The sequence below is a fragment of the Actinoplanes solisilvae genome (assembly GCF_003999975.1).
Taxonomy (GTDB): Bacteria; Actinomycetota; Actinomycetes; order Mycobacteriales; family Micromonosporaceae; genus Actinoplanes; species Actinoplanes solisilvae.
This window is the reverse complement of sequence record NZ_RJAC01000012.1, coordinates 167,239-222,938: the sequence shown is the minus strand read 5'-3', so window position 1 is coordinate 222,938 and position 55,700 is coordinate 167,239. Positions and strand designations below refer to the sequence as shown.

Here is a 55,700-nt window from a genome sequence, read left to right as displayed (position 1 = left end):
ATCGTACGGGCGACGACACGCGCTCCCCGGCCCACCCGAAGCACCAGCCCACGGCCTCCCGGCGGATCCAGTCGTCGAGGTCGAAAGCCCAGACCCGGCTGGAATCCCAACGCTCTTGAGCGACCTGGACGCTGCGCCGGACCGTGTATCGCAGGCCGCCGAATCGAGCGGCGAAGCCCTCCCGCCGCAGGTCCATCTCGAACACGCCGCATTCGTCGGCCGGAAGAACCGGCTCGCGCCAGGCGGAACGCCTCAGGAATGCCCGGGCCCTCGGCGACAGGCCATAAGGATCATCGAGTACGTGCACATGGACTTCCCCGGTCGGTCAGCCACCATCCTATGCGTCCCGAACGGCTGAAGTTCGGGCTCCGGGCTCGACGCGGGGCGGGGGCGGCCTGGAACCTGGGACGCAAGCTAAGGGGGACGTCTTTGAAGCGCAGCGTCGGGGTGGTCGCGGCGGGGCTCGTTCTGCTGGCGGGGGCCGGGTGCGGCCTGGCCGGGCCGGCGGCGTCGGGAGCGCCCGAGGTGGCGGCCACCGGGCAGGCGCGCAGCGGGTTCGGGTCGGTGCGGGAGTCGGGGGCCATTCCCGATCCGTGCACGCTGTTGAGTCGCGACGAGGTCACGGCGCTGACCGGACGTGCGATCACCCGGATCGACGAGGACGGTGTCGCCGACGGGGAGTCCACCCGGTACTGCCAGTGGCAGCAGCCTGGCGGACAGCTCGACGTGTTCCTGTCGCGGACCACGGCCGAGGACTTCAAGGTGGTGACCGCTCAGGGCGAGTCCGTGGGTGAGGACGCCTTCTGGTGTTCGGGCCACCTCTACGTCCTCTACGGCACCGTCCAGATCGATGTCTACACGCGAGGCGGGGACGACCTCGCCGACGCCAAGAAAATCGCGGAGAGGCTCCTGCCCCGGGTCTGAGAACCGGTCTGAGAACCGGTCGGAAAAGTGCACTGTCGGCTTCCGGTCAACAGCGGGGCGCTGTCGACCGGGATGCGGCAGTGTTCCCTTTCGGATAGTTGAAAGCAACACCAAATCCGGGAAATGGCCGGACGGGTGGGGCGTTGGGACCGATCGCGGGCGATGCGGGTGGATCAGTCCGGTCACTTATCCATAACAGCGGATATGCAGAAGGTGACCGAGGCGTTTAGGTAGATCTCGCCCGGACATCGAGGCTCATAAACGGCGAAGGGATCATCCCGGTGGTTGACGCAGTGATTTACGTGCGGCCGGAGAACTACAGCGCGAGCGCTGCCCGGTGCCTCGACTACTGCGCCGCCCGCCGATACAACGTCGTCGGTCTGGTCCCGGGCGACTGGGACGCCGCCATGCGCATGCTGCGCGAGGGCACCGCCTCGGTCGTGGTGGTCTCGGCCGCCGAACACGTCGAGCACCGGCCGGGCGTCGAGATCGCGCCCAAGCCGTCGTCACGCCGCCGCGCCGGCGCCCGCGCGGCCGGCAACGCGGCACGAAGCCGCTGGTCGGGCGGCACCACGGAGACGACGGCGGAACCCGCGGCGGCCCGACACTACCGCTACTGAGCGGTTACCATCCGTGGATGAATGATCCGGTCGGCGAACTCGATCCCGCGTACAGCTCACCCGGCGCCACCGCCCGCCCCTGGTCCGATGTGGACCACACCCTGTCGTACGCCAAGATCTTCTGGCTCTCGACGGTGCGGGGCGACGGGCGCCCGCATGTGACCCCGCTCCCCGCGGTCTGGACCGACCGAAAGCTGCACTTCTGCACCGGCGCCGGTGAACAAAAGGCCAAGAATCTCGAGCGCAATGCGAACGTCGTGCTGACGACCGGCACGGAGAAGCAGGACGAGGGCCTCGACGTCGTGGTCGAGGGCCGCGCCGCCCGGGTCGACGACGATCAACGCTTGAGAACGCTCACGACGCTGTGGAAAGAGCGGCACGGCTGGGACTTCGAGGTGCGCGACGGCCTCTTCGTGCAGGGCGGCGAGCAGGAAGCCCTGGTCTTCGCGGTCACCCCGGCCAAGATCCTCGCGTTCGGCAAGGGCGAGCCGTACACCCAGACGCGCTTCCGCACGGCGTGATCGGCTGCTAACGTACAACCACATGGTTGTAGATCAGGGTGCCGACCGCGTGTTCCACGCCCTGGCCGACGCCACCCGCCGCGACATCCTGGCCCGGGTGATTCACGACGGCTGGTCCGTCTCGGCGCTGGCCTCGCGCTACCCGATGAGCTTCGCCGCGGTGCAGAAACACGTGGCCGTGCTGGAACGGGCCGGGCTCGTCACCAAGGAGCGCCGCGGCCGCGAGCAGGTCGTGCACGGCGAGGTCACCACCCTGCGCCGGGCCGCCGGGCTGCTCGGCGAGATCGAGGAGCTGTGGCGCCACCGGGTCCGCGGCATCGAGGACGTACTAGGGAGAGACACATGACTGTGCTGGACGTACGCCGCGACGAGGAGGCATTGACCCTCACCCTCGTCGCCGAGTTCGACGCGCCGCCCGCGCGGGTGTGGCAGGTATGGGAGGACCCGCGCCAGCTCGAACGCTGGTGGGGCCCGCCGACCTGGCCCGCCACCTTCGACCGGCACGAGTTCCGGCCCGGCGGCCGCTCCGCGTACTACATGACCGGGCCCGACGGCACCAAGGCGCACGGCTGGTTCGAGTTCACGCTGGTCGAGGCGCCGGACCGGCTCGAGTTCAACGACGGGTTCGCCGACCAGAGCGGCATGCCGACCGACACCATCGCGCCGACGCACGCCGTCGTCACGTTCGAGGCCGCCGGCGACGGCACGCGGATGACCGTACTGTCGCAGTTCACCAGCCTCGACCAGCTTCAGCAGATGGCGAAGATGGGCATGGAGGAGGGCCTGACCCTGGCCATGGGCCAGATCGACGACGTGCTCAAGGACTGACAGCGCCGAGGCCGCGGGCCGAACGGGGATCGCGGCAACGCTCCCTGGCCGGCCCGCGGCTCTCGTGCCGGTGAAGACCGGCCGGGGTCGGACACGCCAGGGCGGTGGGGGCGCGCCCGATGCAGGTCTACGGGTCAGTCTGCGCCACGAATGTTACGAGCGCTAACGTCGCCCGCATGACCTTCTCGATCGTCGCCCGTTCCGCCGACGGCAAGGCCCACGGCGTGGCCGTGGCCAGCAAGTTCCTGGGGGTCGGCGCCGCCGTCCCGGCCGCGCTGGCCGACGTGGGCGCAGTCGCGACCCAGTCGTACGCGAATCTGGCCTATCGCCCGCAGTCGCTGGCGCTGCTCGGAACCGGGGTCGCCGCCACCGAGACGGTCAAGGCGCTGATCGCCGGCGACTCGGGGCCGATCGAGCACCGGCAGGTCGGCGTGGTCGGCCCGGACGGGCTCGGCGCCACCTTCACCGGCAAGGAGTGCCACGACTGGGCGGGCGGCGTGGCCGGCGACGGCTATGCCATCCAGGGCAACATGCTCGCGGGAGCGCAGGTCGTCAGCGACATCCAGGCGGCCTGGCTGGCGGGTCGCGACGAGACGCCGCTGGGCTACCGGCTGCTCGAGGCGCTACGCGCGGGCGATCTGGCCGGCGGTGACCGGCGCGGACGGCAGAGCGCGGCGCTGCTGGTGGTGGCCAAGGGCCGCGGCTACGGCGGAACCAGCGACGTGTGGGTCGACCTGCGCGTCGACGACCACCCCGACCCGGTCGCCGAACTGGGCCGGCTGCTCGAGATGCACAGCCTCTACTTCGAGGTCCCCGAGCCGTCGACGCTGCTGCCGCTGACCGGCGAACTCGCCGACGAGGTCGCGTCCCGGCTCGCGTCGACCGGTCACGTCGGGCCCGACCTCGACGAGTCGCTGGCGTCATGGGCCGGCGTCGAGAACCTGGAGATGCGCATCGTCGCCGGGCACATCGACCCGCTCGTGCTCGACCACCTGCGCTCAAGCGGCGGGTCGGACCTTTAACGGGGGCACGGCCGCGCACAGCTCGCCGAGGCGACGCACGAGCACCTCGGTGTCGCCGGCCGCGGCCAGATCCCGTACGGCGGAAGGGTTCAGAGCGGGAACGGCGACGTGCGAGATCAAGCGATGGTACGGCCGTTCATCGATCTCGCCCGGCCCGAAGAGCACCTCGCCGAGCTTCTCGCCGGGGCGCAGACCGGTGTAGACGACGTCGACCAGCTGGCCCGAGAGGCGTACGAGCTCTCGGGCCAGCTGGTCGATGAGCACCGGCTCGCCCAGGTGCAGCACCATCGCCTCGCCGCCCCCGCCGATCGCAGCCGCCTGCAGCAGCAGACTGACCGCCTCCTGCGTGGTCATCAGGAACCGGCGTACCTCGGGGTGGGTGACCGTGATCGGGCCGCCGTCGGCGATCTGCGCGCGGAACTTCGTGAGCACCGAACCCCGGCTGCCGAGGACGTTGCCGAACCGCACGCTCAGGAACACGCCGGGCTGGTCACGGTTGGCCCACGCGGTGAGCCGCTCGGTGATGCGCTGCGTGTAGCCGAGCACGCTCACCGGGTCGGCGGCCTTGTCGGCCGAGACGGTCACGAACCGCTCGGCCTCGCCGGCCGCCTCCAGCAGCGCGAGCGTCCCCAGCACGTTGGTCTTGACGGCCTCACTGGGGTGCCGCTCGAGCAGCGGCTGGTGTTTGAGGGCGGCCGCGTGGAAGACCACTTCGGGATTGCGCGTACGGAAGATCTCGCGTACCCGGTCGGTGTCGCGCACATCGCCCAGCAGCACGGACGGGTCGTGCAGCTCGGCCCGCGGGTCGACGCTGAGCTGCACCGCCTGCAACGCCGCCTCGTCGTGATCGAACATCATCAGCTCGGCCGGCTCGAACCGGTGGATCTGGCGGCACAGCTCGGACCCGATCACGCCGCCCGCCCCGGTGATCAGCACCCGCTTGCCCCGCACCAGGTCGTCGATCGCCCGCTCGTCGACCTCGATGCGGTGCCGGCCGAGCAGATCGGTGACCTGCACGTCGCGGATGTCGCGCGCCCCCAGCTCGTGGTCGAGCACCTCGCTGGCCTCGGGCACCACCAGCAGATCGACCCCGGCGGCGACGGCCCGCTCACGCATCTCCCGCACCAGCTCCGCCTCGGCGTTGGCCACCGCGAAGATCAGCGCCTCGGCCCCGGTGTCACCGACCGCCTTGCCGAGATCGTGCCGGGTGCCGATGACGCGGATGCCGGCCACGCGTTCGCGCCGCTTGGCCGGGTCGTCGTCGAGGATGCCGACCGGCTCGAACGGGCTGTCCGGGTCGAAGACCATGCCGTGCAGAAGGGTGCCGGCCGCCTCTCCGGCACCGAAGACCAAGGCCCGCGTACGCCGTTTGTCCTGCTCGCCGCCCCTGGAATGCTCGCGGCGCCAGCGGTCGTAGCGCACCGCGAGGGTGTAGAGCAGATCCTCGCTCCGGGTGTCCTTCCGCGCACGCACAACGACCTCCCCGACCCCGGACGACCTCTTTCAGGGTAATTCGGCCGGATCGGCGGCGTGGCGAGTTGCCCGATAACTCCCGCGGTCATGAAGGCGCGGCCGGCGGCTTGGCCCTCTGCGGGTAGACCGTCTCGTGGCGGGACAGCATGGCGACGAACTCGACGATCTTCCGCTCGCGGGTCTCCGCCCGTTTGACGGCGTTGACGCGGTAGATGAGAGCGAACCGGTTCGCCTTGGTGAGTACGTCGAACATGGCCTGGGCGGCCGGGTCGGCGGCGATCGCTTCGAGAAGGTCGGCCGGCACCTCGGCCTCCGACGGCGGGGCGTACGCCGCGGCCCACCGCCCGTCGGATTTCGCGGCGTCGACCGCGGCGCGGCCCGGGGGCAGCATTCGTCCCTGCTCTTCCAACCGGGCCACGTGGAGCGTGTTGCGTTGTGACCACGAGCTGCAGGCCCGGCGAGGGGTGAACCGGATCCAGGAGCTCTCGTGATCCCGTTTCCGGGCCTGCCCGTCGATCCAGCCGAAACACAGAGCCTCGTCGACCGCGTGCTGCCAGGTCAGCGTGGTGACCGTGCCGCCCTTCTTGGTCAGCGCCAGCCAGACCCCCGGCGACGTGTCATGGTTGGCCGACAACCAAACACGCAGCGCCTCAGCGTCCGCGACGATCAACTCTTCCAGCTCCGCGCTCCCCATGACGGCAGGCTAGTCGACGCGCGAGGGCTGCGGCCTCCGCCTGTCGGGCCTCCGAGCTGGGGACACACCGGTCGCATTGCAGGTTCAGTAACTGTTGGGCGCTACGCTGCACCACTTCACCCCCGCAACCGCCGGGCTCACGCTCACAGCCGTCGGGCAAATTCACTCTGTGGTGGTCGACGCCCTGGGGCGCCGGGATCATCGCGGCCGGCTGCGCGCAGGAACGGGCCACTCGCAGGGCGGCCCTGGCCAGCGTTCTGGTGTCGTTCTGACCGGCCACTGCGCACAGGCGTCGCCTATGTTTCGGCTTCGGGCTACGTCTCCCCGAAGGCTAGATCAACCGGAGTCTGGCCTACCAAGCTTGAGATCGAGCCGGGCTGTTCGCGAACGCCGGGCTTCCGGGAGAAGCCCCATAATGGTCTGACGATGCCTGAGGACGAACTAAGCGACGTTCGGCGTCGGCTTCCACGAGGATCGCGCGTTTGGGGCGCGGTGACCGGCTTTCCGGCGGGTCTCGGAAGCGCTGGGATGACGGTAGACGTGAATGACCCGGTTCCTGGTTGGGTCGACGTGCTGGCACTCCCGGAAGAACCCGAGCAATGGCCGCAACTCGGGCGTAAGGGCCTGTTCGAGGTGCTGCAGCATCGTGGGTTCGAGATACGGCTGCTACCGCTCGACGCCAGCATGCGGGGGCGAACCGCCCGGAACTGGCGACGGTGGGGACACGAGTGGGCGGCGCTGACCCAGCGCTTCCCCGTGCGTACCGTTCTCGACGCAACAGTCGACCACGTGTTTCCGGGCAACCGTGAGTACACCGTCCGCTTCGGGGACTACTACGAGGCCGTCGAATATGAGGGCTCACCACCCGGCCTCGGCGCTGTGGTGTCGGTCGTGGTCGTCAGACGTTCGGAGTGGACTCGCTCGCTGATACTTCAGCCCCGCAAGAAGTCTTGAGCGGGCCGACATCGAGGTCCGCGTGCGCGGACACTTGCGGCTTGAGAGTGACCGAGGGATCAGCCAAGTGTCGCGAGAGGATGCGTCACAGGGGCGCCCCGCCGATGCTCAACTCGTTGCCGTCCAAGTCGCGGAAATCGGCCTTGCGTACTCCGTTGGGATAGGTTTCCCGCTTGGCCGGCTCGATCCCACGTGCGGCGGCAGCGGCGACGAAGGCGTCCAGGTCGTCCACGAAGACGGTGATCAGGGCATGACCTGCGTGTTCGGGCCGGTACTCGATGAAGATCGACCGCCGCTCGGCCAATTCCCACACGGCTTCGGTGGCGCTGGCCACATACGTCGGCGCAGTGCCGAGCAGCTTCTCGTACCACGCCAGGGCGGCGGGATAATCGCTGACAGAGATTCCGGCGTAGAGATCGATCGGCATCTGAACAGTTTATTTGGGCAAGCCCGCGCGCGCTCAGCTCACCGAAGAGATGCGGCCGCCGAACAGCTGGCACCGCTGTTGGCCGCAGTGCGTGGGAGGTGGGCGCAGCAACGGTCGGCCGAAGCGGGAATATGGTGGATCATCAGCAATTCGGGGATGGGGCTGCAGATGATTGACGTGCAGGAGTTCGCGCGGCGGCTGAGCACTCTCGGAGCCGATCAGTTCACCAGCGACGACGTAGTGGACCTGGCGACCGCGGCCGAGGTACGCATCAGCGCTGACCTCGAGATCGACGCCACCCTGGCGCAGCGCTTGCTCGACCAGATCTCGCCCGTGCCGCCAGTCACCGGAGCGCAGATCTCGGCGTCACAATGGCCGCCGCCCATGTCTTCCCGGCCCGCGGCGCCTTCAGTGTCGTTCTCCAGCCCCGGCGCCGTCGACGGCCCGGCTGATCAGCCGTCACGACCCCGCAGTTCCGGGCCCGCGCGTAACGGCCGGCGACCAAGATCCGGACAAACTGACAGGTGAACCTGTTTGACTCGAAACCGGCCGGACTGCATCCGGACCGTATTCGCTCCAGTTGAGGTCGCACGCCCCGCTCGTGCTCAGTGGCTGACGGCAAGGCCGGCCCAGCGAGAAGGACGGATCCGGCTGTCACCGTAGCCCGTCCGGCGCAATCACCAGGCTCCTCGCTACAGCGGTCGGCTATGCGACGAGCCGTGGGCGCAACTCTCGCCGCCATCAGCGGCTGAACTTCGTCGCACTACCCCAGGGCTTTTGCTTCGTGCGCCCGAATAGGCTCGAAGGACGATCATTCCAGTCAGCACACGCATCGCGGCAGTTGAGTGGACTCCTCGGGAGAGGACGAAACTCTGGCGACGGTGTGTCACCGGGCCTTGGGTTCCTCTCGGTCCCGGGCGGCATTTTGGTGTAACGGGAAGAACCTTCTCGGGTTGTCCACGTCGCTGGCACTGTGGCCGTCGACAAACCGTCGGCTGGGCTCATCCGGGCCGGCAAACTGAGGTCCCGTTCGCGGCCCCTCCAGTGCGGCAGCGTCAGTGACGCCGGGCGAGCGACGACCAGGATGGGCGCCGCACCGGTTGCAGGTGTTCGGGATCGTCGAGGGACGTGGGCGTCTTATCGGGCGGGTTGATCAGTGGGGGTCTCGGTTTGGAGCCACTGGGTCAGGTTGAGCATGTTGCCGTCGGGGTCCAGGACGTGGGCTACGCGCTGACCCCATGGCATGTCGTTGGGGTGGCCCGGCACGGTGCCGCCGGCCGGCTCGACCGTGGGGAGCAGGGCGTCGACGTCTGCTACATCGGCGCTCAGGATGATGCGGACCGGGGCGCCGATCTCGGTGTTGTCCTCCTGCACGAGCCCTAGCGTGGTCTCGCCGATTCGCAGTTCGACGTAGAACTCGGGGCCTTCCTCGGGTATGCGGAGGGTCTGCGTCGCGCCGAGCACTGTCTCGTAGAACGTGCGCAGCCGCGGCAGGTCGGGCGTGCTGGCGATGGGCTGGATCGAGGTCATGGGGCTCTCCTGAGCTGTCGGCTTCGGAAGGTAGACCGTGCGACCGGCCGAAACTCATCGCAGGCGAGTGCATAGCCTGTCGGGGTGTCGCTGACCCTGGAAGAAGCCCGCGCGCGGGCTCGCATGCTCTCCGACGTCTCCTACGATCTCGCGCTCGATGTCACCCGTGTCGGCAGTTTTCGGAGCCGGGTGGCCGTGCGGTTCCGGACCGCGGGTGGGGACACGTTTCTCGAGTTGCACCGGGCCGAGTCGCTCGAGGTCACGATCGACGGCATGGCGGTCGGGCCGGCGTACGACGGGCGCCGGATCTCGCTCGACGGGCTCTCCCCCGGCGTTCACGAGGTGGTCGTGGACGCGCGGCTGCGCTACGTCACCGATGGCGAAGGGCTGCACACCTTCACCGACCCCGTGGACGGTGAGCGCTACCTCGGCGGCTATCTCGGGCTGGACGTCACTCAGCGCCTGTTCGCCTGCTTCGACCAGCTCGATCTCAAGGGGCCGATAACCCTGAGCGTGACCGCCGACCCGACGTGGACGGTCCTGTCGAACGGGCTGCTCAAGACGGCGGCGAACGGCCGGTTCTCGTTTGCCACCACGCCGCCCATCCCGTGCGACGCGTTCGTTGTCGTGGCGGGGCCTTTCCACTCGGTGCGGTGGGAGCATCGCGGCCTGCCGATGGGCTGGCATGCGCGGCGCTCGCTCGCCGCCGAGCTGGAGCGGGATGCCGCCGAGCTCCGACGAACGACCGAGGCCTGCTTCGACCACTTCACCTCGATCTTCACCGAGCCGTTCCCGTTCGACTCCTACGACCAGGTCTTCGTGCCCGAGCTGAACTGGGGTGCGATGGAGTGCCCGGGCTGCGTCACGTTCCAGGAGTCCATGTTGCCCCGCGAACGGGTCACCGACGACGACCGGCGGCATCGGGCGATGGTGATCGCGCACGAGATGTCGCACATGTGGTTCGCCGACCTGGTGTCGCCGGTGTGGTGGGAGGACGCCTGGCTCAACGAGTCGTTCGCCGACTACATGGGCTTCGAGGTGGCCGAGACCGCCGCCGGCGAAAAGGGCACCCGTGTGTCGTTCGAGGCAGCTCACAAGCCCGGCGCCTACCTCGCCGATCGACGCCGTTCCACGCATCCGGTTGCCCCGGCGGCCGAGGACGTGCCCGACGTCGACACCGGCACGACGATCTTCGACGCCATCTCGTACGGGAAGGGCAACGCTGTCGTACGGCAGCTCGTGACCTGGCTGGGTGAGGCCGACTTCCTGGCCGGCGTGAACGCGCATCTCACCGCGCACCGGTTCGCCAACGCCACCCTCGAGGATCTGCTGTCGGCGCTCGACGCGGCCTCCCCGCGCGACGTCCGCGGATGGGCGCGGGTGTGGCTCCGGCAGCCGGGGCACGACACGATCCGGGTCGCACGCCGGGGCGACGTGCCGGTGCTGACCCGCGCCGGGGTGCGGCCCCACCGGTTCACGATCACGGCGTACTCCGGGTCGCTGCAGCCCGTCGGCTCGCGGCTGGTCGATCTGGCCGACGAGCCCGTGGAGCTGCCCGAATGGGCCGGGCTGGTCGTGGTGCCGAACGCGCACGGCGAGACCTTCGCCCGCGTCGAACTCGACCCTCTCTCGTACGACGCGGTGGCGAGCGAGCTGACCTCCCTGGCCGATCCGCTCGTGCGGGCCGTGCTCTGGGGCACGATGCTCGACGAGGCGGCACCGGCCGACCATCTGCGGCTGCTGGCCCGGCACCTGCCCCGCGAGCCGTCGCCCACCCTCGTCACCGCCGTCCTCGACCGGACCTTCAACCATCTCGTACGCCGAAGGCTGGAGCCCGAGCAGGTCGGCACAGCGCTGGAGGTCGTCGCCGCCGCCTGCGCGGCCGGCGACCAGCGGGACGAGCAGCGCGCGGTCGCGCTGGCCCGCGGGCTGGCCCGGGCGACGAGCGACCCGGAGCTGCTGCGGCGCTGGCTGGGCGCGAACGCGACCGATCAGGGGCTGGCTCTCGACCCGGCGCTGCGCTGGTCGGCCCGGAAAAGGCTGGCCGAGCTCGGCGGCCTCTCCGCGGAGCAGATCGAAACCGAGCGGCGGCGGGACGGCACGGCGACCGGCGACCTCGGCGCGGCCACGGCTCTGGCCGCGCGGCCCACGGCCGAGGCGAAGTCGGCGGCCTGGGCGGCGATGACCGAGGACCCCGAGATCTCCGTACGGCGCTTCCGTGCCCTCGCCGACGGGCTGTGGTCGCCGGCGCACCGCGACCTCGTCGCCGCGTATGTGACCGTTGCGCCCGCCCTGGCCCGGCGGGGTTCGGCGTTCGCCGCCGCGGTCGGACGGGCGTTCCCCGCGATTCCGCTGACCACCGCCGAGATGGACCTGTTCAGGCGGGCGCTGCACCAGGACATGCCCGCCGTCCTGAGGCGCCATTGGGAGGACGAGCTCGACGACCGGGCGACCGCGAGGGAAACATGACCGTAACGGAGGGTTTTTCAGGTTCGGTGGGCATGTTGGGATGAGACGGCAGTCACGCCGGCGACCGTGAAGGGGATCTACCGCATGTTGAACCTCTCGATCCTGCTCGAGGACAGTGCCCGCAACTACCCCGACCGGGCGGCGGTCGTTCTGGGTGATCGGCGTCTGACCTACGCCCAGGTCGACGCGGCGGCCAATCAGGTGGCCAACCTGCTGGTCGAGCGGGGCATCCGGCCCGGTGACAAGGTTGCCCTCTCCTGCCCGAATCTGCCCTACTTCCCCGTCGTCTACTACGGCATCCTCAAGACCGGCGCCGTCGTCGTGCCGTTGAACGTGCTGCTCAAGGGCCGCGAGATCGCCTATCACCTGCGCGACTCCGAGGCCAAGGCGTACCTGTGCTTCCAGGGCACGCCGGAGCTGCCGATGGGCGCCGAGGGCAAGGCCGGCTTCGACGTCGTCGACGCGTGCGAGACGTTCTTCCTGATCACCGTCGACCCGGCCGCGCCGAGCCCGATCGAGGGCGCCGAGACCCTGGGGTCCGCGCTGCCCGGCCAGAAGACGTTCGAGGCCGTCCTGCTGCCCGAGACCGACCCGGCCGTCATCCTCTACACCAGCGGCACCACCGGGCAGGCCAAGGGCGCCGAGCTGTCGCACTCGAACCTGCTGCTCAACGCGCTCACCTGCAACCGCCTGTTCGGCAGCCAGCCCGCCCAGGACACCCACCTGCTCGTGCTGCCGCTGTTCCACTCGTTCGGCTCGACCGTGAACATGAACGCGGGCTTCGCCACCGCGGCCACGCTCGTGCTGCTCCCCCGGTTCGACGCGGCGGCCGCCGTGAAGCTGCTCGAGACCGAGAACGTCACGTTCTTCGCCGGGGTCCCGACCATGTATTGGGGGCTGCTCAACGCGCTCTCCGCGGGTGTCGACGTCGAGCGCATCGCCTCGAACATGCGGGTCGCCGTGGCCGGTGGCTCCAGCCTGCCGGTCGAGATCATCAAGGAGGTCAAGGAGCGCCTCGGCGTGACCATTCTTGAGGGGTACGGGCTGTCGGAGACCTCGCCGGTGGCCACGTTCAGCAAGCCGGGGGCCGACCCGCGGCCCGGCTCGATCGGGGTGCCGATCTGGGGTGTCGAGGTCAAGCTGATCGATCCGGAGTGGACCACGATCGAGGCGGCCGACGAGATCGGGGAGGTCGCCATCCGCGGCCACAACATCATGCGCGGCTACTACAACCGGCCCGACGCGACCGCCGAGGTCATGCGGGACGGCTGGTTCCGCAGCGGCGACCTGGCCCGGCGCGACAAGGACGGCTATTACTACATCGTCGACCGCGCGAAAGACATGATCATCCGGGGCGGGTTCAACGTCTACCCGCGCGAGATCGAAGAGGTCCTGATGACCCACGAGGCCGTCTCGCTGGCCGCGGTGATCGGCGTGCCGCACTCGACCCACGGCGAGGAGGTCAAGGCGTTCGTGATCCTCAAGCCGGACGCGACCGTGACCGAGGAGCAACTCGTCGACTGGGGCCGCGAGACGATGGCGGCGTACAAATATCCGCGTCTGGTCAGCATCGTCGAGTCGTTGCCGATGACCGCGACCGGAAAGCTGCTCAAACGCGAGCTGAGTTGACCAGCGCGGAAAGCCCAGCAGCGCCCGGCGGCGGGTCCGCCGGGCGTTTGCGTCGATGGGGCACAGTGAAGACCGCACAACCCTCGGGGGAGGAAGTTTGAGCATGGCCCTGGCGACCCGTCCCGGTGTGCTGCGCCGGGTCGGCGGGTTGCGCCACACCTCGCCCGGCCGCCTGCAACTGTTCATCGCCACGCTGCTCGCCCTGGGCGTGCTGGCCGGCGTGTTCGCGGGTTTCACGGGCTCCTCGGCCGGCTCCGGCACCAGCGATCTCGGCAACCGCGCGCAACCCCTGCTCGTCGAGGCCGAGACCGTCTACACGGCCCTGGCCGACGCCGACACCACGGCCGCGCAGGCCTTCCTGGCCGGTGGGCTCGAGCCGTCGGCGCTGACCCGCCGCTACGACGACGACCTCCGCCGGGCCGCGACCGCGCTCACCTCGGCGGCGCGGCGCACCTCGCAGACCGGCGAGGCCGCTGACGCCGTACGGGCTCTGTCGTCCGGCATCGCCGAATACTCGGCGCTCGTCGCGACGGCGCGGGCCAACAACCGTCAGGGCCTGCCGGTCGGCGCGTCGTTCCTGTCCGAGGCGTCGCGGCTCAACCGCGACACGCTGCAGCCGCAGGCCCGTCAGCTCTTCGAGGAGGCCCAGCGCGAGGTCGACGACGGGTACGGCCGGGCCGGCTCGGTCGGCTGGGTCGCGTTGCTGATGTTGTCGCTGCTGGCGCTGCTGATCACGCTGGTCGCCGCGCAGGTCTACCTGAGCCGCCGCACGCAGCGCACCTTCAACGTGCCGCTGCTCGCCGCCACCGGGGTCGCCCTGGTCTTCACGATCGCGGCCATGTCCATCCTGTTCACCCAGCAGGCCCGGCTCGACAGCACGGCCAACCGGGGCACCGGCCCGATGGCGTCGATCGCGGCGGCCCGCATCCTGGCGCTGCAGGCGCGCGGCGACGAGGCGCTGACCCTGGCCGGGCGGGCCGGTTCCGGGCCGTACGAGCAGGATTTCGACACCGTGTCCGAGCGGCTCCTGATGCCGCGCGGGCCGATGGACAACGCGTACGAAGATCTTGATCCGCAGCTCGGCGCGACCATGAATCGCGCGCTGAGCGGCTTCCAGAGCTACGTCGAGGCCCACGGTGAGGTGCGGGCGCTCGACGAAGGCGGCAACTACGAAGGCGCGGTGAAGCTGGCGATCGGCGCCGAGACGACGAAGACGTTCGAGAGCGTACGGACCGAGCTGGACCGCGCGATGGAGAACCGCAAGACGTTCTTCACCGAAGAGATCGACGACGCCGGCGACGGCCTGGGCCTGCTGACTGTCGGCGGCCCGGTGCTGGCCGTGATCATCTGTGTGCTGGCCTTCCTCGGGCTCCGCGCGCGACTGGAGGAGTACCGCTGATGCGCATCCGTGCCGCCGTCGCCCTCCTGGCCGTCGCCGCCCTGGCCGGGTGTAGCGCCGACAGCTCCCCCATGCCCATCGCCAAGCCGTTCACGACCACGCTGGGCCCCTCCCCGGCGACCACCGAGAGGCCCGCCCCGCCGAAGTGTGATCCGCGGGCCAGCCTGGCCCCGGCCGGCGCGCTGCCCCCGCCGGGCAAGATGCCCGCCGGGTCATACATGGAGACCATCCAGAAGCGCGGGCGGCTGGTGCTCGGCACGAGCCAGGACACGCTTCTGTTCAGCTCGCGCAACCCGTTCAACGGGCAGATCGAGGGCTTCGACGTCGACATGGGACGTCAGATCGCCCAGGCCATCTTCGGTGATCCCGGTAAAATTCAGATCAAAGTCATCGGGTACGACAAGCGCGTCAGTTCCGCGGCCGACGGCTCGGTCGATATCGTCGCGGACACGATGACCGCGAACTGCGAACGCTGGGTGGACGTCGACTTCTCCACCATCTATTACGAGGCCGGCCAAAAGGTGCTGGTCTCCAAGAACTCGACCGCGAAGACCATCGAGGACCTCGGCGGCAAGCGGATCTGCTCGGTGCAGGGCTCCACGTCGTTCGACCGGATCGCCACGGTGAAAGCGAAGCCAGTCGCGGTGGCACGGGCCGCGTTCGGCGACTGCCTGGTCGCGTTCCAGCGCAACGAGGTCGACGCGATCACGACCGACGACACGATCCTGGCCGGGATGGCGGTCCAAGATCCGTACGCGAAGGTCATCGGCGACAAGATCAGCGAAGAGCCGTACGCGATGGCGATGTCGAACGAGCACCCCGAGTTCACGCGGTTCGTCAACGCCGTGCTCGAGCGCAACCGCGCGGACGGCACCTGGAAGAAGACGTACGAGAAATGGCTGAGCGCCCTCGGGCCGGCCCCCACGCCGCCGAAGGCCAAGTACCGATGACGGCCGAGGCCGAGCTGCTGCGCCTGGAGACCGCGGTGACGGCGATCGCGGCCAACCTGGTCGAACTCGACGACAACCCGGCCCGCAAGGAACTCGACCGGGTCGCGCTGACCGGGCGCACCGCGACGCTGTGGGCCGACGCGACCCAGGCGCTGACCGAGCTGTGGGACGGCTACCGGCTGCTCACCGAGTCGATCGACCGCGCCCGCGAGCTGCGTGACCTGCGCCGGCCCAGCGACGACGAGCGCGCCCGCTTCCGGCACGAGGTGCTCGGCGCGTCGATCCGGTTGTCGACCCGCACGGTGCCGCTGGCCCAGCGCGGGCTGCTCGGCGCCGGCCAGATCCACACCACTTGTACGCCGGCAGAGCTGCTCTCGGCGATGGAGGCGGCCTTCGCCACGGCCGTCGGGGTCGCCACCCGGGCCGGTGAGGCGTGGGACAGGCTGCTTCCCGCGGCGGGCGAGGCGGCGAGCGCGCTCGAGACCGTACGCCGCCTCGGTGGTGGAACGGCCGACCTGGCCGAGGCCGATCGACGACTGGGGCTGCTGACCGCGGCCCTGGCCACCGATCCCCTCGGGGTCGAAGAGCGCGACCTGGCCGCCGTACGCACCCTGATCGAACGGGCCGACGCCGAGCGCACGTCGGCCGGGGAGCTGCGCGAGACCCTCACCCAGCGCCTCGCCGCCGCGCACCGCCTGCTGGCCGAGCTGAACGCCGCGGCCGAGGAGGCCCGGGCGGCCGCCGAGAAGGCCGCCGACCGGTTCCCGGCGCACGAGATCGCGCCCGTGCCCGGCGGTGACCTGCGGCCCGAACTGCTGTCGATCGACGCGCTCGCCGCGGCCGGGCACTGGCCGCTGATCAGCCCGCGGCTGGCCGACTGGAACCGACAGGCCCGCCGGCGCCTCGACGGGCTGCGCGGCGGGGCGGCCCACAACGCCGGGCTCCTCGCCAACCGCAACGAGCTACGCGGGCGGTTCGACGCCTATCAGGCCAAGGCGCTGCGGCGCGGGCTGTCGGAACACGGGGCGTTGACTCCGCTGGCCGCGGCGGCGCGGGAGGCGCTCTACGTGGCACCGTGTGATCTGGCCGCCGCACGGCGGGCCGTCAACGCCTATCAGGATGCGCTCACCGCCACGATCGCGAGGGACACCCGATGAAGTGCGAACGGAACTGTCCCGGAACGATCGAGGACGGTTATTGCGACACGTGCGGGCTGGCTCCGCGCGCCGGGGCGAAGCCGGTTCCGGTTCCGGCTCCGCGTGAGTCGTCCAGCGCGCTTTCCACCCGTACGGCTCAATCGGCTCGGACCACCGGAAGCGCGCGCACCGGCTCGTCGCGCCGCCGCTTCGGTGGAGGGCTGGTCGAGATCGCGCCGATCACGCAGGCCGACCCGGCCACCGCCGTGATGACGCACGCCGAGGTTCCGGAGTCGAAGCGGTACTGTGCGGGCTGCGGCAACGCGGTCGGCCGTACGCGGGGCGACCGCGAGGGGCGTACGTCGGGCTTCTGCCCCTCCTGCGGCGAACCGTTCAACTTCACCCCCAAGCTGGGCAAGGGCGACCTGATCGGCGGGCAGTACGAGGTCGTCGGCGCCCTCGCGCACGGTGGGCTGGGCTGGATCTATCTGGCCACCGACAAGAACGTCTCCGACCGCTGGGTCGTACTCAAGGGTCTGCTCAACTCGGGCGACGAGGACGCGCTCGCCGCCGCCGTGGCCGAACGCCGCTTCCTGGCCGAGGTCGAGCACCCGAACATCGTCAAGATCTACAACTTCGTCGAGCACGACGGCGCCGGTTACATCGTCATGGAGTACGTCGGCGGTGAATCGCTCAAAGGCATCCTCAAGGACCGGCGGGCAGCCAACGGCGAGGTCACCGACCCGCTGCCGGTCGACCGGGCGCTCGCCTACCTGATCGAGATCATGCCGGCGTTCGGCTATCTGCACGATCGCGGCCTGATCTACTGCGACTTCAAGCCGGACAACGTGATCCAGACCGGCGACCAGATGAAGCTGATCGACCTCGGCGGCGTCGTGCACGTCGACGATCACGACGCCGCGCTCTACGGCACGGTCGGCTTTCAGGCGCCCGAACTGGCGACGCTCGGCCCCTCGGTGGCCTCGGACCTTTACACCATCGGGCGTACGCTCGCCGTGCTCACCACCGATTTCCGGGGCTATCAGAGCACGTTCGCCGACAGCCTGCCCGATCGCGGCGAGTTCGACGTCTACCGGCGGTTCGAGTCGTTCTACCGCCTGCTGCAGCGGGCCACCCGCACGGCGCCGTCGGAGCGGTTCGTCGACGCGGCCGAGATGGCCGAGCAGATGCTGGGTGTGCTGCGGCAGGTGCTGGCGGCCGGCGGCACCCCCCACCCGGCACCGTCGCGGCTGTTCACGGCCGAGCTACGCACCGACCCGCGCAGCGAGATCCCGCGCTGGCAAGATCTGCCGACGCCGCTGATCGACCTGACCGACCCGGCCGCCGCGTTCCTCGCGTCGGTGACCGTGACCGAGCCGGCCGACGTGCTCCTGCTGCTGCGCTCGGCCCCGGCCGACACGATCGAGGTGCGGCTGCGCGCGCTGCGGGCCCGCATCGACCTCGGGCTGCGGTTCGGCTCGTTCGACGAGGCCCGGCAGGCCCGCGACCGGCTGATCGCCACCGACGGGTCCGACTGGCGGGTCGCCTGGTACGACGGCCTGCTCGCGCTGGCCGAGCAGCGGCCCGGCGACGCGCGGCCGAGGTTCGAGGCGGTCTACTCCGCGCTGCCGGGCGAGCTGGCGCCGCAGCTCGCGCTCGGGTTCACCCTCGAGCTGGCCGGTGACCCGGGCGCGGCCGCCTACTACGACGTGGTCAGTCGCACCGATCCGTCGTACACGTCGGCGGCCGCCGGTCTGGCCCGCTGCCGCCTCAAGGCCGGGGACCGCAACGGCGCCGTGGAGGCGTACAACCGGGTGCCCGGCACGTCGTCGGCCTATCGCAGCTCGCAGGTCGGGGCGGTGCGCGCGCTGGTGAAGGCGCCCGACGTCGCCTCGCTGACCGCCGCGGCCGTGCTCATCGAGCGGCTCGAGGTGGAGGCGGCACAACTGGCCGCTCTCCGGGCCGAACTGCTCGAACAGGCACTGCGTACGGTCACCGGCGGCGCTACGCTGCCCGCTACGGTGCTCGGTCCGGGCCGCAACGGCCAGGTCCGGGAACGCGACATCCGATTCGCGCTCGAGGAGGCGTACCGCGAGATGGCCCGGGCAGTGCACGGCCACGAAAAGATCCGTCTGGTCGATCTGGCCAACGCGTCGCGCCCCCGGACGCGCACATGATCGGTCGCGGGGCCCATACTTGGTCCCCCTGTTCGCCCATCCGCTCCGACAGCGAGGCACGATGACCATGACCGACTGCGCCTCGTGCGCCGACGAGCGCGCCGCCGGAGCGGCCTTCTGCGAGGCCTGCGGCCGGTCCCTGGCCCCCGAACCCGCGTGCCCCCACTGCGGCACGCCCGGCGGGGTCGGCGACGACGGTTACTGCGGACACTGCGGCATGCTCGCCGGGCGGGAACGCGACCACCTCGAGACCGACTGCGACCCGGTGGCCGCCGCGGTGACCGACCGGGGTCTGCGGCACCACCGCAACGAGGACGCGATGTGGCTGGCCACCCGCGGCACCGACGTCGACGTGGTGATCAGCGACGGCGTCTCCTCGTCGTTCGACCCCGACGCGGCCTCGCTGACCGCGGTCGAGGCGGCCGGGGCGCTCATGCCCGGCGGCGACGTGGCCGCGGCGATCCGGGCGGCTCAGGCGGCGGTCGCGGCGCTGGCCGGCGAGGGCGACCCGCGGCGGCAGGCGTCCAACCCGGCGTGCACGATCGTCGCGGCGGTCGTGCGGGGCGACGCGGTGACGGTCGGGTGGATCGGTGACAGCCGGGCCTACTGGGTGCCCGGCGAGGGACCGGCCGAGCAGCTCACCGAGGACGACTCGTGGGCCACCCACGTTATCGCCCTGGGCGCCGACCCCGCTGTCGCGATGCGCGATCCGAAAGCCCACGCGATCACGGCCTGGCTCGGGGCCGACGCGGGCAAGGTCACTCCGCGTACGGGTGAGTTCGTCATCGGCGACGCGGGGCATCTCGTGCTGTGCAGCGACGGTCTTTGGAACTATCTGACCGACCCGGCCGCCTTCGCCGCGGCGGTGCGCGAGGGGTTGCGCGAAGGGGGCACGCTGATCTCCGCCGCGCGATGGCTGACCGATTATGCGATCACCGCCGGGGGCGCCGACAACATCACGGTCGCGCTGGTCCCGGTTGCACCGAAGGGGTAAAGGATGTCGTACACCGCCGAGGCCTTTCAGAACGAGTTCCTCGCCCTCGGGGCGACCGAGGTCAACGCGATCGTCACGGTGACCTCCTCGGGCGGTGGCGGCGTTCCCCGGTCCGCCGCGTCGGGCACCACCGAGATCATCATCGTGGACGCGTCCGGCTCGATGCAGGCCGAGGGCCGCATAGCCGCCGCCCGCCACGCCGCCAAGGCCGCGGTCGCCTGCCTCGACGACGGTGTCCACTTCGCCCTGATCGCCGGGGTCGGCACCGCCCAGCAGCTGTTCCCCGCACCCGGTCAGCTCGCCGTGGCCAACGACCAGACCCGCTCCGAGGCGACCTGGGCGATCGACCGGCTGCACGCCAGCGGCGGCACCGCGATGGGCGCCTGGCTGCTGCTGGCCGCTCAGCTCGTCGCCCAGCGCCCCGGCGACATCGCGCACGCGATCCTGCTGACCGACGGCGACAACGGCGAACGCCAGGGCTACCTCGAGAGTGTGCTCGACGCGGTCGGTGGCCGCTTCACCGTCGACTGCCGCGGGGTCGGCACCAACTGGAAGGTCTCCGAACTCCGCAAGATCGCCGGGGCGATGCTGGGCACGGTCGACATCGTGGCCCGCCCGACCGACCTGACCGCCGCCTTCGAGCAGATGATCACCGCGGCGATGGGCAAGACCGCGGCCGACGTGCAGCTCAAGGTGTGGACCCCGGTCAACGCCACGGTCCGCTTCGTCAAACAGGTCGAACCGCAGGTGGCCGACCTGACCGGCAAACGGGTGGCCGACGGGGCGCGGGCCGCGCGCTACCCGCTGGGCGCCTGGGGCGCCGAGAGCCGCGACTACCACATCTGCGTCGACGTGCCGCCCGGCGCGGCGGGCGACGAGATGCTGGCCGCCCGGGTGTCGGTCGTCGAGGGCGACACGGTGCACACCCAGGCGCTGGTACGCGCGGTGTGGACCGACGACACGGGACTCTCGACCCGCATCAACCGGCAGGTCGCCCACTACACCGGGCAGGCCGAACTGGCCGACGCGATCCAGTCGGGCATCGAGGCGCGCAAGGCCGGCGACGACTACACGGCGACGATGAAGTTCGGCCGGGCGGCCCAGCTCGCGCACGAGAGCGGCAACCAGGCGACGTCCGAGCTGCTGGCCACCGTGGTCGACATCGAAGACGCGGCGACGGGCACGGTGCGGCTGCGGCGCAAGGTGGCGGCGGCCGACGAGATGGCACTGGACACCCGCTCGACGAAGACCGTGCGGGTCGGGCGCGGCCAGTGACCACGTACGCCTGCCCGAAGGGTCACGCCTCCGAGGAGAGCGACTTCTGCGACACCTGCGGCGCCAAGATCGGTTCTGCGGTCGCCGCCCCCGCTCCGCCGGTTGCCGCCGGTGGACCGCCCTGCCCCAATTGCGGCACCCCGCGCCTGGGTTCCGGTCGTTTCTGCGAGGACTGCGGCTATGACCACAGCACCGGCCGCATCCCGACGCTGACCCCGCCGACGGCCACTCCCCCGGCGGCCGGCTGGACCGTGACGATCGCCCCCGACCGCTCCTATTTCGAGGAGAACGCGATCGACGGCATCTCCTTCCCGGCCGAAACCGCCGGTCGAACCGAGAAGCTGCCGCCGCCGCAGGTGCGCATCGGCCGCAAGAGCTCGTCCAAGGGCACCCATCCCGAGATCGATCTGTCCGACGAGGACCCCGGCGTCTCCCATTCCCACGCTCTGCTGACGCTCAGCGTCGACGGCGTCTGGCTCGTCTCCGATCTGGGATCCACCAACGGCACCTACGTCAACGACGAGCAGCAGCCGCTCACGGCGGGCGAGTCCCGTTCCCTGACCGACGGGGACCGCGTCCACGTCGGCGCCTGGACGACGCTGACCCTGCACGCCCCCTCATGAACAGAGCCGCCCCGGTCGTCCGGGAGCGGACGACCGGGGCGGCCGGTGGGGTGGATCAGCTTCGGGAGCGGGGCAGGCAGTCCTTCTTGTATTTCAGGCCCGACCCGCACCAGCAGGCGCCGTTGCGCTCCGGCGGCCACGGGATCTGACCGGTCGCGGTGGCCTGCAGCTCGGCATAGGTGTTGCGGGCCTTCTCGTCGGTCGGGTCGCCGGCCGCCTTCAGGCCCTTGACTGTGCCGGGGTGCACCGTCAGGCCGGTGCGGCCGGTGCCCGCGAGGCGGACCAGGGCCTTCTCGAGCCGGGCGCGGTGCTCGTCCCAGTCGGCGCCGTACGCCGACGACAGGGCCGGGAACTCTTTGAGCAGGCTGTCGAACTCGGCCTGCGGGAAGAACAGCAGGTCGGCGTCGGACCCGGCGGCCGGCTGGGTCGACGCGTTGGCCAGGCGGGTCTCGAGCCGCTCGGCCAGGCTGTCGTGCTGGTCGTGCTGTTCGTTGAGGGCGTGCCGCAGACGGTGACGCTGCTGCAGCAGGAAGAACAGCTGCCCGGCGTCGTCGGCGTTGTTGGGCTCGCCGGTGCCGCGCTCGGACATCGCCGCCTTGACCGCCTCGGTCAGCCAGTGCTCGGCGACGCGGGCGTGGGTGTGACCGCCGACGGCCATGGCCGCGGTGATGTAGGCGGGCGCGTCGGGGAACTGCATGAGCTGCGGGCGCAGCGGCTCGAGCGCGGCCACCGCCTCGTCGTCACGGCCGGCCCGGAACAGGATGCGGGCGCGCAGGGCCTTGGCCGCGCCCGACTTGGCGTCGTCGCGGTCGCCGAACGCCTCGATGGCGCGGTCGGCGTAGCGCAGGGCGGCGTCGAGCTTCGAGCGGCTCTCGGCGATGCCGGCGGCGATCGTCAGGGCGTCCCCGGCGTCCTCCTGGTCGGCGAGGCGCCCGTTATCGACGGCGTCGGCCAGGTCGGCGGCGACCCCGAGCGGGTCGGCGGCGCCCAGGGCGGACTGCCGGATCTCTTCAAGTTCTTCGCTGGTCAAATCGGCTTTCAACGGCACGACCCGAACCTATCGCTCCGTGCGCATGAATGGAGGTTGATCTGGGTCTCACTTCGGTCCCCGGCCGGGAACCTATAGGCGCCTTATCTTCCGTGCCGTCGGGCAGAATGTCGCCATGCCCGTGCGCGTCGGTGTCTGCCAAACCCCGGAAATCGTCGGTGATGTTCCGGCCGCGCTGCGCCTGATCCGCGAGTTCGCCGAGAGCGCCGACGGCGTTGACCTGCTCGTCTTCCCGGAATGCTTCCTGCAGGGCTATCTGGCGACCCCCGAGCATGTGCACGCGCACGCGACGACCGCCGACCTGCGCCTCGATGTGCGGCCGGCCGTCGTCGTCGGCCTGATCGAGCAGCGGGGTGCCCGTTTCTACAACACGGCGGCCGTGGTGCGGGGCGGGCGCACGATCGGGGCGTACCGGAAGACTTTTCTGACCCGCGGCGAACGCGTTTTCACGGCGGGCGACGCCTATCCGGTTTTCGAATGTGCCGGGGTGCGGTTCGGGGTCAACATCTGCTTCGACGCGCAATATCCGCGGGCCGCGGCGGCCGTCGCGGAACAGGGCGCTCGGCTTCTGATCCACCCGGCGCAGAACATGATGCGCCGCGAGAACGCGCACCGCTGGCAGGAGAAACACAACGAGCTGCGCCGGAAACGGGCCCTGGAGACCGGGATGTGGCTGGCCTCGGCCGACGTCACTGGCGAGCGCGGCGGCACCCACCTCGCGCTGGGGCCGACCTGCGTCCTGAACCCGGCCGGGGAGATCGTCGCCGAGGTGCCGCGCGGCGTCGTCGGGATGGCCGTCGCCGACGTCGTCTGACGCCGGCCGGCCTCGTCCGGGGCTGCCGCGATGCCGAGTTCGGTTGTGCGGCGGTGTTGGCGCGTGCTTGGCCCGCTGTTCAACCGGCTGCGGTCTGCTGGAGTGAGCCGGGTGACATGTCCCGCGAGTCGCGACGGGCGCCCGCCGATCACAGGCAGGATGGGCTACGTGGAGACGGATCTTCAGCTTGCGCAGCGGGCCGCTCTGACCGGGGCCGCGGTGGCGTTGCCCCACTTCGCAGCCCTGGCCGACCTGCCCCGCGAGGTCAAGAAAGACGGCTCGGTCGTGACCGCCGCCGACCGGGCCGTCGAGTCGGCGATCCGCGACGTGCTGACCGCGGCCCGCCCGTCCGACGCGATCCTGGGCGAGGAGGAGGGCCAGACCGGGTCGGCCGGGCGGCGCTGGATCATCGACCCGATCGACGGCACCGCCCTGTTCGTCGCCGGCGACAACCGCTGGCTGATCCTGATCGCCCTCGAGGAGGACGACGAGATCGTCGCCGCGGTCGCCGCCCACCCCGCCCAGGGCAGCACCTTCTGGGCGACCCGGGGCGGCGGCGCCTTCGAGGGCCGGGTCGTCGGCGGCCGCGTCGTCGCCGAGACCCCGATCCACGTCACGGCCGGCGCCGACTCGGTGGCCGGAAGCCGCTTCGCCGTCATCCCCGAGGAGTGGAACCGCGAACTGGTGGCGCCCCTGAAGGAGCTCACGCCCGCCCTGCCCTGGCCGATCCACCCCGCCCTGATGATCGCCCGCGGCGACCTCGACCTGGCCGTGCAGACCGGCGGCCAGCTGTGGGACTTCGCCACCACGTCGCTGATCGTCGAGGAGTCCGGCGGCAGTTACAGCGGCCTCGACGGCCGCAGAACCCCGGGCCCGGGAGCTTCCGTGTACGCCCGCAGCGACGCCCTGCGCGAGGCAGCCCTCACTGTCATCGGCGACTCCGCCGCCGCTCGCGCGACCCGCTGAGGCCTCAGCGGGTCGCCGTCACCAGGATCGCGTGCTGGCGGACCCGGAACGCCCCGTCGGCGGCCACCCGCTCGTCGACGAACTTCCGGACGGCTGCCTCCTCCTCCGTCGTGAGCGGCGGGCGTCCCTGGCTGGCGAGGTAGCGCAGCACGGGCTCGGGGCCGGGAATCGCCAGATCGCTCGGGTATCGCCGCACCACCACGTCCCGGAAAGAACCGCCGACGAACTCCTCGGCGGTCTCGGCCGTGAAGTCGTTCAACACCGTCGTCCGGGTCCGCGCGCCCAGCTCCATCAGCTCGGCCAGGTGGTCGCGGCCGTTGGCGGAGACCGCGAGCCGCCCGCCCGGTCGCAGCACCCGGGCGAACTCCCGCAGCCCCGCCGCCGGATCGTCGAGGTGGTAGAGCATGTGGTTGGCGATCAGCCCGTCGAAGCTGCCGTCCGGGAACGGCAGCTCGGTCGCGCCGGCCCGCACCACGGTCGCCCCCGGCACCGAGCTGAGGCGTTCACACATCGCGGGCGAGAAATCGGCAAGCGTCAGCCGCACCCCGCGTGCCCGGTGGTCGACGCGGCTCCACAGTGCTCCGGTGCCCGCGCCGACCTCGATCACGTCGCCGTCGAGCGGCAGCCGCTCCCCCACCCACGAATACCAGTCCTGCGGGTTCGTGCCGTGCTCGTAGATGGCGATCCCCGCCGACAGGTTTCCCGCGGTCGAGGCGTACTGGGCTAGGGCGTGGGCGGCAGGCGTCGTCATGGCCCTCAGACTTTCACGACCATCTTTCCCGTGTTCTCGCCCTTGAGGAGGCCGATGAACGCGGCCGGGGCGTTCTCGAGACCCTCGACGACCGTCTCTCTCGCCACCAGGCGGCCGTCGCGCACCCACGGGCCCACCTCGGCCAGGAAGTCCGGCATGCGGTTGTTGTGGTTGCTCACGATGTAGCCGCGCAGATTCAATTCCTTGCCGACCACCATCGACAGATTGCGCGGCGCCGCCGGCGCGGAAGTGTCGTTGTAGGACGCGATCGCCCCGCACATGGCGACCCGGCCATATTTCCGGAGCGACCCGATCGCCGCCTCGAGGTGGTCCCCGCCGACGTTGTCGAAATAGACGTCGATCCCGTCCGGGGCCGCCTCGCGAAGCTGGTGCCGCACCGGCGCGTCCCGATAGTTGAACGCCGCGTCGAATCCCAGGTCGTCGATCAGGTGCCGCACCTTCTCGGCCGATCCCGCGCTGCCGATCACCCGCTTGGCCCCGCGAAGCCTCGCAATCTGCCCGACCACGCTGCCGACCGCGCCCGCCGCCCCCGACACGAAGACGGTGTCGCCCTCCTGGAAGCGGGCGATGTCGATGAGCCCCACATAGGCGGTGAGGCCCGTCATCCCGAGCACGCCGAGATAGGCCGACAGAGCGCCCAGTTCCGGATCGACCACCCTCACCCGCGAAGCCTCGGTCACGGCGTATTCGCGCCAGCCGAGCCCGTGCACGACGAACGAGCCGACGGGCACCTCGGGCGATTCCGAGGCCACGACCTCGCCGACCGCCCCACCCTCCAGCGGCGCCCCGACCTGATAGGGCGGGACGTACGATTTCGTGTCGTTCATCCGGCCCCGCATGTAGGGGTCGACAGACACGAACGCGTTGCGGACCAGAACCTGACCCGGCCCGGGCACGGGCGTAGGCACCTCGGCGATTTCGAAAGTGTCATCGGTGGGCCACCCGTTCGGCCGGGCGGCGAGGCGGATCTCCTTCATGGCACCAAGGTACGGTGTGTCGTGGCCCTCGTGATCCCCACCGCCGACCTGAGCGTGACCCGCCGTGGCGACATCCGGGCGCTGCTCGACGCCGCGTTCGCCGGCGGCTTCGACGACGACGACTGGGATCACTGCCTGGGCGGTCTGCACTTCCTGGTCGAGGAGCGCGGCGCCCTGATCGCCCACGCCTCCGTCGTGCAGCGCGGCTTCTTCCACCGCGACCGGGCCTGGCGCTGCGGCTACGTCGAAGCCGTCGCCGTCCACCCGGCCTGGCGCGGTCAGGGCTTCGCCGCCGCCGTCCTCGACGCCGCCGAAAGTGTCGTGGACCGCGCCTATGATCTGGGGGCCCTGTCGGCTTCGGAGAGCGGCCGGGGCCTCTACGTGTCCCGCGGCTGGCTCCCGTGGCAGGGCCGCACGGCCGTGCTCGCCCCGACCGGTCTGACGCCCACTCCCGAGGACGACGACAGCACCTACGTCCGCTTCGTCCCCGGCGGCCCGTCGTTCGACCGCGACGGCACGCTGGCCTGCGACTGGCGCAACGGCGACGTCTGGTAGCCGCTGACCCGCTCGCCGGCCGGGCCGGGTCCTCTCACGCGAAACCGTCCGGCAGCGCAAGACCGAAACGGGTGCAGAGCAGCGACACGTCATGCCGGTCCTTGACCCGGGGCGGGTAGCCGGTGTGCCAGCGCACCGACCACTCGGCCGCCTCGCAGCGCACGCTCATACCGTCCACCGTCCCTGCCCCTTCGAGAGCCGCCGCCGGGAAGGACACCCCGTCGAGGGCCGATCCGTAGTGCACCGCGCCATCCGCCCGCAGCTCGTAAAGGTGCAGGTCCGCGCGAAGCCGGCCGCCGTCGTGCAGCACGAAGTTCCACGGACGGTCCCCCGGCCACGGTTGAATCCGGTCGATGCCGAGCTGCCGGAAGCCGAGGAAAGCCGGTTCGAGGCCCTCGGCCGGCAGCCAGAGGTCCAGATCGGAGTGTTCCCGGGTCTGCGAACCCAGCAGCGCGTCGACCCCCCACCCACCGCCGACACCGGCCGCGACCCCGCGCGCACCAAGCTCCGAGACGATCGCGACGACCTCCGGGGCGCTCATCTCCTTCATGGTCCGCCCGCCCGCATCAACCTGCTTCCCGAAGCTGTTCGCGCAGGAGGCGGGCCGCACGACCGCGATAGCGCTCCAGCGCCTCGCCGAGTGCCTCGCGCACCTCGGGGTCCGGGTGGCCGACCAGATAGGCCAGTTCCTCGGCCCCGCCCCGCGACCGCGAACCGAGCTCCCCCAGGACGGAGATCAGATCGTCCGAGTCCGCGGCCGCGCGCAGGTCGGCCATCAGCTCCGGTTTCGTACGCCCCGGCTCGTCGGGCGAAAACCGCCGTCGCACCCGGGCGGCCCCCCATCCGCCGCGCCCCAGGCAGACCGGACAGGCGCAGGGACGCCGCCCGTGCGCGTCCGGCACATAACGCCACCCGATCCCCTGCGGAACCTCGCGCGCCCGCCTGACCTCCCCGGCCGTGATCGCGCGCGGCACGAACACCTCATATCCTCGCGGATCGTCCAGTTCGCGAACGACGGCCACCGCTTCCGCCGCCGTCACCCGCCGAGGCTCCCTGCCGTACCGCCCCACCGTGACAGGCTCGTCATCCGCGATCCGCAGATCCATCGCGACCAGCACCCGCGGATGCCATCGCCGCATCTCCCGCACCCACTGATGGGTGATCGTGAACGACCCGGAGACCGGCATGCAGTAAACGCCGCTCTCCCCGAACCAGCCACGACTGCGCGCCGCGACCCCGCCCCGCAGAATCCGCCGGGCCGCCGCCGCGGGCGCAAGATGAACGAAGTGAGACATCGTCGGCAGCCTAAGAAGATCAACCCCTTTTGACGACCGATTTCCGTACGCCACGGATGATGTCGGAATGTCACTCGCCCAGCTGTGGCCGATCTCCGCGATCACGGTCACGACCCGACGTGGTGTTGTCCGTACCCGGGCCCGACGATCTCGAAGAGCTGGCCCACCTGGCCGCGCAGGGCGTCTACGACTCGCAGAACCACTGCCTGCCCCGGACCCCGGTGGGCGGCTGGTCGGACGTCGCCTCCCCCGAGGCCGAACGCCGCTTCCTCCGCTACGTGTGGGCGTCGTGGGCCGACTGGCGTCCCGAACGCTGGAACCTGCTCCTCGCGGCCCGGGTCGACGGCGACCTAGTGGGCGTCCAGGAGATCGGCGCCCAGGACTTCGCCGTCACCCGGACCGTCTCCACCGGCTCCTGGATCGCCCGCCGATCCCAGGGCTCGGGCCACGGCAAGTCCATGCGTACGGCAGTCCTCCATCTCGCCTTCGACGGCCTGAACGCGGAGCGCGCCGACACCGCCGCCTGGGTCACCAACCACGCCTCGCTCGGCGTGTCGAGGGCCCTGGGCTACCACGACAACGGCACCACAGTCAGATCCGCCGAGGGTCGCCGCATCGAACAACGCAACCTGACCCTTCCCCGCGCGGACTGGCACCACCCCACCCACAACGCAACAATCACCGGCCTCGGCCCCGAAGCAGCGGCGATGCTGGGGGTCGTGCCGTAGTTGCGCTCACCCGCCTTCCCCGCCGAACCCTGTCCCTGGGCGCCGGCGCAGGCATCCGCTTTCGGGTGGCCGATCGGCCGTGAGACTTCTCGGGCCGGCCGTCATCGTGGGCCGCGGTGGTGCAGCGGTCACCGCCGGCTCCCCACGCCCGCACCGTCGTGGCCGCGCCGGTGGGGGGAATCCGGCCCGGCAGCCGGGTATGGCCCTGACCACGACGGTGGCGGTCCGCAACGCCGGGGACCATTCAGACGCTCGTACAGTATGAATTTGATCTTTCAGGGGCTGGGTGGGAGCCAACCGCAGGCGTCACCGCTGGTCAGGCGGCCTCCGTGTTCGACTGTGGCGAGGACGCCGAAGGTCAGGTCGTTGGTGGTGGCCAGCGTTTTGAGCAGGTCGTTGCGGGTGGGGGCGGTGGCCTGGGCCATGTCGATCATCGCGCAGCGGGTGAGCGGGCGGACGATCCGCAGGATGACCTCGCCTATGCGCAGACGGCGTCCTGCCCAAGCCGGCCCGGGGAGTGCGGGCGTGTCGATCAGCAGGTTTGCTCGGAAGCGTTGCGGGTCGATCGTGTCGTGGCCGGGGTCGGCGCCGCAAATGGATGTCAGGTCGCGCAGTGCGGCGGTGGTGATCAGGCTGATCGGGCCCTCGTCGTGGTGCGGGATCGTGCTTTCGGGGGTCAGCGTCACGGGGCGGCCGAGCAGGGAACTCAGCGCGCGATAGCCGTCGGGGTCGTCGGCTCGGAAGGCGCGGGCGTCGGGCAGGTGCACGGTCGCGATGTCGTCGCCGGTGGCTCGGAGGTCGAAGAGGCCGGGGATGCGGCGGAAGCGGCGGGTGTTCTTGCCGCTGCCGAACTTGCCGTCGGGGTCGCGGACCGCCCACAGACGGTCGCCGGTCAGGCCGCGGTCGCCGGCTTCGGCCGTGGGCAGCAGCTCACCCAGCATCGACTTCACCGGGTAGCGGCGGATCTCGGTCAGCCTCACAGCGGGTGTAGTTCGAGGGTGAGCTCGTCGTGCAGGGCGATGCCGTTGTCGCCGATCACGGGGATGGACGGTTTGAGCTTGCGGGCCTCGTCGACGGCGCCGGGGGCCAGGGCGGTCAGGCGCAGGCCGCGGCGCTGGTAGAAGCGGAGAGCGTCGAGGTTGTCGTTGGTGGTGGTCACCCAGAGCCGGTCGGCGCCGGACGCACGGGCGGTGTCGGCCGCGGCCGCGAGCAGGGCGGTGCCCACTCCTGCCCGCGGCAGTGCGGCGTCGAGGGTGACGACCTCGAGGGCGTCGGCGGCGATCACGTAGGTGAGCAGCCCGACCGGTCCGCCGTCGAGCCAGGCGATCAGGGCCGGCAGTTCGTCGGCGTCGTGGCGGACGCCGTGCACGACCATGGCGGTGCCGCCCCAGGAGCCGGTCAGCAGCGAGACGACGATTTCGCGGTCCTCGGGTGCGGCGGCGCGCACGACGATCATCCTGAAAGCCTAGAGGAACTTGCCGAAGTGCTCACCGACGTCGTCGGCGATCGCTTCGGCCGGGCGTGTTCCGTCCACTTCGATCACACGGATGCCCAGTTCGCGGGCGCGTCGCACGGCGTCGAGGGCGATCAGCCGGTCCCGTTCGATCCGGCTGCGCTGCGCCCCCTCGGGGTCGCTCAGGTTCCTGCGTCACCTCGAACCGGTCGACGAGGGTCCCGGCGACGGTGGTCTTGCCCGCCCATTGCCCTCCGCCGAGCCCACAACGCATTCCGAACCGTCCCGTCCATAGTCCACTTCACATCGACGAGACTGCCCGTTTCGCCCGCAAAATTGCAGTCTTGTTCTCGCCGTGGCGCCGTGATTGATTCAGGGAGACGGGGGGCGGCTTCCGGCGTTAATGCAGAGGTATTATGCATAAGAGGCTTGCACCACTGTGGCCGCCGCACCTAACGTCGCCGCCATGACGGAAATCACCGACGCGGCCATGCTGCGGGCGATGGCGCACCCGCTGCGCATGCGCATCGTCAGTTCGCTGCGACTCGACGGCCCGGCGACCTCGGCCATCCTCGCCCGGCGACTGTCCACAGACTCCGGTCAGACCAGCCATCACCTGCGTCTGCTGGCCCGCCACGGCTTCGTGGTCGACGCCCCCGAGCTGGGTCGCGGCTCCCGCGGCCGGGAACGCTGGTGGAAGGCCATGCACGCGAGCACAACCTTCTCCGACGACGTCGACGCCGACTCGGTCGAGACGATGGCGGCGTTCGCCCGCGCCGCCCGCGCCGTGTGGGACCAGGGAATCGACCAGTTCCACGACGAGGCCGCCCACCGGCGGTGGAGCCCCGCCTGGCTGGACGCCGCAGCCGCGTCCGACCAGGTCATCCGTACGACTCCGGAAGGTCTGAAAAGGCTCCGCGACCGTCTCGACGAGGTCATCCGCGAGGCCGACCTCCCCGAGCCCGGCGCCGAGACCGTCGTCGTCGTGGTGCAGGCCTACCCGCGACGGGCCCGGGCATGAAGAGCCTGTGGCGCAACCGCGAGTTCAACCTGCTCTGGGGATCGCAGTCGCTGTCCGACCTGGGCGACGGCATCGCGTCGCTGGCACTATCCCTGCTCGTGCTGGTCAAGACCGGGTCTCCGGTCAGCGCCGGTCTGGTCGGCACGCTGACCCAGGCGGCCCGTCTGCTGCTGCGCCTGCCCGCCGGCGTGCTGGTCGACCGCTTCGACCGCCGCCGCGCCCTGATCATCTGCGACGTCGTGCGCCTGGCCGTCTACGCCACCCTGACCGCCGCCGTCCTCACCGACCGGGCCGGCCTGGTGCTCATCTGCGTGGTGGCCGTGCTCGACGCCGGGGCGAGCGCGGTCTTCAGCACCGCCGAGGACGCGTCGCTGCGCAGCATCGTCCCCCTCGAACAACTGCCCGACGCGGTCGCCCGCAACGAGGCCCGCTCCTACGGCACCGCGCTCGCCGGCCCACCCCTGGGCGGCTTCCTCTTCGGACTGGGCCACACGATCCCGTTCGCGGCGAACTTCATCTCCTCCGCGGTGTCGATCGTCGCGATCCTCTTCATCCGCAAGCCCTTGCAGGCCCCGCGAGAAGATCAGCCCCAGGCGTACGGGGCCGCGCTGGCGGAGGGCGTACGTTTCGTTCTCAGCCACCCGTTCCTGCGCGCGCTGATGCTCGTCGCCGCCCCGCTGAACTTCGCGATCACGGGCGTCATCTTCACGCTGATCGTCGCCCTGCAGCGCAACGGCACCAACCCCGCCGTGATCGGCCTGACCGAGACGATCGTCGCCGCCGGCGGCCTGCTCGGCGCGTTCTGCGCCCCCGCGATCCAGCGCCGCCTAAGCCTGGTGACACTGGTCCGCTCGATCTGCTGGATCGCGGCCCTGCTCCTGACCGCCTCCGCGTTCCTCACGTCGAGCATCGCCGCCGCGATCCCGCTGGGCCTGACCGTCCTGCTGGGCCCGGCCGCCAACGCCGCGCTGTTCGGCTTCCAGGCCGCGATCACCCCCGACCGCCTGCAGGGCCGCGTCATCAGCGTCATCATGGTCGCCGCCACGTCGCTGGCCGCCACCGCCCCGCTGCTGTCCGGCATCCTGCTCGCCTGGGGCGGCCCCACCACCGCCGTCCTGTTCTTCGCCGCCGCCGTGGCCGGTTCCGCCTTCATCGCCACCGCCGGCCGCGGCCTTCACTGCGCCGAACCCGCCCCTCTCCAGGCGGCCAGCCACCATTGACCGCGGCCGAACCCCCCCGGTGCGGGCTAACATGCGCCAGATGAGTGCGAAGGACTCGCCCATCCAGTCAGGCAGTCCTCGGGGTCGACGCAGTAGAGGCCCGCTGCAGTAGATGGCGGCGCTCGGCCGCGTTGCCGGTCAGCTCCGCGGCTTTCGTGTACGCCTCCGCGGCCTCGGCACTCCGGCCCAGCCGGCGCAGCAGGTCAGCCCGCACGGCATGCCACACGTGGTGCCGCTCCAACCCGTCCAGTCCATCCACAATGGTGAGAGCGACGGCCGGGCTGTGCACCTCGGCCACCGCTACCGCCCGGTGCAGCGCCACGATCGGCCCCCCGTTGAACGACGCGAGCTGGTCGTAGATCGTCAAAATCTGCGCCCAGTCCGTCTCCGCCGCCGTCCGCGCGTCGGAGTGCACGGCGTTCACGGCCGCCTGCAGCTGATAGGGCCCTGGCCGTCCGCGGCGCAGGCACGCACGCAGCAGCTCCTGCCCTTCAAGAATCAACTTCCGATCCCACCGCGTACGGTCCTGGTCGCTCAACAGCACCAAGTCTCCGTCCGATGTGGTCCGGGCCGGTCGCCGCGCCTCGATCAGCAGCATCAGCGCGAGCAGCCCGCGGGCCTCCGGCTCGTCCGGCATGAGCGCCACCACCAGACGGGCCAGCCGCACGGCTTCCCCGGTCAGCTCGTCCCGGGTGAGGTTCTCCCCGGCCCCGGCGGCGTAGCCCTCGTTGAAAATCAGGTAGAGCACCGCCAGCACGGCCCCGAGCCGGTCGGGCAGTTCCTCGTCCCGCGGCACCCGGTACGGAATCCCCGCGTCCCGGATCTTGCCTTTGGCCCGCGAAAGCCGCTGACCCATCGTCGTCTCCGGCACCAGGAACGCCCGCGCGATCTCCGCCGTGGACAGCCCTCCGAGCAGACGCAACGTGAGTGCCACCCGCGCGGCCGGCGCCAGAGCAGGATGGCAACAGGTAAAGATCAATCGAAGCTGATCGCGCGCCACAGCAGCCTCCGCCAGCTCACTCGCCCTGCCCGCGCCCGGCGTTTCTCCGCCCGCGCCCAGTTCCGCCTGTGCTGCTCGCGAAGCTCTCCCGTCGAGGCCCTCGGCCGCCCGAGCCAGCGCCTCCGTCTCCGCCGAGGCGGCCGTCCTGTTGAAGCCGGGCTCGTCGAACACCGCCGCCGCCTCCCGCGCGGCCCGGGTCGACTCGCGGCGCAGCCGATCGACCGCCCTGTTGCGAGCCGTAGTGATGATCCAGCCGGCCGGGCTCGGCGGAATGCCGTCCTCCGGCCAGCGGAGCACGGCCGCGGCGAACGCCTCCTGCACCGCCTCCTCAGCGACATCGATGTCACCGAAGTAGCGCACCAGCACGGCGACCGCCCGCCCGTACTCCGCCCGGAAGATCCGCTCGATCTCTACCACGCGACCGGGCGCACCTCGATGGCGAGCGGCGCCAGCACCTTGGCCACCCGGCTCCCCCAGCTCAGCGCCTCGTCGAGGTCGGCCGCCTGAATGATCGTGAACCCACCGAGATGCTCCTTGCCCTCGGTGAACGGCCCGTCGGTCAGCAGCGCGTCCCCGTCCTTGTCGCGAATGACGGTGGCCGTCGACGGCGGATGCAGCCCCGCCGCGAACACCCAGGCCCCCGCGGCCTTCATCTCCTCGTTCAGCTTCCCCAGTTCAGCCATGATCGGCCCCAACACCTCGGGCGGCGGCGGGTCCCCGTCGGGCTGGTAGATGCTCAGCAGGTACTGCTTCATGGCTCCTCCTAGTGCCTCGTCCTCATCACCTACACGAACGGGCCCCGATCCTTCGACACCCAACCCCGAGATTCCTCGTACGGCCGACGTCCCGCTCCCGCCCCAGAGCGGCCAGCCACATCACCGCCCACGCACCCACGCCCAGCCGAATGCCGACCCAACCCAGAATCCAGCCACCCCACGACCCGCGCACCCCACGCCGACGGACGCCCCAGCCCCGCCAGCCACATCACCACTGCGCATCCCACGCCCGGACGTCCTAGCCCGCTGGAGCAGCCGCTCGGCCGTGATCGGTTGACCGCCGTGCCAATCGACCCGATTAGGCGCCTCTCCGGTCTTGATCAGCTAGCCGATCATGGATACAGGGCTTTCCATCGCGTTCGAGCGGCCTACATCCAGGGTCTCGGATTGATCAGGGAACGGGCGGCGTTTTGTCATGAATTAGGCAGGTCGAAAGGGCCCGGAGCAGGAATGGACGCACAGCAGAACTGCGCGCCGCCCCGGGCCGACGATCCCCGCAGCACCGACGCAAAGCAGGATCAGGAAGGCACGCGGCCGGGAAGACATGAGGTGCGGGGAAGTCCCGCCGTCGGGCGGGCTGGGGCGCCCGACGGCGAGACGTACGTCTGGACCCGGGTGCGGATGCCCCCGGACGACGGAACCGAGCTCGCCGGGCAGGACGGATCGCCGAGGGTGCCGACTCGGCCAACGGAATCTCGGCGGTGCTGCCGACCATGCCGACTCGGCCAACGGAATCTCGGCAGTGCTGCCGAGCATTGCGACTCGGCTGACAGAATCTCGGCAGTACTGCCGCTAAGCCGCCGGCTCCTGATTGTGCCGACGATGGCGACCGGGAGCAACGCGGCGCGGCGTCAGGCGCGGGGGCGTAGCACGTAGGCCGTGTAGGCGTAGTCGTTGCCGTGGGCGGCGCGGATGGTGATTTCCTCGCCGACCTGGTCCAGCTGTTCGGGTGGGAGGCCCTCGGCCCGCAGTGTCGCCAGGCGGGCGGACAGCGGGCCGTAATATTCATCCCAGTCGCTGTCGGGCAGCACGTAGGTGGCCTGAACCGTCCAGCCGGCCTGCTGGGCGGCGGCGACGTTGGCCGCTGTGGTGCGCATCGCGGGGTAGCCCGGGGTCCAGAACGCCTGCGCGCCCGGGGACGGGTCGGGCGTCAGCCATTCCGCATCGGTGAGGACCAGGGCGCCGCCGGGGGCGAGCAGCGGGCGCCACGCGGCCAGGGCGGCGTCGAAGCCCATGAAGTAGGCCGAGCCCTCGGCCCACAGCAGGTCGGCCGAGCCGGGGGCGAACGGCAGGGCGTCCATCGAGGCTTCCAGGATCGTGACTTGGTCGGCAACCCCGGCGGCGGTGGCGCGGTCGGCGGCCGCCTCGAGGAACGGCTTGTACAGGTCGACCGCGGTGACGTGGCCGCCGGTCAGCTGGGCGAGCACTACCGTGGCGGGCCCGGTGCCGCAGCCGATGTCCACAATGCGCGGTCGGGCGGGCAGGGCACCCACGAGCTGCAGCAGGAGGGCGGTCGTCGCCTCCGAGCCGGGTGCTTCGCGGGGGAGGCCCGTGTGGGCCAGCAAGAACATGTCAGCCTGGCCACGGCCCTGGTCGGGCGCGGGGGGAGCCTCGGCGGGCAGGTCGGGGCGCGCGGAACCCGCGTCGGACTCGGTGGGCGTGCCGCTCATGTCAGAGGCTCCCGTGGTAGGCCAGCACGCCCCGGTTGACGGCGGTGATGGCCTTGCGGGCCGCGTCGCGCAGGGGCTCGGAGGCGGCGGACGCCTCGCGGAGCTGGCCGAGCAGGTCGAGCACCTGGCGCGCCCACCGCACGAAGTCGCCGGCGGGCATGTCGGCGTCGTAGTTGTGGCCGCTGGCCAGCACCTTGGCCAGCGGTTCGCCGCGGGCCCAGCGGTACATCGGCCACACGAAGCCAGGGTCGGGTTCGCGGGTCAGGGTGAGGCTGTGGTCGGCCTCGTCGGCGGCGATGTCGGCCCAGAGTTTGCCGCAGGCGTCGACGGCTGCGGTGATCGCGCCCTTGGGCACGGACGCGCGGTCGTCGCCCTCGCGGCGCGACTCGTACAGGACCATCGACACGGCGGCGGCCAGCTCTTCGGGGTCGAGGCCGTCCCACACGCCGTGGCGCAGGCATTCGGCGATCAGCAGGTCGGCCTCGGACCAGATGCGGCCCAGCATGCGACCCGTGTCGGTGACCTCGCCCGTCTCGGACAGGTAGCCGCGTTCGGCGAGCACCGCACACACCTGGTCGAACGTGCGGGCCAGCGAGCCGGTGCGGCCCGCGACCTTGTCGCGCAGCGCGTCGGTGTCACGCAGCAGGCGGTGGCGCCGCTCGGCCCAGCGGGCGTGCTCTTCCCGGTCGGGGCAGGCGTGGCACGGGTGTTGCCGCATCTGCACCTTGAGCAGGGCGATCTCGGCGTCCTCACCGTCGCCGCCGGAGCGCCGGCCGCGGCGGTTGCCGCCGTGACGGTCGAGGCCGGTGGCGCTGATGAGGGCGGCCAGGTCGCGGCGGGCGGCCGGCGAGCGGTGGTTGAAGTGTTTGGGGACGCGAATGCGTTCGAGCACCTCGGTCTCGCCCGCGAAGTCGGCGGGGCTGACCCGGCCGGCCCAGCGGTCCTGGGTGAGCACGAGCGGGCGCGGCTCGCCGAACCCGCCGGTGGGTGCCTCGAGCACCACGGCCAGGCCGGCGCGGCGGCCCTGCGGCACCCGGATGACGTCACCGACGCGCAGACGCTCCAGCGAGGACACCGCGGCGGCCCGGCGCTGGGCGACGCCCTGGCGGGAGATGGCACGTTCGCGGTCGGCGATGGCGACGCGGATGGCGAAGTATTCGTCGAAGTCGCCGTGGTGGCAGGCCTCGTCGGCCGCGTAGGTCTGCATGGTCTCGACGTTGCGCTGCACCTGGCGGGCCAGGCCGACGACGGACCGGTCGGCCTGGAACTGGGCGAACGACGACTCGAGCAGGTCGCGGGCCTTGTCGGCGCCGACCGTGCCGACCAGGTTGACCGCCATGTTGTAGGACGGGCGGAACGAGGAGCGCAGCGGGTAGGTGCGGGTGGAGGCGAGCCCGGCGACGTGGCGCGGGTCGACCTCGGGGCTCCACAGCACCACGGCGTGGCCCTCGACGTCGATGCCGCGGCGGCCGGCCCGGCCGGTGAGCTGGGTGTATTCGCCCGGGGTGAGGTCGACGTGGGCCTCGCCGTTGAACTTGACCAGCCGTTCGAGCACGACGCAGCGGGCCGGCATGTTGATGCCCAGGGCGAGGGTCTCGGTCGCGAAGACCGCCTTGACCAGGCCTTGGACGAAGCATTCCTCGACCGCCTCTTTGAAGGCGGGCAGCATGCCGGCGTGGTGGGCGGCCAGGCCGCGCTCGAGGCCGTCGAGCCATTCCCAGTAGCCGAGCACGGAGAGGTCTTCGCGCGGGATGGAGGCGACTTTGGCCTCGGCGATGCGGCGGATCTCGGCGCGCTCGTCGGCGCTGGTCAGCCGCAGCCCGGCGCTGAGGCACTGTTGCACGGCGGCGTCGCAGCCGGCCCGGCTGAAGATGAACAGGATCGCCGGGAGCAGGTCGGCGCGTTCCAGCCGGTCGACGACCTCGGCGCGCGGCGGCGGCTGCCAGCGGCGCCCGCGACCGCCGCGGCCGGGGCCGTGGGAGCGGTCGGTCAGGTCGAGCCGACGTTCCATCTCGCGGGTGTAGCGCAGCAGTTCGGGGTGCACGTCGTGTTTCTTGGCGGCGTCGGCGTCGTGGAACAGGTCGAACATGCGCCGGCCGACGAGCATGTGCTGCCAGAGCGGGACGGGCCGGTGTTCGCTGACCACGACCTCGGTCTGGCCGCGGACGGTGACCAGCCAGTCGGCGAATTCCTCGTAGTTGCTGACCGTCGCGGACAGCGAGACCAGGGTCACCGAGGCCGGCAGGTGGATGATCACTTCTTCCCAGACGGCGCCGCGGAACCGGTCGGCCAGGTAGTGAACCTCGTCCATGACCACGTAGGCCAGGTTCTTCAGCGCGGACGAGCCCGAGTAGAGCATGTTGCGCAGCACCTCGGTGGTCATCACGACCACGGGGGCGTCGCCGTTGATGGCGTTGTCGCCGGTCAGCAGGCCGACCTGGTCGGGGCCGTAGCGCTCGACCAGGTCGTGGTATTTCTGGTTGGACAGCGCCTTGATCGGCGTGGTGTAGAAGCATTTGCGCTGGCCGTGGCGCAGCGCGAGGTGCACCGCGAACTCACCGACCACCGTCTTGCCGGCGCCGGTGGGAGCGCAGACGAGCACGCCGCTGCCCCGTTCGAGGGATTCGCAGGCTGAGCGCTGGAAATCGTCGAGGTCGAAGCCGACGTCGAGCATGAAGTCGGAGAGCGCCGGAAACTCGGCCACCCGGGCCGCCCGCCGCTGAGACTTCGCATACTGTTCGGCGGGACTCGTCATGACCACAACACTAGTTCGTGGGTGTGACAAGAAGGAGCACGGGCGGTTGCCGCCCGGCCCACTCGGCGTGGTGGGTATGGTGCTCCCGTGCCGGATGTCGCATCGACCGATCACCCTCCCCATCGGCCGCACCGTCAGGTCGACGCCGTGCTGTTCGACTTCCACGGCACGTTGGCCCAGGTCGAAGACCCGGTGACCTGGGTCCTGGCGGCCGCCGCCGCGTGCGGGCGCGAGCTCGACCGGGGCCGGGCCACCGTGCTGGCCGACCGTCTCGTGATGGCGGGCCGCGCCGGGGGTCCACTGCCGCACCGGGTGCCGCCCGCGCTCGCCGAACACTGGGCCGACCGCGATCTGTACGCCCAGAGCCACCGGGCGGCGTACACGGGTCTGGCCTCGACCGTGCCGACCGATGTCGAGGGCCTGCCCGACGCGCTCTATGACCGTCTGCTCGGCCCCGACGGCTGGCTCCCGTACGCCGACACCCTGTCGACGCTGCGCACGCTGCACGACGCCGGCATCAAGGTGGCCGTGGTCAGCAACATCGGCTTCGACATCCGCCCCCACTTCGACGCGTGGGGCATGAGTTCCCTGATCGACGCGTACGCTCTCAGCTTCGAACTCGGCCGCACCAAGCCCGACCCGGCCATCTTCCTGCGCGCGTGCGGCATGCTCGGCGCCGATCCCGAACGCACGCTGATGGTCGGCGACTCACCGGCCGACGCGGGAGCCGTCAAGGCCGGTTGTGCGGCGCTGGTGCTGCCCGCCGCCGAGCCCGGCCGCCCCAACGGCCTGGGCGCCACCCTGGCCCTAGCCGGGTGCGCCGCCTGATCTGAACGACAAATCCGGAAACGTGCCATAGGGGCCGAGCTCAGCGAAGGCCAGCGTCACCGGGAATTCGCCGACCGGCACGGAGGGCCACGCGGGCAGCGACGCGTCCGGCCCGATGCCGAGTGTGACGTGCGGCCGGAAGTCGGCGCCGACCTGCCCCAGCGGCGCGCCGCCCACCTCGTCGACCCAGCCGAGCACCTCGCGGTGCAGCGCGTCCAGGTCGGGCCGGCGCACGATCTCGATGCCGAAATAGACGCCCCCGCCGGGGAAGTAGTAATCGCCCGGCGCGACGGAGGCGTACAGAAGACCGATGATCCTCAGTCGGAGGTCGCGTACGGAATGTCGGGCGCTGTGTCGCTCGATCACCGAAGCCTGCCGCGCGTCGGCCTCGAAGTGGGCGACCGAGACATGCGCGGGCGCGTGGTCGCCCAGGACGTTGACCGCTGCCGGCCCACCGATGACAGCGGCCAGCGCGGCGAGACGGTCGTGCGTCTCGCGGTCCGGCAGGAGCACGACCCCGTACGGCATGGGCCTGATGTTATGGCAGGTAGGGCGGGGCCACACCCCATCCCCAGCGGGGCACCGGCGCCTCCCGGACGGGATCGGCCCCCGGCTGCGAGTTCTCCCGGGCCAGCCGGGTGCCCCACTCCAGATAGCCGACGAAGGCCGCCCGGAACTCGGGGTCGCCGGGCAGCCCCACCGAGTCGGCCGCGTCCTGCATCAGGTTGACCCATCGGCGACGCTGCGGCTCGGTGATCGCCTTGCCGAGGTGCATGCTCAGCATGTGGGCATAGCCGCCGCGCTCGGCCGTGTAGCGGGCCGGCCCGCCGAAGACCTCCCCCAGCCATTGCGCGACGTAGCGCGGGTGTTCGGGATTCATGCCCGCGAACATCGGCGCCAGCAGCTCGTCGTCGCCGACCAGGCGGTAGAACTCTTCGCACAGCTCGGTCAGCGCACCCGCTCCACCGGCCCACTCGTACAGGGTGGTGGTGTATTCGGTAGTCACGGGATCAGCCCAGCATCCCGCGAGAGGCTCGGCAAGTACGCACTTTTCTGTTCTGCCCGCACGGAGGCGTGATGAGCTCAGCGAAGTAACCGGACAGCGCCCGGTGTGCACGTCAGGTCGAGGTCGAGCGGGCCGAGGCGTTCCCCGTCGGCGTACGCGATGATGCCGTCGGAGCTGAGGCGTACGTGCCGGGCGCGGTAGACGGTGATCCTGGGGTCGGTGACGTGCGTGCCCCGGCGCAGCTTCGGTTTGAGACGGGCCAGCGCCGTACGCCCGAACGGCTCGGTGACCACGACGTCGAGCAGCCCGTCGGCCGGGTCGGCGTCGGGCAGGATGCGCATGCCCCCGCCGTAGCTGGCGCAGTTGCCCACCGCGACCAGCATGCCTTCGAAGCTGTAGTCCTCGCCGTCGAGTTCGAGCGCGTACTTGCGGGGCCGCAGCCGGGCCAGTTCGAGCAGGATCGCCAGGTCGTAGCGGCGTGGTCCGCGCGGCCAGCGCATCCCGTTGGCCCGTTCGTTGACCAGCGCGTCGAAACCCCCGGCCAGCACGGCCCCGAACCACCGCGTGGGGGTAGCCGGCCCGGACACCCGGACCAGGTCGATCGGTGTGTGCCTTCCTTCGCGTAGCGCGGCCGCGATGGCGTCGGCCGCAGCGAGGGGGTCGGCGGGCATCCCGGTGCCGGCGGCGAAGTCGTTCCCGGTCCCGGCCGGCACGACACCGAACCCGACCGGCTGTGAGGCGACCGCCTGCAGGGCCCGGTGGATCGTCCCGTCGCCGCCCACCGCGATGACCGCGGAGGCACCGGAGGCGACCGCCGTGTGGCAGGCCGCCTCGGCTTCCTCGCCGCTGTGCGCGGCGAGCAGCCGGACGCCGGGGCCGAGGCGCCGCAGGACCTCGGAAAGCAGATCGCGGTGCCGGCCGCGCCCCGCTGCGGGGTTGGCCAGCACCGCGATGTCAACGCTCGTCACAGCGGGGCAGAGTACGCGTCAGGTCATGTCGTCGAAACGGCCGTCCAGCGGACGCGGTTTCGCGACCGGGCTGGGACCTTCGACCGGGGTCGGCGCCGCGATCGGGTCGGACGCGCCGACGGCCACCCGGTCCTCTTCGAGGGGAGAGATCTGGTCGTCGTCGAGACCGGCGTAGATCTCTTTGCCCCGGCCCTTGCGCCGGTCGTTGATCGCGGCCACGCCGGTCGCGATCAGGTAGAGCAGGACCATGCACAGCGCCAGCAGGGTCATGCCGAACGGGCCGGGGTCGGGGGTGGCGATCGCGGCGAACGCGAACGACAGGAAGACCACGATCCGCCACCAGCTCAGCAGCTTCTTCGCCGAGACCACGCCGGTGAAGTTGAGCATCAGCAGGATCAACGGGAACTCGAACGCCCCGCCGAAGATCAGGATCATGTTCGTGATGAAGCCGATGTAGGACGAGACCTCGAGTTTCGTGGTCTCGCCGAGCACGCCGGCTTCCATGATGAAGGCCAGGCTGTGGCCGACCACGAAGTAGGCCAGGACGGCGCCGGCGGTGAACAGCGGGGCGGCGATCGCCACGAACACGTACGCCCACTTGCGCTCGTGCCGGTGCAGGCCCGGCGCGATGAACGCCCAGAGCTGGTAGAGCCAGACCGGGGCGCCCACGATCAGGCCGACCCAGAGCGCGATCTTGAGGCGCAGGATCAGCGTGGCGGTGACGTCGAGCACGACCCAGTCGCAGTACTCCGTGCCGTCGGCCCGCACCGAGATCGACGACGGCAGCCGGCAGTAGGGCTCCTCGAGCAGGTGGAACACCCACTGCGACACGATGAAGCCGACGATGAGCCCGAAGACCAGGCCCAGGGACGCGAAGAACAGCCGGTTGCGCAGTTCCCGGACGTGGTCGATCAGCGTCATGGAGCCGTCGGCGGCCTGCTGAAACTTGGTGGGCCCCTGACGGCGAAGGGCTAGCTTCATCAGCGGTCGTTGGTGCGCTGCTGAACCGGGTCGACGTAAGGCGCGGCCGGCGGCGGCGTGGGCTGCTGGTAGCCCTGCGGCGGGGGCGCCTGCTGGTACCCCTGACCCTGCGGCGGGTAGACGTCGCCCTGCAGCGGGGTGCGCGAGTGCTGCGGCTCGGCCTTCTCGGCGACGTCGTTGTTGTCGTCGACCAGGCCCTTGGTCTCGGCCTTGATGATCCGCAGCGACCGGCCCAGCGACCGCGCCGCGTCAGGCAGCCGCTTCGCGCCGAACAGCAGCACGAGGACGACCACGAAAACGATGATGTGCCATGGCTTCAGGGCGCCCATGGGTGAACTCCAGTCGGTCGGATCAGTTGTGCGGGGTCCATCGTACGTGTCAATTCTGGTGATGCAGCCCACGGACCCTCGTGGGTTTGCGACTGTTATCCGAAACCTTGGACAACAGGGCCGGAACGCCGCACGCTACCCCAGGCCGGGAAAACAGTAAAGACTACTTAGTGATCGCGCGGCGCTGCTGGATGGCCTCCGCCCGGCGCTGCACGTCGAGCACCGTCGCCTGCAGCGCGAGCGCGCTTTCCTGCAGCTCAGCGGCCTCGGCCTGACGCCGTTGCAGCTTGACGGCGGCGCGGCGCAGCCCGTCGAGCCGGCCCAGCAGCCGCACCCCGGCCGCCCCCATGACGATCACGGCGACCACGACCACGGCGATCCAGATCCACATCAGCACGCAAGCACCCTAACGTCCCGGGGATGCGTATTGGTCGAGCGCGGCCGTGGCCTGCTCGCGGATACGGGTGAGCAGTTCGGGCGGGCCGAGCACGGTGACGTCGGGCCCGAGGCCGAGCAGCAGGCGCTGAGCCCAGCCCAGGTCGGTGACGCGCATGGTCACCACCCATTCGTCGCCGCCCTCACGGCGTACGTCTTCGACCGGGTAGTACTCGGTGATCCACCGGCTGCCCCGGCCGACCCGCAGCGTCACCAGTTGCAGTTCGGCCCCCGGGACGAAGACGCCCGCGCTGACGTCGTGCGGCACGGCCTGCGACGGCGGCGCGGACGGCTCGTCGAGCTCATGGAAATCGTCGATGCGGTCGACCCTGAACAGCCGGGTGCCCTCGGCGCGGCGGCACCACGCCTCCAGGTACGCCTTGCCGCCGACCATCAGCACCCGCATCGGGTCGACGACGCGTTCGCTGGTCTCGTCGCGGGCGGCCGTGTAGTAGGTCATCCGCAGCGCGTGGCCGCTCTCGACCGCGGCGCGCACCTTGTCGACCCGTTTCGAGTTGGCCGGCAGCCGCACCGCCACCGGCGCCCCGGCCAGGTCCCCGGCCGCGTTCTCGATCTTGGCGAGGGCGCGTTCGATGACGTCGCGGTGCCCGGTGCCGGGGGTCTCGGCGAGCATGCGCAGCGCGACGACCAGGGCCAGGGCCTCGTCCTGGGTGAGGCGTAGCGGCCGGTCGATGCCGGCGTCGTGGCTGATGGTGACCCGGTCGCCGTCCAGCGCCATGTCGATCAGGTCGCCGGGGCCGTAGCCGGGCAGCCCGCACACCCAGAGCAGTTCGAGGTCCTCGCGGAGCTGTTTCTCGCTGACGCCCAGGTCGGCGGCGGCCTCGGCGACCAGGATGCCCGGGCGCGCGAGCAGGTAGGGCACGAGGTTGAGCAGACGCCCGAGCCGGTCGGCCGACTGCCGTGGGCCGGTCATGCCGCCACCTCGTGGCGAGCGACGACCTCTTTCAAGAGCTGGATCACTGCCTCTCGCACCTCGGGTGGTCCGTCGGCGCGTACGTCGGGCCCGTAGCCGCAGATCGTGGCGGCCAGGCGTTCCGCGTCGGAGTAGGGGATGGTGAGCCGGTCGCCGTCCGGCCCGGGCACCGACTCGGTGGCCCAGCGGCGCAGCCCGGCGGCCCGGCCCGGCCGCACCGTCACGGTGGCCCGCCCGGTGTGCGGCACCGGCCCCGACCAGCGGGCGACGTGGCTGATCAGGTCTTCGTTCTCGGGCGGCGTGAACGCCCCCGGCCGGCCCGCCGGTTTCACGGCGCCGACGATGCGCGACAGCCGGAAACAGCGGGTGGCGGCCCGGTCGCGGTCGTGGCCCACCACGTACCACCGCCCCTGCCAGCAGACCACGCCCCACGGTTCGAGGCGGCGGGTCGCCGGGTCGTCGACCTCGGGCACCCGGTAGCTGAACGTGACCGCCCGCCGGTCGCGGGCCGCGCTGGTCAGCGGACCGAACGCCGGGTCGACCGTCACCACCGGCTCGACGCCCAGCGTGGCCTGCGGGTCGACCTCGACCCCGGCCGCACGCAGCTTGGCCAGCCCGGACGACGCGGCGGCGGCCAGGCCGGCGTGCTGCCAGAGGCGGGCCGCGATGCCCACGGCGGCGGCCTCGTCGGGCTCGAGGATGATCGCGGGCAGCGCGTACTCACGGTGGGCGATGCGATAGCCCGGCTCCTGGTCGAAGACGCTGGCCGTGCCGGTCTCCAGGGGGACGCCGAGTTCGCGCAGCTCAGCCTTGTCGCGTTCGAACTTGCGCTGGAACGCGTCGTGGTCCTTGGGGTCCTCGGGGTCGTGCTCGTAACCGGGCACCGTCGCGGCGATCTGCGCGGCGGTCAGGAACCGCCGCGTGGACAGAAGGCAGATCACCAGATTCACCAGGCGCTCGGTGCGGGTGCGCGACACGATTGGCAACGCTAGCAGGGTGGACGCGGACGTGACGTAACCGCTGTCCCCCGGCGGTTTCCCGTGACCGCGCAGCGGAAAGGTAGGCGCGAGTGAGCACCCCTGAAACCCCGGACGACCAGCTCCCGGTCGGGCTGGCCGCCGCCGAGCCGCTGAACCCGAGCGATTCGCCCGAAGGGTCCGAAGCTCCGAAGAACGAGAGTGTGGGCACGGTCATCATCGCGGGCCTGGCCAACCTGGTCATCGCGGTCGCCAAGCTGCTCGCGGGCCTGGTCTCGGGCTCGGCCGCGGTGGTCTCCGAGTCGGTGCACTCGCTGGCCGACACGGTCACCGAGGTGTTCCTGTTCGTCGCGCTGCGCCGCGGCTCCCGCCCGGCCGACGAGGAACACCCGTTCGGGTACGGCAAGGAGAGCTTCGTCTGGGCGTTCATCGCCGCGGTGTTCACCTTCGTGGGCGGCGCCGGTTTCTCGATCTACCACGGCATCGAGACGATCATCGACCCCCGGCACACCGGTGACTACCTGTGGTCGTACGTCGTCCTGGCGGTCTCTTTCGTGGCCGAGGGCACCTCGTTCCTGCGCGCCCGGCGCCAGGTCGAGGGGGCCTCGCGCAAGTGGGGGATCAGCCCGTTCCGCTTCCTGCGGCTCACCCCGGACACCACCGTCAAAGCCGTCTACCTGGAGGACTCGGCCGCCCTGGTCGGTCTGATCCTGGCCGCCGGAGGTCTGGCCCTGACGCAGCTCACCGGCCACGAGATGTGGGACGGCATCGCCTCGATCGCGATCGGCGTGCTGCTGCTGGCCGTGGCCACGACCCTGGCCACCAGCAACGCGTCGCTGCTGGTGGGCCGTGCGGTGCCGCGCCGGGTGCACAACCAGATCGCCGCCGACCTCGCCTCGATCCCGATCGTGACGGCCGTACCGACGCTGCTGACCATGCAGCTCGGGCCGGGCGACATCCTGGTCGCGGCCAAGGTCGACTTCGACGACAACGCCCGGGGCGGCGAGATCGAGCGGGCCTCCGACGAGGCCGAACGCCGCCTGCGGGCCCGCTACCCGGGCATCCGGTACGTGTTCCTCGACCCGACCCACGGCGCGGCGGGCCGCAATCACGTCGACGGCGGGGTCGAATAGGGTTCCGGCCATGGTGCGGTGGCGGTCCGGGACGGTTCAGGCGGTACGGCGGCGGTGGCGCGGGGCGGTCGAACTGGAGGTCCTGACCGACGAGGGGCCACTGCGCGCGCTGGCCTACCCCCACCTGGTCGGCGAGCCCGTCGCGGGTGACCGGGTGCTGCTCAACGTCGGCGCGCTCGTCATGGGTCTCGGCACCGGCGGATACGCGCTGGTGGTCGCCCTGCCCGACCGGCTGCCCCCCGACCCGGCCGGCGACGGCGGCACCCGCGACTCGGGTCACCTGGTCAAGGCCCGTTACACGCCGCTGCAGGCGATCCTGCTCGGCGTCGACGAGGAGGCCTCCCCGCACCGCTCGGTGATGGCCGCCGCCACCTCCCTCGACGGCATGCCGGTGGTCACCGCCGACCTGCACTCCGCACTCCCGGCGATCCTCGCGGGCATCCACGCCACGAAACCCGAGGCCAAGGTCTCGTACGTGATGACGGACGGCGGGGCGCTGCCCGCGTGGTTCTCCCGCACGCTCGACGGCCTGGCCGGTCACCTCACCGGCACGGTCACGACGGGTCAGGCGTTCGGCGGCGACCTCGAGGCGAGCACCGTGCACACGGGTCTGCTCGCGGCCCGGCACGTGCAGGGCGCCGACGTCGCGATCATCGCGCAGGGCCCGGGCAACCTGGGCACGGGCACGACGTGGGGGTTCTCCGGGGTGGCGCTGGGTGAGGCGGTCAACGCGATCGGCGTCCTGGGCGGCCGGCCGGTCGGTTCGCTGCGACTGTCCACCGGCGACGGACGCGAGCGGCACCGCGGGGTGTCGCATCACAGCCTCACCGCGTACGGGAAGGTCGCCCTGGTCGCCGCCGACCTGCCGGTGCCCGAAGGCCTCGACCTGGCCGCCGAACTGGCCCCGCTGGCCGAGCGCCACCGGCTGCCCGTCGTCGCGGTCGACGGGCTCGACGAGGCGCTGCGCGCGAGCCCGGTGCCGCTGTCGACGATGGGCCGCCAACTCGACCAGGACTACGTCTATTTCCTGGCCGCCGCGGCCGCGGGCCGGTTCGCCGCCTCGATGATCTGATCGCGCCCGTTGGCCTTGGCCTCGCAGAGGGCCGTAGCGGGCGAGGGTGTCGACGTCGCGCAGGCAGCCGTGCCACGCCGCGGACGCCGACTTGAGCAGCCGGTCCCCCGCCGGGTGCCCGTACGTGTCGTTGAACGCCTTGAACCGGTCGAGGTCGAGCATCGCCACGCAGACCGGCCGGGCGTCGCGGCGGGCTCGTTCGAGGGCCTTGGGCAGTTCGTCGTTCCAGGCCCGGCGGTTCGGCAGCCCGGTCAGCTCGTCGCTGCGGGCCAGTTCCCGCACCTGCCGGGCCTGCGACTCGACCTGCCGCAGCAACTGGGCCATCCGCGTCACCACCAGCAGGAACAGGATAGCCGAACCGAGCTCGCGGCCCAGGTACAGGGCGATGATCCCGACGCTGTACCCGCCGTAGCCGGCCGCGAACAGCAGCCACGGCAGCCGGCTCGCGCGGGGCAGGCGGCGGGTGCCGGTCATGGTCGCCGCGACCGCGACGGCGCTGACCGTCAGGTGGAAGGCGGAGACCAACAGCATGTTGTCGGGCAACGCCAGGTTGACGGCGACGAGCACCACCGCGGCCGCTACGAGAACCATGCCCGTAGTACAGGCGACGACGAGCCGGTCCGGGGCCGGTTCCCGGGGTCTATCCGAGCTTGCGTACGAGGGTCACGCCGTCGCGGACGGGCAGCATGACCGACTCCACGCGGTCGTCGGCGACGATCCGGTCGTTGAGGTCGCTGACGGCCCGGTCGGAGTCGTTGGTCGGGTCGAGCACCCGGCCGCCGCGCAGCACGTTGTCGAGCACGATGAGGCCCCCGGGACGCATGCGGGGAACGAGCTCCTCGTAGTACGCCGGGTAGCCGGTCTTGTCGGCGTCGACGAACGCGAAGTCGACGACCGGGTCGGTGTCGAGGGCGCGTACCGTCTCCAGGGCCGGGCCGAGGTTCAGCTCGATCAGGTCGTCGACCCCGGCGCGGGCCCAGTATCGGCGGGCGACGTTCGTGAACTGCTCGGAGACGTCGCAGGCCAGCAACCGCCCGTCCTTGGGCAGGCCGCGGGCCACACAGATCGACGAATAGCCGGTGAACACGCCGATCTCGATCGCGAACCGGGCGCCGGTGAGCCGCACCAGCATGGTGAGCAGCTCCCCCTCGTCGTGCGAGATCTGCATGCCGGCGTCGTCCGGGAACGCGTTGCGGGTCTCGTTGGCCAGGTCACGCAGCACGTCGTCGGCGGGTGTGCAGTGCTCGAGCAGGTAGTCGCTGACCGCACGATCGATGATGTCCGTCATGCGATCAACCCTCGTCCCCCACCGGCGGCGGGCGCAAGGGCGGATCTACCATCACCGGGTGACCGCCGACCTCGGGGTTCTCTCCGCGCACACCCTCGCCGCCTTCCAGGAGCAGCTCTACTCCCGCATCGCCGAGGCCGGCCACCATCAGCTGCGCCGCCGCCACGGGGCCGTCATGGCCTACCTCGACCTCGACGGCACCCGGGCCAGCGACCTGGCCGAACGCTCCGGCACCCACAAGCAGGTCATCGGCACCCTGGTCGACGAGCTCGAGACCCTCGGGTACGTGACCCGTCAACCCGACCCGGCCGACCGGCGCGCCAAGCTGATCGTCCCGACCGAGCTGGGCCGCGAACAGATCCGCCTGGCGAGCACGATCATCGCCGAGATCGAGCGGTCCTACGCCGAACGGGTCGGCGCCGTCCGGTTCGCCGCGTTCAAGGAGGTCTTCACCGAGATCGCCGGCGCTCCGTACGTCAGATCCGTTCCCGGTGCCGGGTCAGGAAGGCCGGCAGACTGAGCCAGTTCGGGCTGAGCTCACGGGTCAGGCCGACGTCACGCCGGCCCAGGTAGGACTCCGGGAACTCGGCGTAGTACTGGAACATGTTGCCCAGCTCGACCGCCCCCGGGAAGCCGTACGCCCGGAACTCGTCGTGCGTCGCCGGTCGGTAGGTGACCTTCTCCCCCAGCACCTGGGTGAACGCGTCGGCGATCTGCTCGCCGGTCAGCTGCTCGCCGGCCAGGCCGTAGACGTTGCCGATCGACTCGGCCGGCCGCTCGAACAGGGTCGCGACGGCCCGCCCGATGTCCTCCGACGCGATGCCCGCGATCGGCGTGGAGCCCATCGGCAGATGCAGCCCGAGCGTGCCGTCCGCGTCGCGCTGCGGCTTGAGGTCGGTGACCAGGTTGTCCCAGTAGAACGCGACCCGCACGTACGTGGTCGGCAGCCCCGACTTCTCGAACATCGCGTCGGCCACCCCGCCCTTCACGTCGAAGTGCGGCACCTTGTAGATCTCGTCGAGCGTCGGCATGCGGTCGTCGCCGATCGCGATGACCTCCCGCGTGTCCTCCAGCGTCGACCACACCACGTGCCGCAGCCGTGCCGCGTTCGCCGCCGAGATCAGGTTCTCGATCTCGACGAGCTCCTTGGCCGCCGACATGTGCTCCCAGAACGGCGTCACCATGAACGCCCCGTACGCCCCCGCGAACGCCTCCCGCAGCGACGTCTCGTCGTTGAGCTCCGCCTCGACCACCTCGGCGCCCAGCTCGGCGAGGGCTTTCGCCTTCTCCGACGACGCGTTGCGGGTGATCGCCCGCACCGCGAACTCCCCGCCGTCGAGCAGCGCCCGCGCGACCGCTCCACCCTGCGAGCCGGTAGCCCCGACAACCGAGATCACTTTCTTGCCGGACATCGATGCCCCCTGTTGCTTCCTGGTTCTTGCTGACGGAGCCCAGAATATAGTCACTAATATTGACTGTCAAGTGAAGTGACTAACACCCTTTCCCGTACGAGTCGTCAGCTCCCACAACCGCACAGCCGCCGAACCCGGCGCGCCTCGCGACCTCACCGATCGGTCACGGCCGCAGCGCGGGCTCCGGCCTTAGGGGTTCCTCCGGATTCCCCGCCACGACGGAGGCGACAAGGCTGGAACAGAACTCAGGAGGAGGAATGCTTCGAACCTTGATGTCCGTCGCGCTCATCGCCGTGGCCACCCCCGCGCCCGCCCACTCGCACACCCTGCAGTCCGATCTCGACGCGATCGTGGCGCAAGGAACCACCAGCGCCCTGCTCGAAGTGCGCGACGGCCGGCACACCCTGCGCCTCACCAGCGGCACCGCCGTCCGCGGCACCACCACGCCGGTCGACCCCGCGGGCCGCTTCCGCGCCGGCAGCGTCACCAAGATGCTCGTCGGCACCGTCGTGCTGCAGCTCGTCGCCGAACACCGCCTCGGCCTCGACGACAGAGTCGACCGCTGGCTGCCCGGCCTGCTGCCCACCGGCAACGGCATCACCGTCCGGCAGCTCCTCGACCACACCAACGGCCTCTACGACGTCACCCGGACGCTGCCGCTCAACCCGCCCAGCGCGTTCCTGCCGTACCGCTGGAAGACGTGGACAACCCGGCACCTCATCGCCCGCGCCACCGCCTACGCCCCGACGTTCCCGCCCGGCGACGGCTACACCTACACCAGCACCGGCTACCTGGTCCTCGGGCTGCTCATCGAACGGATCACCGGCCACCCGTACGGCCAGGAGACCACCCGCCGTCTGCACCTGCCCCGCACCACGCGGTTCCCCGGCACCGACCCGCACCTGCACGGCCCGCACGCGCACGCCTACCTGCCCGACGGCACCGACATCACCGAGATGAACCCGTCGGTCATGGGCGCCGCCGGCTCCCTGATCTCCACCGCCGCCGACCTCAACGACTTCGTCACCGCCCTGCTGGCGGGCCGCTACCTGCCGCCGTCGGTGCTCGACCGGATGAAAACGGTCCAGGCCCCGTCGACGCGCGGGCTCGGCCTGGAGGTGATCCCCCTGCCGTGCGGTACGGCCTACGGCCATCGTGGAGACGCCCTCGGCGTATCCGCCTGGACTTTCGCCACCGGCCCGCGCCAGGCGGTCACCCTCTCGGTCACGTGGGGCACCGCCCGGCCCAGCCGCGAATCGGTGGACCGGCTGCTCGAGCACGCACTGTGCCGCCGCTGAACGCCGCCGGCGGGGTCAGACAACGCCACCGCCCAGCGGCACACATCGGGCACAGAGCTCCCGCTCCGCTTCAGCCCTACGACGTGACGACCAGACAGACCCAGCCGAGCAGGAACACCCCGAGGACCGCGGCCAGCACCCAGGTCGGCACCCGGTGCCCGCCGGCGCGGTTACGTTCGATCTCGGCCCGGATGCGGTCGCGCTTACGTTGCACGCGGGAACCCTCGGGCGGAAGCTGGCCGGGCCTAGTCATAGCCCGACCAGCCTAGAACCTGCCGGGGCAACCGCCCCGACCGCTCCCCTCACATGCTGGCGATCAAGCGCTCCACCCGCTCGTCGTAAGCACGGAACGGGTCCTTGCACAGCACAGTGCGCTGCGCCTGATCGTTGAGCTTGAGATGCACCCAGTCGACGGTGAAATCGCGGCGCTTCTCCTGCGCGTGCCGGATGAACTCGCCGCGCAGCCGGGCCCGGGTCGTCTGCGGCGGCGTCTCCTTCGCCTCGAAGATCTCCAGGTCGTTGGAGATGCGGTCAACCTGCTTACGCTTCTCCATCAGCGCGTAAAGGCCGCGGCCCCGGCGCACGTCGTGATAGGCCAGGTCGAGCTGCGCGATGCGCGGGTGACTCATCGGGATCTGGTGTTTCGCCTGGTAACGCTCGATCAGCTTGTACTTCGACACCCAGTCGATCTCGCGGGAGACCGGGTCGAGGTCGCCGCTCTCGATCGCGTTCAGCACCCGGCCCCACAACTCGACGACCCGCTTGGCCGTCTGATCGCCGCCGCGGCGCTCGACGAACTCGGTCGCCTTGGCCAGGTACTCCTGCTGGATCTCGAGCGCGCTGACCTCTTTGTTGTTGGCCAGACGGATCTTGCGGCGGCCGGTGATGTCGTGGCTGACCTCACGGATCGCCCGGATCGGGTTCTCCAGCGACAGGTCACGCATCACCACACCCGCCTCGATCATGCGGAGCACGATGTCGGCGCTGCCCACCTTGAGCAGGGTGGTGACCTCGTTCATGTTCGAGTCACCGACGATCACGTGCAGACGGCGGTAACGCTCAGCGTCGGCGTGCGGCTCGTCACGGGTGTTGATGATCGGCCGTGACCGGGTCGTCGCGCTGGAAACACCCTCCCAGATATGCTCGGCCCGCTGCGACAGGCAGAACACCGCCCCGCGCGGGGTCTGCAGCACCTTGCCGGCACCACAGATCAGCTGGCGGGTGACCAGGAACGGGATCAGGACATCGGCGAGCCGGCCGAACTCGCCGTGCCGCGACACAAGATAGTTCTCGTGGCAGCCGTACGAGTTGCCGGCGGAGTCGGTGTTGTTCTTGAACAGGTAGATCTCGCCCGCGATGCCCTCGTCGTGCAGCCGTTTCTCGGCGTCGACGAGCAGGCCCTCGAGGATGCGCTCACCGGCCCGGTCATGAGCGACCAGATCGGTGACGGAGTCGCATTCGGGAGTCGCGTACTCGGGGTGGGAGCCGACATCCAGGTAGAGACGGGCACCGTTGCGAAGGAAGACGTTGCTGCTGCGTCCCCAGGACACCACTCGGCGGAACAGGTAGCGAGCCACCTCGTCCGGCGACAGCCGCCGCTGTCCCCGGTAGGTGCACGTGACTCCGTACTCGGTCTCGAGGCCGAAAATTCGCCGTTCCATGTCGAAACACTAGCCGCAGAAACGATCCATTGGCAGTCACCACTCGCGCATTCACCGGCACTGTCCGCCGTGATCAGCACCGGAACGGCCGATTCACCAGCCTCGACCCCCGCCGCCGGTCACGCTCCGCCCATCAACTGCGGGAACCACAGGCGTACGACAGCGTCGCGGGCCACCAGAAACCCGGCGATCCCCAGCACCCAGCTCAGCATGCCGCCACCCTTGGCCAGCATCCAGGCGCTCATCCGCTCGAGCAACCGCCCGATCGCGGCCAGACCACGCGCCCCGGCCGCCCCGCCGACCGCCCGGTCCCGCCACCGCACGACAGCGGCCATGGCACGGTCCTTGCGCGACTCCACCCAGAAACTCAGGGCGAACAGAACAACCCCGACGACAAACTGCACGAAAAGCAGCGGCCGCGACGACTCCTCCAACGCGCCGGCCACCCCCGCGCCGAACAACAGCAGCAGAACACCGACGGCGAAATAGGCCGCTGATGGCGGCGATCCTTTCACCCCGCGACCGCCGGCCGCAGCCCGGGGCGCCGGGGCCTCAGCGATCAGCCAGGCCCCGGCAACACGTCAGGAACCGTCGCCGTTGACGCCGTCAGCCGGCTCGGCCGGATCCTTGTCAGCGACGTCCTCCTCGGACGCGGCCGACACCGTGGGCTTGTCCGTCGTCGCCGGCGGCGGCGGCGCGGCGTCCACGTCACCCAGATCCTTCTCGGCCACGTCCTTCTCCCCCACCAGCAGGGTCAGCAACGACGTGCCCTGGATGCGCCGGAACGCCCGGCCCTTACGCCGCCGGTCGAGCACGGCCACCTCGAGCATCTTGGCGTCCAGCGTGCGGGTCTGACCGTTCTCCCCACCCACACTGCCCAACGCCTCCGCCGCCAGATGCAACGCGGTCTTCAGATCAGCGGTCGACTCGTGCCGCTCCCGCAGCACACTCGAAATCGCCTCCGCCTGACCACCCATCGCCATGAACCCCGGCTCGTCCATGACCGAACCGTCATACGTGATCCGGTAGAGCTCGTCATGCTCCGGCGAAGACCCCACCTGCGCGATGCAGATCTCCACCTCGTACGGCTTCTGCGTCTCGGTGAAAATCGCACCCAGCGTCTGCGTGAACGCGTTCGCCAGGAACCGGCCCGTCACATCACGACGGTCATAGCTGTACCCGTTGACATCGGCCATCCGGATACCGGCCCGCCGCAGACTCTCGAACTCGTTGTACCGCCCGACCGCCGCGAACCCGATCTTGTCGTAGATCTCGCTGATCTTACGAAGAGTCGTGATGTTCTCGGCGACCAGCAGAATGCCGCCCTCATAGGTCAGCACCACGGCCGAACGACCGCGCGCGATGCCCTTACGGGCGTAGTCCGAACGGTCCCGCTGGACCTGCTCGGGTGATGCGTAGAACTGCATGGCCACGGGTGGCTACTCCCTCTCGTCCCAGGTGAATTCGGCTGCTACCCCAACAACCGGACTCAGCCGCCCGGATTCTCCATGCGCCCGGCCACAACCAGCTCGGCCACCGCGGTGATCTCCGCCTCGGTCAGCCGGTGCGTCCCGTTCGCCGTCGCCGTCATCACCACCGGGAAGATCTTGCGGGTCAGATCGGGCCCACCCGTCGCGGTGTCATCATCAGCCGCGTCGTAGAGCGCCTCGACCGCCAACCGGATCGCGTCCTCAGTACTGATACCCGGACGGTACTTCTTCTTCATCGACGACTTCGCGAACAACGAACCCGAACCGATCGAGTCGTAACCGGTCTCCTCATAGAGCCCGCCCGCCACGTCGAAACTGAAGATGCGCCCCATCTTCGCCGGATCGGACGCCGACAGGTCATAACCGGCGAACAACGGAACCACGGCCAAACCCTGCATCGCCGCGCCCAGGTTCTGACGCACCATGCCGGCCAGACGGTTCGCCTTACCGTCCGTCGAGAGCATCGTGCCCTCGATCTTCTCGTAATGCTCCAGCTCCACCTGGAACAGGCGCATCAGCTCGATACCGATACCGGCCGTCCCGGCGATACCGATCAACGAGTACGAATCAGCCGGATGCACCTTCTCGATGTCACGGCTCGCGATCAGGTTGCCCATCGTCGCGCGCCGGTCGCCCCCCATCACGACCCCGTCAGCCGTCGCGATCGCCACGATCGTCGTCCCGTGCGGCGCGACATCCCCCGACAGCCCCGGCGGCAACGGCCGGCGACCCGGCAGCAGCTCGGGAGACACATGGCTCAGGAACTGCGTGAAGGAGGACGTCCCGGCGTTGACGAAGTAATCCGGTACACGCCCGGATGGATCAAAGTCCTTTGCCACGTGGTTCCTTTCAGATACGTGATCGCCCCGGCGAGGAAGACAGGGTTGTCCCGAAACTGTCCCAGCCCGCCGTTGCAGTTGAAGCACAATATCCCGCGCACCCGACCGGTGCGATGATCGTGATCGACGTGTTGAGGATCGTCCGCCTCACAGATCGCACAGAGCCCGCCCTGCATCAGCAGCATCTCGTCGAACTCAGCCTGACCGATGCCGTAACGGTGGCGCAGGTGGTACTCGCGGGTGCTGCCATGTAGCCGCGTCCTGGACTCGACGCCGCGAGCGTTGTGGCAAGGCTTGCAGTATCGGCCCCTGCCGCCGGTGCCGCCTCGGCTGCGCGGAAAGCTGTCCAGCGGC

General features: G+C 70.7%; 60 protein-coding genes and 1 pseudogene (2 of these 61 only partly in view). 28 read left to right on the top strand and 33 right to left on the bottom strand.

From position 1 onward, the window contains the following. On the bottom strand, positions 1-205 hold the start of the coding sequence (locus EER30_RS27705) for a hypothetical protein (protein WP_127503542.1). Its footprint begins 296 nt before the window's first position; 205 of the gene's 501 nt are visible here — the first part of the coding sequence; the start codon lies at positions 203-205; its stop codon lies beyond the left edge, outside the window. A 224-nt stretch (positions 206-429) separates the two neighbouring features. Here EER30_RS27705 and EER30_RS27700 point away from each other — a divergent pair, with 224 nt between their 5' ends. The 6 genes from EER30_RS27700 to EER30_RS27675 all read left to right on the top strand — a co-directional run bounded on the left by EER30_RS27700 (position 430) and on the right by EER30_RS27675 (position 3,915). After that, complete coding sequence (locus EER30_RS27700) at positions 430-924, top strand: DUF3558 family protein (RefSeq protein WP_164842502.1); 495 nt, start codon at positions 430-432, stop codon at positions 922-924. 281 nt (positions 925-1,205) lie between these two features. Beyond that, positions 1,206-1,544 carry a hypothetical protein gene (locus tag EER30_RS27695; RefSeq protein WP_127503540.1) on the top strand — a complete coding sequence of 113 codons (339 nt, stop codon included), beginning with the start codon at positions 1,206-1,208 and terminating at the stop codon, positions 1,542-1,544. A gap of 17 nt (positions 1,545-1,561) precedes the next feature. Beyond that, on the top strand, positions 1,562-2,065 hold the full coding sequence (locus EER30_RS27690; RefSeq protein ID WP_127503539.1) for a pyridoxamine 5'-phosphate oxidase family protein: 504 nt from the start codon (positions 1,562-1,564) through the stop codon (positions 2,063-2,065). 22 nt (positions 2,066-2,087) lie between these two features. Continuing rightward, positions 2,088-2,411, top strand: coding sequence for an ArsR/SmtB family transcription factor (locus EER30_RS27685; protein ID WP_127503538.1), 324 nt, complete (start codon positions 2,088-2,090; stop codon positions 2,409-2,411). After that, positions 2,408-2,893: an SRPBCC family protein gene (locus EER30_RS27680; protein WP_127503537.1), complete on the top strand. Its 486-nt coding sequence runs from the start codon at positions 2,408-2,410 to the stop codon at positions 2,891-2,893. The genes EER30_RS27685 and EER30_RS27680 overlap by 4 nt, the downstream gene beginning before the upstream one ends. Positions 2,894-3,069: 176 nt before the next feature. After that, entirely contained in the window at positions 3,070-3,915 is an 846-nt protein-coding gene (locus EER30_RS27675) for a DUF1028 domain-containing protein (RefSeq protein ID WP_127503536.1), read from the top strand. Here the strand turns inward: EER30_RS27675 and EER30_RS27670 are convergent. Beyond that, the gene (locus EER30_RS27670) at positions 3,892-5,388 is read right to left on the bottom strand and encodes a polysaccharide biosynthesis protein (protein WP_127503535.1); all 1,497 of its coding nucleotides are present in this window, start codon (positions 5,386-5,388) and stop codon (positions 3,892-3,894) included. The two genes, EER30_RS27675 and EER30_RS27670, sit on opposite strands and share 24 nt — an antisense overlap. Positions 5,389-5,473: 85 nt before the next feature. Next, positions 5,474-6,082 (bottom strand): YdeI/OmpD-associated family protein, encoded by a 609-nt coding sequence (locus tag EER30_RS27665; RefSeq protein WP_127503534.1) that lies wholly within the window; start codon positions 6,080-6,082, stop codon positions 5,474-5,476. 528 nt (positions 6,083-6,610) lie between these two features. On the opposite strand from EER30_RS27665, the gene EER30_RS27660 reads away from it, so the two are divergent. After that, a complete protein-coding gene (locus EER30_RS27660; RefSeq protein ID WP_164842501.1) occupies positions 6,611-7,036 on the top strand; it encodes a hypothetical protein in 426 nt (141 codons plus the stop codon). 85 nt (positions 7,037-7,121) lie between these two features. On the opposite strand, the gene EER30_RS27655 is transcribed toward EER30_RS27660, so the two are convergent. Beyond that, a complete protein-coding gene (locus EER30_RS27655) occupies positions 7,122-7,463 on the bottom strand; it encodes a VOC family protein (protein WP_127503532.1) in 342 nt (113 codons plus the stop codon). A 168-nt stretch (positions 7,464-7,631) separates the two neighbouring features. Here EER30_RS27655 and EER30_RS27650 point away from each other — a divergent pair, with 168 nt between their 5' ends. Continuing rightward, entirely contained in the window at positions 7,632-7,991 is a 360-nt protein-coding gene (locus EER30_RS27650; RefSeq protein WP_127503531.1) for a hypothetical protein, read from the top strand. Between the two features lie 609 nt (positions 7,992-8,600). On the opposite strand, the gene EER30_RS27645 is transcribed toward EER30_RS27650, so the two are convergent. After that, complete coding sequence (locus EER30_RS27645; RefSeq protein WP_127503530.1) at positions 8,601-8,993, bottom strand: VOC family protein; 393 nt, start codon at positions 8,991-8,993, stop codon at positions 8,601-8,603. 84 nt (positions 8,994-9,077) lie between these two features. Here EER30_RS27645 and pepN point away from each other — a divergent pair, with 84 nt between their 5' ends. The 9 genes from pepN to EER30_RS27600 all read left to right on the top strand — a co-directional run bounded on the left by pepN (position 9,078) and on the right by EER30_RS27600 (position 21,645). Continuing rightward, positions 9,078-11,462, top strand: a complete 2,385-nt coding sequence (gene pepN, locus EER30_RS27640; RefSeq protein WP_127503529.1) for an aminopeptidase N — start codon at positions 9,078-9,080, stop codon at positions 11,460-11,462. Between the two features lie 84 nt (positions 11,463-11,546). Next, entirely contained in the window at positions 11,547-13,091 is a 1,545-nt protein-coding gene (locus tag EER30_RS27635) for a long-chain-fatty-acid--CoA ligase (RefSeq protein ID WP_127503528.1), read from the top strand. Positions 13,092-13,194: 103 nt separating this feature from the next. Next, entirely contained in the window at positions 13,195-14,490 is a 1,296-nt protein-coding gene (locus EER30_RS27630; RefSeq protein ID WP_127503527.1) for a GlnX family signal transduction membrane protein, read from the top strand. Then, positions 14,490-15,440, top strand: a complete 951-nt coding sequence (locus EER30_RS27625) for a glutamate ABC transporter substrate-binding protein (protein ID WP_127503526.1) — start codon at positions 14,490-14,492, stop codon at positions 15,438-15,440. Before EER30_RS27630 ends, EER30_RS27625 begins: the two co-directional genes overlap by 1 nt. Further along, entirely contained in the window at positions 15,437-16,597 is a 1,161-nt protein-coding gene (locus EER30_RS27620; protein ID WP_127503525.1) for a hypothetical protein, read from the top strand. The genes EER30_RS27625 and EER30_RS27620 overlap by 4 nt, the downstream gene beginning before the upstream one ends. Then, positions 16,594-18,753 (top strand): serine/threonine-protein kinase, encoded by a 2,160-nt coding sequence (locus tag EER30_RS27615; protein ID WP_127503524.1) that lies wholly within the window; start codon positions 16,594-16,596, stop codon positions 18,751-18,753. The genes EER30_RS27620 and EER30_RS27615 overlap by 4 nt, the downstream gene beginning before the upstream one ends. Positions 18,754-18,814: 61 nt before the next feature. Continuing rightward, positions 18,815-19,747, top strand: a complete 933-nt coding sequence (locus EER30_RS27610) for a protein phosphatase 2C domain-containing protein (protein ID WP_127503523.1) — start codon at positions 18,815-18,817, stop codon at positions 19,745-19,747. 3 nt (positions 19,748-19,750) lie between these two features. Further along, positions 19,751-21,022: a vWA domain-containing protein gene (locus EER30_RS27605; protein WP_127503522.1), complete on the top strand. Its 1,272-nt coding sequence runs from the start codon at positions 19,751-19,753 to the stop codon at positions 21,020-21,022. Then, positions 21,019-21,645 (top strand): FHA domain-containing protein, encoded by a 627-nt coding sequence (locus tag EER30_RS27600; RefSeq protein ID WP_127503521.1) that lies wholly within the window; start codon positions 21,019-21,021, stop codon positions 21,643-21,645. The genes EER30_RS27605 and EER30_RS27600 overlap by 4 nt, the downstream gene beginning before the upstream one ends. Before the next feature lie 55 nt (positions 21,646-21,700). On the opposite strand, the gene EER30_RS27595 is transcribed toward EER30_RS27600, so the two are convergent. Next, positions 21,701-22,693, bottom strand: coding sequence for an SEC-C domain-containing protein (locus EER30_RS27595; RefSeq protein WP_127503520.1), 993 nt, complete (start codon positions 22,691-22,693; stop codon positions 21,701-21,703). Between the two features lie 115 nt (positions 22,694-22,808). Between EER30_RS27595 and EER30_RS27590 the strand changes: the two genes are divergently transcribed. Continuing rightward, positions 22,809-23,507: a carbon-nitrogen hydrolase family protein gene (locus EER30_RS27590; RefSeq protein WP_127503519.1), complete on the top strand. Its 699-nt coding sequence runs from the start codon at positions 22,809-22,811 to the stop codon at positions 23,505-23,507. A gap of 168 nt (positions 23,508-23,675) precedes the next feature. After that, positions 23,676-24,473, top strand: coding sequence for an inositol monophosphatase family protein (locus EER30_RS27585; RefSeq protein WP_432417570.1), 798 nt, complete (start codon positions 23,676-23,678; stop codon positions 24,471-24,473). Between the two features lie 4 nt (positions 24,474-24,477). Here the strand turns inward: EER30_RS27585 and EER30_RS27580 are convergent, their stop codons facing one another. Beyond that, complete coding sequence (locus EER30_RS27580; protein ID WP_127503517.1) at positions 24,478-25,224, bottom strand: class I SAM-dependent methyltransferase; 747 nt, start codon at positions 25,222-25,224, stop codon at positions 24,478-24,480. A 5-nt stretch (positions 25,225-25,229) separates the two neighbouring features. Next, entirely contained in the window at positions 25,230-26,222 is a 993-nt protein-coding gene (locus EER30_RS27575; RefSeq protein WP_127503516.1) for an NADP-dependent oxidoreductase, read from the bottom strand. 21 nt (positions 26,223-26,243) lie between these two features. Here EER30_RS27575 and EER30_RS27570 point away from each other — a divergent pair, with 21 nt between their 5' ends. Next, on the top strand, positions 26,244-26,777 hold the full coding sequence (locus EER30_RS27570; RefSeq protein ID WP_205650437.1) for a GNAT family N-acetyltransferase: 534 nt from the start codon (positions 26,244-26,246) through the stop codon (positions 26,775-26,777). Positions 26,778-26,811: 34 nt separating this feature from the next. On the opposite strand, the gene EER30_RS27565 is transcribed toward EER30_RS27570, so the two are convergent. Together EER30_RS27565 and EER30_RS27560 are read right to left on the bottom strand one after the other, a co-directional pair. Beyond that, positions 26,812-27,318 (bottom strand): nucleotidyltransferase domain-containing protein, encoded by a 507-nt coding sequence (locus EER30_RS27565; protein ID WP_127503515.1) that lies wholly within the window; start codon positions 27,316-27,318, stop codon positions 26,812-26,814. 25 nt (positions 27,319-27,343) lie between these two features. Next, positions 27,344-28,072 (bottom strand): HEAT repeat domain-containing protein, encoded by a 729-nt coding sequence (locus tag EER30_RS27560; RefSeq protein ID WP_127503514.1) that lies wholly within the window; start codon positions 28,070-28,072, stop codon positions 27,344-27,346. A 119-nt stretch (positions 28,073-28,191) separates the two neighbouring features. Between EER30_RS27560 and EER30_RS27555 the strand changes: the two genes are divergently transcribed. After that, on the top strand, positions 28,192-28,800 hold the full coding sequence (locus tag EER30_RS27555) for a GNAT family N-acetyltransferase (RefSeq protein WP_164842500.1): 609 nt from the start codon (positions 28,192-28,194) through the stop codon (positions 28,798-28,800). A gap of 275 nt (positions 28,801-29,075) precedes the next feature. On the opposite strand, the gene EER30_RS27550 is transcribed toward EER30_RS27555, so the two are convergent. Together EER30_RS27550 and EER30_RS27545 are read right to left on the bottom strand one after the other, a co-directional pair. Beyond that, positions 29,076-29,780, bottom strand: coding sequence for an MOSC domain-containing protein (locus EER30_RS27550; protein ID WP_127503512.1), 705 nt, complete (start codon positions 29,778-29,780; stop codon positions 29,076-29,078). Further along, positions 29,777-30,256: a GNAT family N-acetyltransferase gene (locus EER30_RS27545; protein WP_127503511.1), complete on the bottom strand. Its 480-nt coding sequence runs from the start codon at positions 30,254-30,256 to the stop codon at positions 29,777-29,779. Before EER30_RS27545 ends, EER30_RS27550 begins: the two co-directional genes overlap by 4 nt. Positions 30,257-30,719: 463 nt before the next feature. On the opposite strand from EER30_RS27545, the gene EER30_RS27540 reads away from it, so the two are divergent. Further along, on the top strand, positions 30,720-31,274 hold the full coding sequence (locus EER30_RS27540; RefSeq protein WP_127503510.1) for a winged helix-turn-helix domain-containing protein: 555 nt from the start codon (positions 30,720-30,722) through the stop codon (positions 31,272-31,274). Next, positions 31,271-32,494, top strand: a complete 1,224-nt coding sequence (locus EER30_RS27535; RefSeq protein WP_127503509.1) for an MFS transporter — start codon at positions 31,271-31,273, stop codon at positions 32,492-32,494. Before EER30_RS27540 ends, EER30_RS27535 begins: the two co-directional genes overlap by 4 nt. 67 nt (positions 32,495-32,561) lie before the next feature. Here EER30_RS27535 and EER30_RS27530 read toward each other — a convergent pair whose 3' ends face one another. The 4 genes from EER30_RS27530 to EER30_RS27515 form a co-directional block, all read right to left on the bottom strand. Continuing rightward, entirely contained in the window at positions 32,562-33,911 is a 1,350-nt protein-coding gene (locus tag EER30_RS27530; protein WP_127503508.1) for an RNA polymerase sigma factor, read from the bottom strand. Continuing rightward, on the bottom strand, positions 33,905-34,249 hold the full coding sequence (locus tag EER30_RS27525; RefSeq protein ID WP_127503507.1) for a YciI family protein: 345 nt from the start codon (positions 34,247-34,249) through the stop codon (positions 33,905-33,907). The genes EER30_RS27530 and EER30_RS27525 overlap by 7 nt, the downstream gene beginning before the upstream one ends. A gap of 872 nt (positions 34,250-35,121) precedes the next feature. Then, positions 35,122-35,940: a class I SAM-dependent methyltransferase gene (locus EER30_RS27520; protein WP_240670329.1), complete on the bottom strand. Its 819-nt coding sequence runs from the start codon at positions 35,938-35,940 to the stop codon at positions 35,122-35,124. 1 nt (position 35,941) lies between these two features. After that, a complete protein-coding gene (locus EER30_RS27515) occupies positions 35,942-38,695 on the bottom strand; it encodes a DEAD/DEAH box helicase (RefSeq protein ID WP_127503506.1) in 2,754 nt (917 codons plus the stop codon). Between the two features lie 87 nt (positions 38,696-38,782). Here EER30_RS27515 and EER30_RS27510 point away from each other — a divergent pair, with 87 nt between their 5' ends. Continuing rightward, positions 38,783-39,523: an HAD family hydrolase gene (locus EER30_RS27510; protein ID WP_127503505.1), complete on the top strand. Its 741-nt coding sequence runs from the start codon at positions 38,783-38,785 to the stop codon at positions 39,521-39,523. On the opposite strand, the gene EER30_RS27505 is transcribed toward EER30_RS27510, so the two are convergent. The 8 genes from EER30_RS27505 to EER30_RS27470 all read right to left on the bottom strand — a co-directional run bounded on the left by EER30_RS27505 (position 39,503) and on the right by EER30_RS27470 (position 45,153). Beyond that, the gene (locus EER30_RS27505) at positions 39,503-40,051 is read right to left on the bottom strand and encodes a hypothetical protein (protein WP_127503504.1); all 549 of its coding nucleotides are present in this window, start codon (positions 40,049-40,051) and stop codon (positions 39,503-39,505) included. The two genes, EER30_RS27510 and EER30_RS27505, sit on opposite strands and share 21 nt — an antisense overlap. A gap of 10 nt (positions 40,052-40,061) precedes the next feature. Continuing rightward, complete coding sequence (locus tag EER30_RS27500; RefSeq protein WP_240670328.1) at positions 40,062-40,529, bottom strand: group II truncated hemoglobin; 468 nt, start codon at positions 40,527-40,529, stop codon at positions 40,062-40,064. A gap of 77 nt (positions 40,530-40,606) precedes the next feature. Beyond that, positions 40,607-41,497, bottom strand: a complete 891-nt coding sequence (locus EER30_RS27495) for a diacylglycerol/lipid kinase family protein (protein ID WP_127503502.1) — start codon at positions 41,495-41,497, stop codon at positions 40,607-40,609. An 18-nt stretch (positions 41,498-41,515) separates the two neighbouring features. Continuing rightward, positions 41,516-42,478, bottom strand: a complete 963-nt coding sequence (tatC, locus tag EER30_RS27490; protein WP_127503501.1) for a twin-arginine translocase subunit TatC — start codon at positions 42,476-42,478, stop codon at positions 41,516-41,518. Then, entirely contained in the window at positions 42,478-42,807 is a 330-nt protein-coding gene (gene tatA / locus EER30_RS27485; RefSeq protein ID WP_127503500.1) for a Sec-independent protein translocase subunit TatA, read from the bottom strand. The genes tatC and tatA overlap by 1 nt, the downstream gene beginning before the upstream one ends. Positions 42,808-42,970: 163 nt before the next feature. Next, the gene (locus EER30_RS27480) at positions 42,971-43,198 is read right to left on the bottom strand and encodes a hypothetical protein (RefSeq protein WP_127503578.1); all 228 of its coding nucleotides are present in this window, start codon (positions 43,196-43,198) and stop codon (positions 42,971-42,973) included. Positions 43,199-43,213: 15 nt separating this feature from the next. After that, positions 43,214-44,176, bottom strand: coding sequence for a helix-turn-helix transcriptional regulator (locus EER30_RS27475; protein WP_127503499.1), 963 nt, complete (start codon positions 44,174-44,176; stop codon positions 43,214-43,216). Beyond that, positions 44,173-45,153: a helix-turn-helix transcriptional regulator gene (locus EER30_RS27470; RefSeq protein ID WP_127503498.1), complete on the bottom strand. Its 981-nt coding sequence runs from the start codon at positions 45,151-45,153 to the stop codon at positions 44,173-44,175. Before EER30_RS27470 ends, EER30_RS27475 begins: the two co-directional genes overlap by 4 nt. A 134-nt stretch (positions 45,154-45,287) precedes the next feature. Between EER30_RS27470 and EER30_RS27465 the strand changes: the two genes are divergently transcribed. Both EER30_RS27465 and EER30_RS27460 read left to right on the top strand, forming a co-directional pair. After that, positions 45,288-46,286: a cation diffusion facilitator family transporter gene (locus tag EER30_RS27465; protein WP_432417573.1), complete on the top strand. Its 999-nt coding sequence runs from the start codon at positions 45,288-45,290 to the stop codon at positions 46,284-46,286. Between the two features lie 10 nt (positions 46,287-46,296). After that, positions 46,297-47,358 carry a DUF3866 family protein gene (locus tag EER30_RS27460; RefSeq protein WP_127503497.1) on the top strand — a complete coding sequence of 354 codons (1,062 nt, stop codon included), beginning with the start codon at positions 46,297-46,299 and terminating at the stop codon, positions 47,356-47,358. Positions 47,359-47,400: 42 nt separating this feature from the next. On the opposite strand, the pseudogene EER30_RS27455 reads toward EER30_RS27460, so the two are convergent. Further along, positions 47,401-47,682 (bottom strand): annotated as a pseudogene (locus EER30_RS27455) (GGDEF domain-containing protein); the annotation flags it as partial. 316 nt (positions 47,683-47,998) lie between these two features. Further along, a complete protein-coding gene (locus EER30_RS27450) occupies positions 47,999-48,646 on the bottom strand; it encodes an O-methyltransferase (protein WP_127503496.1) in 648 nt (215 codons plus the stop codon). A 58-nt stretch (positions 48,647-48,704) separates the two neighbouring features. Here EER30_RS27450 and EER30_RS27445 point away from each other — a divergent pair, with 58 nt between their 5' ends. Continuing rightward, positions 48,705-49,166 (top strand): MarR family winged helix-turn-helix transcriptional regulator, encoded by a 462-nt coding sequence (locus tag EER30_RS27445; protein WP_284699720.1) that lies wholly within the window; start codon positions 48,705-48,707, stop codon positions 49,164-49,166. On the opposite strand, the gene EER30_RS27440 is transcribed toward EER30_RS27445, so the two are convergent. Beyond that, on the bottom strand, positions 49,123-50,058 hold the full coding sequence (locus tag EER30_RS27440) for an NmrA/HSCARG family protein (protein ID WP_127503494.1): 936 nt from the start codon (positions 50,056-50,058) through the stop codon (positions 49,123-49,125). The genes EER30_RS27445 and EER30_RS27440 overlap by 44 nt on opposite strands. Before the next feature lie 257 nt (positions 50,059-50,315). Here EER30_RS27440 and EER30_RS27435 point away from each other — a divergent pair, with 257 nt between their 5' ends. After that, entirely contained in the window at positions 50,316-51,356 is a 1,041-nt protein-coding gene (locus EER30_RS27435; protein ID WP_127503493.1) for a serine hydrolase domain-containing protein, read from the top strand. A 76-nt stretch (positions 51,357-51,432) separates the two neighbouring features. On the opposite strand, the gene EER30_RS47340 is transcribed toward EER30_RS27435, so the two are convergent. The 6 genes from EER30_RS47340 to EER30_RS27410 form a co-directional block, all read right to left on the bottom strand. Beyond that, positions 51,433-51,570, bottom strand: coding sequence for a hypothetical protein (locus EER30_RS47340; protein ID WP_164842489.1), 138 nt, complete (start codon positions 51,568-51,570; stop codon positions 51,433-51,435). Between the two features lie 88 nt (positions 51,571-51,658). Further along, the gene (gene pafA / locus EER30_RS27430; RefSeq protein ID WP_127503492.1) at positions 51,659-53,017 is read right to left on the bottom strand and encodes a Pup--protein ligase; all 1,359 of its coding nucleotides are present in this window, start codon (positions 53,015-53,017) and stop codon (positions 51,659-51,661) included. Between the two features lie 119 nt (positions 53,018-53,136). Next, on the bottom strand, positions 53,137-53,532 hold the full coding sequence (locus EER30_RS27425; protein ID WP_127503491.1) for a hypothetical protein: 396 nt from the start codon (positions 53,530-53,532) through the stop codon (positions 53,137-53,139). 66 nt (positions 53,533-53,598) lie between these two features. Beyond that, positions 53,599-54,450, bottom strand: a complete 852-nt coding sequence (prcA, locus tag EER30_RS27420) for a proteasome subunit alpha (RefSeq protein ID WP_127503490.1) — start codon at positions 54,448-54,450, stop codon at positions 53,599-53,601. Between the two features lie 56 nt (positions 54,451-54,506). Next, positions 54,507-55,346: a proteasome subunit beta gene (gene prcB / locus EER30_RS27415; RefSeq protein WP_127503489.1), complete on the bottom strand. Its 840-nt coding sequence runs from the start codon at positions 55,344-55,346 to the stop codon at positions 54,507-54,509. After that, positions 55,265-55,700, bottom strand: the 3' portion of a protein-coding gene (locus EER30_RS27410; protein ID WP_127503488.1) for an endonuclease VII domain-containing protein. 251 nt of this gene lie beyond the right edge of the window; the window shows 436 of its 687 coding nt (coding positions 252-687); the start codon falls outside the window, past its right edge — the gene reads right to left on this strand; the stop codon is at positions 55,265-55,267. The genes prcB and EER30_RS27410 overlap by 82 nt, the downstream gene beginning before the upstream one ends.

Bases quoted from the DNA above. Each gene is read 5' to 3' on its own strand.
- EER30_RS27690 (WP_127503539.1), top strand. From the start codon at position 1,562: ATGAATGATCCGGTCGGCGAACTCGATCCCGCGTACAGCTCACCCGGC.
- EER30_RS27685 (WP_127503538.1), top strand. From the start codon at position 2,088: ATGGTTGTAGATCAGGGTGCCGACCGCGTGTTCCACGCCCTGGCCGAC.
- EER30_RS27680 (WP_127503537.1), top strand. From the start codon at position 2,408: ATGACTGTGCTGGACGTACGCCGCGACGAGGAGGCATTGACCCTCACC.
- EER30_RS27675 (WP_127503536.1), top strand. From the start codon at position 3,070: ATGACCTTCTCGATCGTCGCCCGTTCCGCCGACGGCAAGGCCCACGGC.
- EER30_RS27665 (WP_127503534.1), bottom strand. From the start codon at position 6,082: ATGGGGAGCGCGGAGCTGGAAGAGTTGATCGTCGCGGACGCTGAGGCG.
- EER30_RS27660 (WP_164842501.1), top strand. From the start codon at position 6,611: ATGACGGTAGACGTGAATGACCCGGTTCCTGGTTGGGTCGACGTGCTG.
- EER30_RS27655 (WP_127503532.1), bottom strand. From the start codon at position 7,463: ATGCCGATCGATCTCTACGCCGGAATCTCTGTCAGCGATTATCCCGCC.
- EER30_RS27650 (WP_127503531.1), top strand. From the start codon at position 7,632: ATGATTGACGTGCAGGAGTTCGCGCGGCGGCTGAGCACTCTCGGAGCC.
- EER30_RS27645 (WP_127503530.1), bottom strand. From the start codon at position 8,993: ATGACCTCGATCCAGCCCATCGCCAGCACGCCCGACCTGCCGCGGCTG.
- EER30_RS27635 (WP_127503528.1), top strand. From the start codon at position 11,547: ATGTTGAACCTCTCGATCCTGCTCGAGGACAGTGCCCGCAACTACCCC.
- EER30_RS27630 (WP_127503527.1), top strand. From the start codon at position 13,195: ATGGCCCTGGCGACCCGTCCCGGTGTGCTGCGCCGGGTCGGCGGGTTG.
- EER30_RS27625 (WP_127503526.1), top strand. From the start codon at position 14,490: ATGCGCATCCGTGCCGCCGTCGCCCTCCTGGCCGTCGCCGCCCTGGCC.
- EER30_RS27620 (WP_127503525.1), top strand. From the start codon at position 15,437: ATGACGGCCGAGGCCGAGCTGCTGCGCCTGGAGACCGCGGTGACGGCG.
- EER30_RS27615 (WP_127503524.1), top strand. From the start codon at position 16,594: ATGAAGTGCGAACGGAACTGTCCCGGAACGATCGAGGACGGTTATTGC.
- EER30_RS27610 (WP_127503523.1), top strand. From the start codon at position 18,815: ATGACCATGACCGACTGCGCCTCGTGCGCCGACGAGCGCGCCGCCGGA.
- EER30_RS27605 (WP_127503522.1), top strand. From the start codon at position 19,751: ATGTCGTACACCGCCGAGGCCTTTCAGAACGAGTTCCTCGCCCTCGGG.
- EER30_RS27590 (WP_127503519.1), top strand. From the start codon at position 22,809: ATGCCCGTGCGCGTCGGTGTCTGCCAAACCCCGGAAATCGTCGGTGAT.
- EER30_RS27580 (WP_127503517.1), bottom strand. From the start codon at position 25,224: ATGACGACGCCTGCCGCCCACGCCCTAGCCCAGTACGCCTCGACCGCG.
- EER30_RS27575 (WP_127503516.1), bottom strand. From the start codon at position 26,222: ATGAAGGAGATCCGCCTCGCCGCCCGGCCGAACGGGTGGCCCACCGAT.
- EER30_RS27565 (WP_127503515.1), bottom strand. From the start codon at position 27,318: ATGAGCGCCCCGGAGGTCGTCGCGATCGTCTCGGAGCTTGGTGCGCGC.
- EER30_RS27560 (WP_127503514.1), bottom strand. From the start codon at position 28,072: ATGTCTCACTTCGTTCATCTTGCGCCCGCGGCGGCGGCCCGGCGGATT.
- EER30_RS27545 (WP_127503511.1), bottom strand. From the start codon at position 30,256: ATGATCGTCGTGCGCGCCGCCGCACCCGAGGACCGCGAAATCGTCGTC.
- EER30_RS27540 (WP_127503510.1), top strand. From the start codon at position 30,720: ATGACGGAAATCACCGACGCGGCCATGCTGCGGGCGATGGCGCACCCG.
- EER30_RS27535 (WP_127503509.1), top strand. From the start codon at position 31,271: ATGAAGAGCCTGTGGCGCAACCGCGAGTTCAACCTGCTCTGGGGATCG.
- EER30_RS27525 (WP_127503507.1), bottom strand. From the start codon at position 34,249: ATGAAGCAGTACCTGCTGAGCATCTACCAGCCCGACGGGGACCCGCCG.
- EER30_RS27520 (WP_240670329.1), bottom strand. From the start codon at position 35,940: ATGAGCGGCACGCCCACCGAGTCCGACGCGGGTTCCGCGCGCCCCGAC.
- EER30_RS27515 (WP_127503506.1), bottom strand. From the start codon at position 38,695: ATGACGAGTCCCGCCGAACAGTATGCGAAGTCTCAGCGGCGGGCGGCC.
- EER30_RS27505 (WP_127503504.1), bottom strand. From the start codon at position 40,051: ATGCCGTACGGGGTCGTGCTCCTGCCGGACCGCGAGACGCACGACCGT.
- tatC (WP_127503501.1), bottom strand. From the start codon at position 42,478: ATGAAGCTAGCCCTTCGCCGTCAGGGGCCCACCAAGTTTCAGCAGGCC.
- tatA (WP_127503500.1), bottom strand. From the start codon at position 42,807: ATGGGCGCCCTGAAGCCATGGCACATCATCGTTTTCGTGGTCGTCCTC.
- EER30_RS27480 (WP_127503578.1), bottom strand. From the start codon at position 43,198: ATGTGGATCTGGATCGCCGTGGTCGTGGTCGCCGTGATCGTCATGGGG.
- EER30_RS27475 (WP_127503499.1), bottom strand. From the start codon at position 44,176: ATGACCGGCCCACGGCAGTCGGCCGACCGGCTCGGGCGTCTGCTCAAC.
- EER30_RS27460 (WP_127503497.1), top strand. From the start codon at position 46,297: ATGGTGCGGTGGCGGTCCGGGACGGTTCAGGCGGTACGGCGGCGGTGG.
- EER30_RS27450 (WP_127503496.1), bottom strand. From the start codon at position 48,646: ATGACGGACATCATCGATCGTGCGGTCAGCGACTACCTGCTCGAGCAC.
- EER30_RS27440 (WP_127503494.1), bottom strand. From the start codon at position 50,058: ATGTCCGGCAAGAAAGTGATCTCGGTTGTCGGGGCTACCGGCTCGCAG.
- EER30_RS27435 (WP_127503493.1), top strand. From the start codon at position 50,316: ATGCTTCGAACCTTGATGTCCGTCGCGCTCATCGCCGTGGCCACCCCC.
- pafA (WP_127503492.1), bottom strand. From the start codon at position 53,017: ATGGAACGGCGAATTTTCGGCCTCGAGACCGAGTACGGAGTCACGTGC.